The organism is Sporosarcina sp. SAFN-010, assembly GCF_059415065.1.
The window spans coordinates 1-57,671 of sequence record NZ_JBPFDS010000007.1 but is presented as its reverse complement, the minus strand read 5'-3'; the positions used below and the strand labels follow the sequence as shown (position 1 = coordinate 57,671).

General features: G+C 42.3%; 49 protein-coding genes and 1 other annotated feature (1 of these 50 running past the window's edge). Of the genes, 10 read left to right on the top strand and 39 right to left on the bottom strand.

The features are described from left to right. Together asd and ACR65F_RS09610 are read left to right on the top strand one after the other, a co-directional pair. Positions 1 to 715: the 3' portion of an archaetidylserine decarboxylase gene (gene asd / locus ACR65F_RS09615; protein WP_440504267.1), read on the top strand. 71 nt of this gene lie to the left of the window's left edge; only the last 715 of its 786 coding nucleotides appear in the window; its start codon lies beyond the left edge, outside the window; it ends in the stop codon at positions 713 to 715. A 31-nt stretch (positions 716 to 746) separates the two neighbouring features. Beyond that, complete coding sequence (locus tag ACR65F_RS09610) at positions 747 to 1,232, top strand: DedA family protein (RefSeq protein WP_039044408.1); 486 nt, start codon at positions 747 to 749, stop codon at positions 1,230 to 1,232. 963 nt (positions 1,233 to 2,195) lie between these two features. On the opposite strand, the gene ACR65F_RS09605 is transcribed toward ACR65F_RS09610, so the two are convergent. The 5 genes from ACR65F_RS09605 to ACR65F_RS09585 form a co-directional block, all read right to left on the bottom strand. Then, entirely contained in the window at positions 2,196 to 4,358 is a 2,163-nt protein-coding gene (locus tag ACR65F_RS09605; protein ID WP_440504266.1) for a bifunctional diguanylate cyclase/phosphodiesterase, read from the bottom strand. 212 nt (positions 4,359 to 4,570) lie between these two features. After that, entirely contained in the window at positions 4,571 to 6,301 is a 1,731-nt protein-coding gene (cydC, locus tag ACR65F_RS09600) for a thiol reductant ABC exporter subunit CydC (RefSeq protein ID WP_440504265.1), read from the bottom strand. Continuing rightward, complete coding sequence (gene cydD / locus ACR65F_RS09595) at positions 6,298 to 8,022, bottom strand: thiol reductant ABC exporter subunit CydD (protein ID WP_440504264.1); 1,725 nt, start codon at positions 8,020 to 8,022, stop codon at positions 6,298 to 6,300. The genes cydC and cydD overlap by 4 nt, the downstream gene beginning before the upstream one ends. Beyond that, positions 8,022 to 9,038 carry a cytochrome d ubiquinol oxidase subunit II gene (cydB, locus tag ACR65F_RS09590; RefSeq protein WP_440504263.1) on the bottom strand — a complete coding sequence of 339 codons (1,017 nt, stop codon included), beginning with the start codon at positions 9,036 to 9,038 and terminating at the stop codon, positions 8,022 to 8,024. The genes cydD and cydB overlap by 1 nt, the downstream gene beginning before the upstream one ends. After that, positions 9,025 to 10,428, bottom strand: a complete 1,404-nt coding sequence (locus ACR65F_RS09585) for a cytochrome ubiquinol oxidase subunit I (protein ID WP_440504262.1) — start codon at positions 10,426 to 10,428, stop codon at positions 9,025 to 9,027. Before ACR65F_RS09585 ends, cydB begins: the two co-directional genes overlap by 14 nt. Before the next feature lie 316 nt (positions 10,429 to 10,744). On the opposite strand from ACR65F_RS09585, the gene ACR65F_RS09580 reads away from it, so the two are divergent. After that, entirely contained in the window at positions 10,745 to 12,223 is a 1,479-nt protein-coding gene (locus tag ACR65F_RS09580) for a catalase (RefSeq protein WP_039043988.1), read from the top strand. Between the two features lie 70 nt (positions 12,224 to 12,293). On the opposite strand, the gene ACR65F_RS09575 is transcribed toward ACR65F_RS09580, so the two are convergent. Then, a complete protein-coding gene (locus tag ACR65F_RS09575) occupies positions 12,294 to 13,817 on the bottom strand; it encodes a polysaccharide deacetylase family protein (RefSeq protein ID WP_039043987.1) in 1,524 nt (507 codons plus the stop codon). Positions 13,818 to 14,119: 302 nt separating this feature from the next. Between ACR65F_RS09575 and trhO the strand changes: the two genes are divergently transcribed. Further along, complete coding sequence (trhO, locus tag ACR65F_RS09570; protein WP_440504261.1) at positions 14,120 to 15,094, top strand: oxygen-dependent tRNA uridine(34) hydroxylase TrhO; 975 nt, start codon at positions 14,120 to 14,122, stop codon at positions 15,092 to 15,094. Positions 15,095 to 15,235: 141 nt separating this feature from the next. After that, complete coding sequence (locus ACR65F_RS09565) at positions 15,236 to 16,060, top strand: DUF368 domain-containing protein (protein ID WP_440504260.1); 825 nt, start codon at positions 15,236 to 15,238, stop codon at positions 16,058 to 16,060. Positions 16,061 to 16,104: 44 nt separating this feature from the next. Here ACR65F_RS09565 and ACR65F_RS09560 read toward each other — a convergent pair whose 3' ends face one another. Together ACR65F_RS09560 and ACR65F_RS09555 are read right to left on the bottom strand one after the other, a co-directional pair. Beyond that, positions 16,105 to 17,088: an NAD(P)/FAD-dependent oxidoreductase gene (locus tag ACR65F_RS09560; RefSeq protein WP_039043984.1), complete on the bottom strand. Its 984-nt coding sequence runs from the start codon at positions 17,086 to 17,088 to the stop codon at positions 16,105 to 16,107. Positions 17,089 to 17,227: 139 nt separating this feature from the next. Further along, the gene (locus ACR65F_RS09555; protein WP_039043983.1) at positions 17,228 to 17,536 is read right to left on the bottom strand and encodes a DUF6509 family protein; all 309 of its coding nucleotides are present in this window, start codon (positions 17,534 to 17,536) and stop codon (positions 17,228 to 17,230) included. Positions 17,537 to 17,738: 202 nt separating this feature from the next. Here ACR65F_RS09555 and ACR65F_RS09550 point away from each other — a divergent pair, with 202 nt between their 5' ends. Beyond that, the gene (locus ACR65F_RS09550) at positions 17,739 to 19,436 is read left to right on the top strand and encodes a M3 family oligoendopeptidase (RefSeq protein WP_440504259.1); all 1,698 of its coding nucleotides are present in this window, start codon (positions 17,739 to 17,741) and stop codon (positions 19,434 to 19,436) included. A 94-nt stretch (positions 19,437 to 19,530) separates the two neighbouring features. On the opposite strand, the gene ACR65F_RS09545 is transcribed toward ACR65F_RS09550, so the two are convergent. The 21 genes from ACR65F_RS09545 to citZ form a co-directional block, all read right to left on the bottom strand. Beyond that, a complete protein-coding gene (locus ACR65F_RS09545; protein WP_039043981.1) occupies positions 19,531 to 20,508 on the bottom strand; it encodes a zinc-binding dehydrogenase in 978 nt (325 codons plus the stop codon). Between the two features lie 125 nt (positions 20,509 to 20,633). Then, positions 20,634 to 21,146: a helix-turn-helix domain-containing protein gene (locus ACR65F_RS09540; RefSeq protein WP_052245980.1), complete on the bottom strand. Its 513-nt coding sequence runs from the start codon at positions 21,144 to 21,146 to the stop codon at positions 20,634 to 20,636. A 121-nt stretch (positions 21,147 to 21,267) separates the two neighbouring features. Next, positions 21,268 to 21,750 carry a dUTP diphosphatase gene (locus ACR65F_RS09535; protein WP_369795239.1) on the bottom strand — a complete coding sequence of 161 codons (483 nt, stop codon included), beginning with the start codon at positions 21,748 to 21,750 and terminating at the stop codon, positions 21,268 to 21,270. 41 nt (positions 21,751 to 21,791) lie between these two features. Continuing rightward, entirely contained in the window at positions 21,792 to 22,085 is a 294-nt protein-coding gene (locus ACR65F_RS09530) for a DUF1294 domain-containing protein (protein WP_039043979.1), read from the bottom strand. Positions 22,086 to 22,213: 128 nt separating this feature from the next. Beyond that, positions 22,214 to 22,573 (bottom strand): 50S ribosomal protein L20, encoded by a 360-nt coding sequence (gene rplT / locus ACR65F_RS09525; RefSeq protein WP_025783744.1) that lies wholly within the window; start codon positions 22,571 to 22,573, stop codon positions 22,214 to 22,216. 94 nt (positions 22,574 to 22,667) lie between these two features. After that, entirely contained in the window at positions 22,668 to 22,868 is a 201-nt protein-coding gene (gene rpmI / locus ACR65F_RS09520; protein WP_039043978.1) for a 50S ribosomal protein L35, read from the bottom strand. Between the two features lie 30 nt (positions 22,869 to 22,898). Further along, the gene (gene infC / locus ACR65F_RS09515) at positions 22,899 to 23,405 is read right to left on the bottom strand and encodes a translation initiation factor IF-3 (RefSeq protein WP_039044004.1); all 507 of its coding nucleotides are present in this window, start codon (positions 23,403 to 23,405) and stop codon (positions 22,899 to 22,901) included. Between the two features lie 535 nt (positions 23,406 to 23,940). Beyond that, positions 23,941 to 25,872, bottom strand: a complete 1,932-nt coding sequence (thrS, locus tag ACR65F_RS09510) for a threonine--tRNA ligase (RefSeq protein WP_039043977.1) — start codon at positions 25,870 to 25,872, stop codon at positions 23,941 to 23,943. Between the two features lie 50 nt (positions 25,873 to 25,922). Further along, positions 25,923 to 26,165: a binding site (T-box leader), on the bottom strand. Positions 26,166 to 26,228: 63 nt separating this feature from the next. Beyond that, positions 26,229 to 27,182, bottom strand: a complete 954-nt coding sequence (dnaI, locus tag ACR65F_RS09505; RefSeq protein WP_039043976.1) for a primosomal protein DnaI — start codon at positions 27,180 to 27,182, stop codon at positions 26,229 to 26,231. After that, the gene (locus ACR65F_RS09500) at positions 27,183 to 28,553 is read right to left on the bottom strand and encodes a replication initiation and membrane attachment family protein (RefSeq protein ID WP_440504258.1); all 1,371 of its coding nucleotides are present in this window, start codon (positions 28,551 to 28,553) and stop codon (positions 27,183 to 27,185) included. A 15-nt stretch (positions 28,554 to 28,568) separates the two neighbouring features. Beyond that, positions 28,569 to 29,063, bottom strand: a complete 495-nt coding sequence (gene nrdR, locus ACR65F_RS09495) for a transcriptional regulator NrdR (protein ID WP_039043974.1) — start codon at positions 29,061 to 29,063, stop codon at positions 28,569 to 28,571. A gap of 166 nt (positions 29,064 to 29,229) precedes the next feature. Beyond that, complete coding sequence (locus tag ACR65F_RS09490; protein WP_440504257.1) at positions 29,230 to 30,252, bottom strand: glyceraldehyde-3-phosphate dehydrogenase; 1,023 nt, start codon at positions 30,250 to 30,252, stop codon at positions 29,230 to 29,232. 126 nt (positions 30,253 to 30,378) lie between these two features. Next, on the bottom strand, positions 30,379 to 30,969 hold the full coding sequence (gene coaE / locus ACR65F_RS09485) for a dephospho-CoA kinase (protein WP_039043972.1): 591 nt from the start codon (positions 30,967 to 30,969) through the stop codon (positions 30,379 to 30,381). A 14-nt stretch (positions 30,970 to 30,983) separates the two neighbouring features. Beyond that, on the bottom strand, positions 30,984 to 31,856 hold the full coding sequence (gene mutM / locus ACR65F_RS09480) for a bifunctional DNA-formamidopyrimidine glycosylase/DNA-(apurinic or apyrimidinic site) lyase (protein WP_039044003.1): 873 nt from the start codon (positions 31,854 to 31,856) through the stop codon (positions 30,984 to 30,986). 10 nt (positions 31,857 to 31,866) lie between these two features. Continuing rightward, positions 31,867 to 34,494, bottom strand: a complete 2,628-nt coding sequence (gene polA / locus ACR65F_RS09475; protein WP_039044002.1) for a DNA polymerase I — start codon at positions 34,492 to 34,494, stop codon at positions 31,867 to 31,869. Between the two features lie 97 nt (positions 34,495 to 34,591). Next, a complete protein-coding gene (gene pnpS / locus ACR65F_RS09470) occupies positions 34,592 to 36,016 on the bottom strand; it encodes a two-component system histidine kinase PnpS (RefSeq protein ID WP_440504256.1) in 1,425 nt (474 codons plus the stop codon). Further along, positions 36,013 to 36,723, bottom strand: a complete 711-nt coding sequence (locus ACR65F_RS09465) for a response regulator transcription factor (protein WP_440504255.1) — start codon at positions 36,721 to 36,723, stop codon at positions 36,013 to 36,015. Before ACR65F_RS09465 ends, pnpS begins: the two co-directional genes overlap by 4 nt. A gap of 13 nt (positions 36,724 to 36,736) precedes the next feature. Next, positions 36,737 to 37,216, bottom strand: a complete 480-nt coding sequence (locus ACR65F_RS09460) for a MaoC/PaaZ C-terminal domain-containing protein (protein ID WP_039043969.1) — start codon at positions 37,214 to 37,216, stop codon at positions 36,737 to 36,739. A gap of 103 nt (positions 37,217 to 37,319) precedes the next feature. Continuing rightward, entirely contained in the window at positions 37,320 to 38,258 is a 939-nt protein-coding gene (mdh, locus tag ACR65F_RS09455; protein WP_440504254.1) for a malate dehydrogenase, read from the bottom strand. Between the two features lie 321 nt (positions 38,259 to 38,579). Continuing rightward, positions 38,580 to 39,848 (bottom strand): NADP-dependent isocitrate dehydrogenase, encoded by a 1,269-nt coding sequence (icd, locus tag ACR65F_RS09450; protein WP_039043967.1) that lies wholly within the window; start codon positions 39,846 to 39,848, stop codon positions 38,580 to 38,582. A gap of 69 nt (positions 39,849 to 39,917) precedes the next feature. Further along, the gene (gene citZ, locus ACR65F_RS09445) at positions 39,918 to 41,033 is read right to left on the bottom strand and encodes a citrate synthase (RefSeq protein WP_440504253.1); all 1,116 of its coding nucleotides are present in this window, start codon (positions 41,031 to 41,033) and stop codon (positions 39,918 to 39,920) included. Between the two features lie 189 nt (positions 41,034 to 41,222). Between citZ and ACR65F_RS09440 the strand changes: the two genes are divergently transcribed. Beyond that, entirely contained in the window at positions 41,223 to 42,200 is a 978-nt protein-coding gene (locus ACR65F_RS09440; protein ID WP_082003422.1) for an AI-2E family transporter, read from the top strand. Here the strand turns inward: ACR65F_RS09440 and ACR65F_RS09435 are convergent. The 8 genes from ACR65F_RS09435 to ACR65F_RS09400 form a co-directional block, all read right to left on the bottom strand. Beyond that, positions 42,190 to 42,573, bottom strand: coding sequence for an FxsA family protein (locus ACR65F_RS09435; protein WP_039043965.1), 384 nt, complete (start codon positions 42,571 to 42,573; stop codon positions 42,190 to 42,192). The genes ACR65F_RS09440 and ACR65F_RS09435 overlap by 11 nt on opposite strands. Before the next feature lie 58 nt (positions 42,574 to 42,631). After that, positions 42,632 to 44,392: a pyruvate kinase gene (gene pyk / locus ACR65F_RS09430; protein ID WP_039043964.1), complete on the bottom strand. Its 1,761-nt coding sequence runs from the start codon at positions 44,390 to 44,392 to the stop codon at positions 42,632 to 42,634. A gap of 33 nt (positions 44,393 to 44,425) precedes the next feature. Further along, complete coding sequence (gene pfkA, locus ACR65F_RS09425) at positions 44,426 to 45,385, bottom strand: 6-phosphofructokinase (RefSeq protein WP_039043963.1); 960 nt, start codon at positions 45,383 to 45,385, stop codon at positions 44,426 to 44,428. Between the two features lie 38 nt (positions 45,386 to 45,423). After that, positions 45,424 to 46,377: an acetyl-CoA carboxylase carboxyltransferase subunit alpha gene (locus tag ACR65F_RS09420; protein ID WP_039043962.1), complete on the bottom strand. Its 954-nt coding sequence runs from the start codon at positions 46,375 to 46,377 to the stop codon at positions 45,424 to 45,426. Further along, a complete protein-coding gene (accD, locus tag ACR65F_RS09415) occupies positions 46,374 to 47,237 on the bottom strand; it encodes an acetyl-CoA carboxylase, carboxyltransferase subunit beta (RefSeq protein ID WP_440504252.1) in 864 nt (287 codons plus the stop codon). The genes ACR65F_RS09420 and accD overlap by 4 nt, the downstream gene beginning before the upstream one ends. Next, positions 47,231 to 47,893 (bottom strand): FadR/GntR family transcriptional regulator, encoded by a 663-nt coding sequence (locus tag ACR65F_RS09410; RefSeq protein WP_039043960.1) that lies wholly within the window; start codon positions 47,891 to 47,893, stop codon positions 47,231 to 47,233. Before ACR65F_RS09410 ends, accD begins: the two co-directional genes overlap by 7 nt. Positions 47,894 to 48,058: 165 nt before the next feature. Further along, positions 48,059 to 51,139, bottom strand: coding sequence for a DNA polymerase III subunit alpha (locus ACR65F_RS09405; RefSeq protein ID WP_440504251.1), 3,081 nt, complete (start codon positions 51,137 to 51,139; stop codon positions 48,059 to 48,061). Between the two features lie 18 nt (positions 51,140 to 51,157). Then, positions 51,158 to 52,099, bottom strand: coding sequence for a DHH family phosphoesterase (locus tag ACR65F_RS09400; RefSeq protein WP_039043958.1), 942 nt, complete (start codon positions 52,097 to 52,099; stop codon positions 51,158 to 51,160). A gap of 97 nt (positions 52,100 to 52,196) precedes the next feature. On the opposite strand from ACR65F_RS09400, the gene ACR65F_RS09395 reads away from it, so the two are divergent. After that, positions 52,197 to 52,517: a YtpI family protein gene (locus tag ACR65F_RS09395; RefSeq protein ID WP_039043957.1), complete on the top strand. Its 321-nt coding sequence runs from the start codon at positions 52,197 to 52,199 to the stop codon at positions 52,515 to 52,517. 21 nt (positions 52,518 to 52,538) lie between these two features. On the opposite strand, the gene ACR65F_RS09390 is transcribed toward ACR65F_RS09395, so the two are convergent. Both ACR65F_RS09390 and ACR65F_RS09385 read right to left on the bottom strand, forming a co-directional pair. Next, positions 52,539 to 53,846, bottom strand: a complete 1,308-nt coding sequence (locus ACR65F_RS09390; RefSeq protein ID WP_039043956.1) for a DRTGG domain-containing protein — start codon at positions 53,844 to 53,846, stop codon at positions 52,539 to 52,541. A gap of 99 nt (positions 53,847 to 53,945) precedes the next feature. After that, positions 53,946 to 54,626, bottom strand: coding sequence for a metal-dependent hydrolase (locus ACR65F_RS09385; protein ID WP_440504248.1), 681 nt, complete (start codon positions 54,624 to 54,626; stop codon positions 53,946 to 53,948). A 109-nt stretch (positions 54,627 to 54,735) separates the two neighbouring features. Between ACR65F_RS09385 and ACR65F_RS09380 the strand changes: the two genes are divergently transcribed. Continuing rightward, positions 54,736 to 55,830: a M24 family metallopeptidase gene (locus tag ACR65F_RS09380; protein ID WP_440504247.1), complete on the top strand. Its 1,095-nt coding sequence runs from the start codon at positions 54,736 to 54,738 to the stop codon at positions 55,828 to 55,830. A gap of 842 nt (positions 55,831 to 56,672) precedes the next feature. Then, the coding region (locus ACR65F_RS09375; RefSeq protein WP_440504246.1) for an IS110 family RNA-guided transposase at positions 56,673 to 57,671 on the top strand (999 nt) is incomplete at its 3' end.

Below are 57,671 nucleotides of genomic sequence, written 5' to 3'. Positions count from 1 at the left end.
CTTGTCAGCCTCACGTCTAAGCAAACCTCTTATTAAGACGTACTCAAAAGCCTATAAAATCGATGAGTCCATTATGGAATATCCGAGAGAACACTATGACAGCCTGCAAGCATTTTTCACTCGCAATCTAAAATCCGGAGCACGACCTTTCAATGAGTCGCCTGAAATTCTTATCTCCCCTTCTGACGGACAGCTAAGTTCGTACGGACGTGTGGAAGAAGGACACCAATTTACAATTAAAGGTCATACATACAGTATAAATGAAATATTCATGAATGAGAAGAGTGCATCTGCTTATAAAAATGGTTGGTACTTTGTATTCTACTTATCCCCAGCAGATTATCATCACTTTCATTACCCTGCGGATGGTACAGTCATTAACCGCTACGCTCTTGGAAATAAATCATATCCTGTTAATACAATGGGACTCACATACGGAGACAAACCGTTTGAAACAAACTATAGATTGATAACCGAGCTTGCAACAACTTATGACAAGATAGCCCTTGTCAAAGTAGGCGCACTCAATGTAAACTCCGTACAGCTCTACTCTTCTTCAAAAGAAGCTAAAAAAGGAGAGGATTTCGGGTATTTCTCTTTCGGCTCAACGATTCTTTTGTTTGTCGCAGGTGACTCCCATTTCTCTGCTACAATTCAAGAAAAAGGTGCAATCCATGTTGGAGACCCAATCGGTCAATGGCTACCACGAACGTGAACATCAAAGAAGTGACAAAAGAGGGATGTAAGTGAGTGTTTTTCAAGATTTCGTTACCCATTACGGGTATTTTGCAGTTTTTCTATTTCTAGCGCTTGGAATATTCGGTTTACCAATGCCAGATGAGTTCTTAATCGTCTTTACAGGATACTTGTCTTCTGCTGGACTGTTCAATTTTTTAGGAGCTATGGCTATTGCAATTTTGGGTGTGTTCATCGGAACTCTTGTAACCTATACAATCGGAAAACAAGTGGGACGTCCAATTGTTGAGCGGTTCGGTAAATGGGTCGGTCTGTCCGAAAAACGGGTGCTACGAATAGAACGATGGTTCGGCCGCTATGGTTCCTGGACAGTGACGTTAGGCTTTTTCGTTCCAGGAATGCGTCATTTTGTTTGTTGCTTTTCAGGAATGAGTGGCATGGCTGTAAAACGATATATGCTGTTCTCCTCACTCGGCACAACTGCTTCAGGTATTATATGCATAACACTCGGCTATTTGTTCGGTTGGCCGTTTTAAACACTCCGCTAAGTGCGGAATGATCAGACTGTAGACAAACTCCAGTACACACTGGGATTGCCTACAGTCTTTTTCTTTTACAATAGAATCAACTATGAAAAGTTGATTTCCGCTGCGAGCGGACGCTTTCCGAGGGGCTTGCTCTCAGTCGCTTCCCTCGCTTTGCTCAGTCCAGGGTCTTCGAGCTTCGCTGATCCCTCCGGAGTCGCCGCTCTCCGCTACAATCAACAGTATCTCCCAACTATCAAATGATGTGATGGAAATGCTTACGATCGAACAGTTAGATCCTTAAGACCATCTTATTCGTAGATTAGAGGCAGCATTTGTTTCACCTTCATTTATCCATTAATTACAAATCTATATCCCCTATCTAGGAGTCCTAGCTTAGGTCCTGTTGCACTCAAAATAATGTCAATCATCCAATACACTAAATCTCTTAGGGTTGTCCATCGCATACTATGCTTTTCCTTGGCATCGACAAAGACGCGTTCAACTGTCTCCTTACATTTCTATAGACTTCTTTGATTTCATATCGGTGTTCCAAATCTTACGCTACATCTAGTTAGTCTTGCCAGCTGGACACGGAGATCTCCAATTGCATTCTTTGCTTGAATGATGTGAATGTGTCATAGGACATTCAGTTGATTGAAGTGCAGGACGGCGACTCCTGGGGATCAGCGAAAGCTGTCACGAAGAACAGCTTTTGCGAGTAAAAGCGAAGCGTTAGGAGCACGTGTTTTGAAGACCCCGCAGGAAAAGCCGTAACGAAGAACGGCTTTTGCGAGCATAAGTGCAACGTTGGGAGCACATCTTTGCATTCGAAGCGATGAGGAGGCTGAGGGCAAGCCCCCGGAAAGCGCCCGTCCGGAACGGAGATCAACGGCCTGTGGTTATCCTTCATTTTCAGAGTCAACGATGCAAAAGACAAAACACCCCGCTAAGCACGGAGTGTTTTTATGTTGTTCAAAGAAGTTTGAATGCTTGGTTGGGTGGAACTGGTTTACTGAAATAGTAGCCTTGGATACGATCTGCTCCGATTTCTTTTAACACATCCAGCTGCTCTTTCGTTTCCACTCCTTCCATGATGGTCACTTGACCTAGCCCCGAAGCAATTGAAACTATTCCTCTCAAAACCGATGCAGCTTGCGAATCAGTACTGTCTAAGTCATCCAAAAATGAACGATCCACTTTCAAATATTGAAACGGTAGTAGGCTTAGAATCGCCAATGAAGAATACCCCGTACCGAAATCATCTAACGCTGTGCTAATTCCAAGATCGTTCAACTTTGTAACAGTTTGTAGCGCTTTTTCACTATCTTCAACAACAACCGATTCGGTAATTTCGAATACCAGACTATCCGGCGATGCTTTTGTTTCTAACAAGATATCCTGTACTCGTGAGATAAAGGATTCATCTAGAAGCTGTTTCACGGAAACATTCACTGTGACGTAAAGCTCAGAAAACCCTTCACTCCGCCATTTCCTAACCTGTAATGCCGCCTCTTGAATAATCCAATCCCCAACTTCCAAGATCATCCCCGACTCTTCCAGTAGTGGAATGAACTCTAATGGGCTCACCATACCGAATTCAGCTGAATCCCAGCGGAGTAACGACTCGAAGCTTACGAACTTATCGTCCTTAAAACTAAAAATCGGCTGGTAAACGAGTTTGAATTCTCCTCGATTTAATGCGTCAGAGAGTTCCTTTACGAATAATTTCCGCTCACTATCGAGTTGTTCCAGTTTGTCAGTAAAATAGGCGTACGGTGTTTCTGTCAAACGTCGTGCCTCTTGACAAGCAAATACGACATCGTTAATGAATTGAGTAGCTTTTCCTTTTGAGTCGACATCTACGTTCCGAATACCTGCGTAAACCTTCAAACGTATGGTTTCATGGTTCACACTTTCGAAAGGTCTTTGGATAAGATCACACAAGTTAGCCGTTATTTCTTCGGCTTGCTTCCTCGTTCTGTTTCCAGGGAGCAACACCGCGAACTCTCCTCCTCCGATTCGATAAGTCGTATGCCTTTCAACTAGCCCATCAGAAAGCCTCTTCCCTACTTTCATTAGGATTTGGTTACCGCTCTCGTACCCAGCCCAGTTGTTAATATTTTTGAATTCAAGTAGGTTTAAAAGAATGATAGTGCTAGACTCCTGTTTTTCCTGCTGGAAGTAATTGACGTCTTCTTCTAATTTCACCAAGTTGCCTAATTGGGTAAGGACATCTTGACGGGCAGCACGTCGTTGTCTTTTCTCCAACTTTAAAATATAAAGATAACTTCCAATCGACATTATCAAAACCAAACATGCAATGAATGTATAATGCCATCGCTTCGCTGACATCTTTTCCATATCAGGATGTCCGGCAGAATCGACCGCGGTTATCCAATCATTCCAAGCCATTTTGTAAAAAAGGTAATGTGCTGATTTCTCATCTTCCACCACTACACCAGACGGTGCATTTGGAATTCCGTCCAAAATTCGTTGACTCTTGTGAATGGAGTCCGCTTCCGAAATTTCATCCCCAGATGTATAGACGACCTGCTCGTTTTTTATTAAATAGACCGTTCCGAGTAAGGACGTATCGCTCACGAGACGATGGATAATGTCAGTCATACTAATAACACCTGAGAGCACACCGATGACTTTACCGTCTTTGTTTACAGGCACTGAAATTGCGGTTACCTGAAGATCAGGATTTTGTTCAAAATTAAATAACTCACTCGTTGTGATATGTCCTGACATCGCGCGGTCAAACGCTTCACGCTCTTTCACTGAAAAACGCGAACCGTCAGCCGCCATGATTTCTCCATCCGGAGATATGAACCCAAGCCCTGCTAAAAATGGCATTTTACTATTTTGTTGCTTTAAAAATGATTGCAATTCTTCTTTATCATCCGCAATGATAGCTATGTATTTCGCAATGAGCTCGAGTTCCCCAACTCGTTCGTTCCCAAAACGATTCGCTTCGTCAGCAACATCGTCCAACAATTCCCCTGTCTCTTTGTAAACCGCTTCGGAAGTTTCAGTTCTCTCACTCTTATATTCATTTACAAGAAAAAGCACGGTCACAACGAATACTAATGATAAGATGATCAATGCTAGCGGCTTTTTTGTTGTCCTCATGGTGGTCTCCTATCTTTCATAATAGAGTTCACACAGATCTATTATGGACGTTTTTATATCCTCTTCTTGTATATCGTCATTCCTCAAACAAAACTAAGTAATTCTCAAAAAACAAGAAAAAAACTATGACAAATGTAGTTGTAAACCACATTCGTCATAGTCTTTTCTGTTTACTATATATTCCCTTAGGACGCATTTATGACTAATCGAATTTAGATCCCACGGTCCAGCTCAACAAGACGCCGATAGCGAGCTGAACTTTCAAGTAGTTCGTTGTGTGTTCCTTCATCCGATATTTCTCCAGCTTCTAAAAACACAATGTTGTCCATCAGTTCCATCCCCATCAAATGATGGGTAATCCAGATGACAGTTTTCCCTTTCAGACTTTCTATCATCGTCTGAATGAGGTCACGTTCTGTTTCTGGGTCAAGTCCGACTGCCGGCTCATCCACAATGACAACAGGAGTGTGATTTAACAAAATACGGGCGAGCGCAATACGCTGCCTCTCACCTCCTGAGAATCGGCGGCCAGCTTCTTCCGTTTGCGTTTGAAGGCCATCAGGTAGTTTGTTGAGATAGTCCTCTAAACCGACCTGACGAATAACCCGTTCAACTTCCTCCGTTGTAGCAGAAGGATTCCCAAGACGAATATTATTTTCTATCGTCGTGCCAAATAAATAAGGTTTTTGGTTTAACACACTCACGATGTGATGAATATTTTCACCATATTGTTCTGGTGATCTACCGTTTATCTGAATCGTCCCTTCATCTGGCTTCAACGCACCTAATAAAAGCTGAACAAACGTCGATTTACCTGCACCACTTTTACCAAGAATCGCCACTTTTTCCCCTTGTTTAATCTCAAGGGTGGCTTGTTTCAGGGCTTGTCTTTTTTCCGACTCGTATGCATATGACACGCCTTCTACTAGGATATCTACAGTTGACGGAATTTCATCCACTGTTACAGATGACTTGAATACCGAAAGGGCTGTATCTTCCGTGTGTTGGATACGAGCAAACGATTCTTTGTAAGCAGGAATTCGTTCCACAGCATGTGAAATCGGAATTAACGATTCAATAATTGGGAGCGTAACCAGCGTAAATGCTGCAATATAGGTTGGCAAAATAGTACCTTCTATAGCCTGCATTCCTGCCCATACTCCTACAATCATTGTAATGACACCAGAAATCAGATGCAGTTGGAATGTTCTATTCTGGTCCCGTTTTGCAAGTTCTTTGTCTGTTTCATAACTATCATTGCGCTCTGCCTTGAATTTACTAAGGAAATCCGAGGTTCTGCTACTGATGAGCCAATCGCGAATTCCGTAAACGGCATCACCAAGTGTATGATACAACTTCGTATGTTGTTGTTTCGATTTCTGTTGGTGTTTTTTCATCATCACTAATGACAACATCGGATAGACGAAAGCAATCACACTCAAACAGAGTCCGATGAACAAACCGAATTTCCAATCAAAAACAGACACGGATACGGTTGCAAATACAAATATGAACAATCCACTTATCGTCGGGAATAGCGTACGGATGTAAACGTCTTGTAAATGCTCGATATCATCCGCCAATGTCCCTAGCAAGTCGCCCCGCTTAAAACGTGAGCGGATGAACAACGCTTGTGGTTCTAATGCACGGTATAGGCGCACGCGCATTTCAGATAACACTTTCAATACGGCGTTATGCCCTGTCATCCGTTCAGCATAACTGAATGCTGCACGAGATAAACCAAACGCACGGACTAAGACAATTGGAACGTACACAAGCAAAATGGTTTCTGGACGTTCAGAAGCAGCGGAAATCAAGTACCCCGACGCAAAAATTAGAAGAGCAGCAGATAAGGATGCGCAAATGCCTAATAGAACAGCAACCGACATTAACTTCCAATACTTACTCATATATGGAGTAACGAAGCTTTTGACGTAGTTCATAGCACCATCCCTTCCCGCTGTGCACGTGCTAATTTGCTGTAGACTCCGTCTTGAGCAGACAGTTCTTCGTGAGTTCCTTGTTCAGCAATATGTCCATCTTCCATGACAAGAATCCAGTCCATCTCTTTCATCCAGTGCAAACGATGTGTTGCAAAGAACACGAGACGTTCTTCAAGTATCGGGAGTAGCAATTGTTTGATTTCGTGTTCTGTTTCGATATCTAAATGGGCTGTCGGTTCATCCAACAACAAGACTGAGGTATCCTCTAACAATGCACGGGCAATCGCAACACGTTGTTCTTCCCCTCCGGAAAGTGGTCGTCCACCTTGACCAATCATCTCTTCATAGCCATTCGACAGTTCACCGACCAGTTGTTCCAGTCCTGCTGCTTGTGCGGCTTTAAAAACCGTGTCGTCACTTGCTTCTGGATGATAAAAACGAATGTTATTTGCAAGAGTATCTGAGAAAATCGTCGGGTGTTGTGGAATGTACGTCACTTGTTTGCGCCAGGAATCTGAAGCAAGCGAATCTACAGACTGTTCTCCGATTTTAAATTCACCACTAGTTGGAGAGGTGAAGCCAGCCAACAAGTCAATCAATGTAGACTTACCAGCCCCTGAAGCACCGATAATTCCGATTTTTTGTGCACCAGTCGCAGAAAACTGTACATCTTTTGTAATTTCGATATCATGATCTCCTAGTTTTCCAATGGAGATCGCTGAAAAGCTGCTTGTTTTTGTAACAATAGGAACGATAACAGCATCCTGTTGAACGTTTGCTTCTGATTCAGCAAGCAATGCACGGATTTCATCAGCAGCATCTTTTCCATCCATCGTTGCATGGAAATCAGCGCCCAAATCACGGACCGGTAAAAAGTATTCAGGTGCTAAAATTAGAATCACAAGTGCTGCTTCAAGTCCAATTCCCCCGTTGATTAGTCTCAATCCAAGTTCAACTGCAACTAACGCAACAGAAAGACTTGAAAAGAAATCTAGTGAGAACGAAGACAGAAATGCATAGCTTAACGAGCGATTCGTTGCAACTCGGTATTTGTCACTCACTTCTTCAATTGCTTTCTCATGAGATTTACTACGACCTAGAAACTTAAGTGTTTCAATCCCTTGAATGGAGTCCGCAAAGTGTCTCGAGAGTTGACGGTACGTCCCCATTTGGTCATCAATCTTTTTCTTCGATACAATTCCGATTAAAATTAGAAAGACAATCAAAATTGGCATCACAAGGAAAAGGGTCACGCCAGACATTAAATCAGACGTGACAATATATAGCAAAATTACAACTGGAATGATTCCCATCGATAACGATCTCGGTATGAACAGTTCCACGTATTTACGGAATTTCGGGACACCTTCTAAGGTAAGGGTCAACAACGAGCCTGAGCCTTGTCTTGCTACCATTCCTGTCCCATCCCGTAAAAGCGCTTCAGCGAGCTGGTCTTGGTAAGAGCGAGCAATATCATCCGCAAACTTAAGTGCAACTCGTTCTTTCCCCCATTGGAGGGAATGACGAATCGCATGAGCAACAAAAAACACGGCAAGCGATATAACGGTTCCCTTCCATTCTAGCCCGTGAAACATCCGGGTAATGGCTGAAGACAAGGAGAGGGCTTGTAGGATGATGAAAGCCGCTTGAAAGACTGTCAAAATCCCGACAAGCGCAAAGGTTTTCTTGCTGCCGTTATACCGAAGAAGATGTCGGTCCATCAATGTTCTAGATGCTCCACATCTTCCGTAATCCGTTTACGGAATACATAGTAACTCCAAATTGTATACGCAATAACAATTGGTACCATTGTAAGCGCAACGAACGTCATTAATTTCAACGAATAATCACCAGATGCTGCTGCCCGGATAGTCATGTTGTATGCAGAATCAAGTGAGCTGATCATTACGTTCGGGAACAGTCCTATGAAGAACGAAGCCATCACCGCAATGAGAGTAATCCCTGTAATTGTGAAACTGAATGCCTCGCGTCCTTTGGCAATTAAACGATGAAGGAACGCATATAATACGAAGACTACTGCAAACAGTGGAATCAGAATCGGTCCTCTGTCCGCGAATGCTTCCGTGTATACAGCTGTTAACGCAACAAACGCAATCATCACGACGCCTGTTGCCCAATAGATCGTAAGTGCAGCTTCTTTTGCACGTGTACGAAGGGATCCTTCTGTTTTCAATGTTACGAATAGCAATCCGTGTAAATAAGAGAGAAGCACAAATGCAACTCCGCCTACCACAGTGTAGACATTGACGAAATCAGTGAAACTAGCGTAGATGTTCATATCTGCATCTACAGGCATACCTTTCAGCATACTTGAGAATAAGACACCTAATAGGAAAGGTGGTAGAATACTACCCGCAAAGATTGCCCAATCCCACGTTTTCACCCATTTGTCCGATTCGATTTTCTCTCTGAATTCAAACGCAACCCCACGGGCGATCAGTGCCATTAGCAACACGACAAACGGTAAGTAATACCCGCTGAAAACCGTTGCATACCAATGAGGAAACGCCGCAAACATTGCTCCACCCGCAGTGATCAGCCAAACTTCGTTAGCATCCCAGACAGGCCCAATCGTATGAATCAACATTTTTTTATCCGTTTCATTTTTAGCAAGGAACTTTAAACTCATTCCCACACCGAAGTCAAATCCTTCTAGAAATATAAACCCTATGAACAATACAGCGATTAGCACAAACCATAACTCACTTAGAGCCATTAGACACGCCTCCTACATTAAACGGATCTGTAACGGATACGTCTTTTTGCTTACGCTCTTCAGGTCCGCGTTGAATGACCTTCACAAATAATATAACCATAATGATCCCGAGGATCGCATAGATTGTTGAGAATGAAATCAGTGAGAACAAAATCTGTCCCGCTGAAACGTTAGGTGACACTCCATCTGCAGTCTTCATGAGACCATTGACGACCCATGGTTGACGGCCGATTTCTGACATGATCCAACCGAACGAATTCCCGATGAACGGTAGGAAAATGACTGGAATCATCACTTTCAAATACCAAGTTGTTGAAGCGATTTTTTTGCGGAACAATAGGAACAAACCAAGAATACTCGTAACAACGAGTGCTCCACCTGTTCCCGCCATGATGCGGAAACTCCAGAATGTTGTTTTCACTGGAGGAATGTAATCTCCCTCTCCATACTTCTCAATCATTTGTTTTTCTAGACTTTCCATTCCCAATACTTTACCAGAGAACTCATTGTACGTTAGATAACTCAATAAGTAAGGTATTTCGATTCGACCTGTCGTTACACGATTTTCCGAATCAATATTTGCTATTAATGTCCATGCTGCCGGATCTCCACTATCTTGCCAAAGTCCTTCAGCAGCCGCCATTTTCATTGGCTGCGCATGCATTAAATACTGAGCTTGAGAGTGACCAGTGAACGCAAGACCTAATCCACCTACAAGACCAACGAGCAAACCGATTCCGATAGACTTCTTAAAGAAATCTACTTGACGCTTCTTAACAAGATAGAATGCGCTAACTCCGACAACGAAGAATGCACCCGTTGCAATACTTCCGAAAATCGTATGTGGGAATGCTACCCAAAGTTTTTCGTTTGTAAGAAGTGCGACAATGTCGTTCATTTCTGCACGGCCGTTCTGTAATACGTAGCCTACAGGATTTTGCATGAACGAGTTCGCTGCAAGAATCCAGAATGCAGACATAATTGTTCCAATAGAAACAAGCCATATAGAAGCTAGGTGAAGTTTCTTAGACAGCTTTTGAGCTCCAAAGATCCAAATCCCTATAAATGTAGACTCCAAGAAAAATGCTAGTAAAGCTTCAACAGCCAATGGAGCTCCAAAAATATCTCCTACGAATCTGGAATATGTCGACCAGTTCATCCCGAATTGGAATTCCTGGAAAATTCCTGTTACGACTCCAATTGCAAAGTTTATGAGGAAGAACACACTCCAAAACTTTGTCATTTTCATATAAATCTCTTTCTTTTTAACAACGTAGAGCGTTTGCATGATCGCTATGATCAGCGCCAATCCGATAGACAACGGGACAAATATAAAGTGAAATAATGTTGTCGATGCGAACTGGATTCGTGAAAGTAAAACCTCTTCCATCTCTACCTCTCCCCTCAATCTCAATCTGTCTCCATTATAAATTAAACGCCAAAATAGTTTGTGAGCAATTAGCGTATGATCTGTTACAAAGCTCAAAACTTCAGGGGGTTTTCAGGGTCTAATGTTGAAATGTTGTCACAAGGTACTGTTTTCGTAGAAATCATCACCCAAAAATAGAATTCTTGTAACTCTAACTATCTGTTAACAATAACTTTTACTTAACGATAATAATTCTAAACAAAATGCTAGCTATCTAAGAAACCCTCTGCTATAGTTAACTTACAGTTTCACACACCCTTACATAGGAGGAATACACATGAACAATAATGAGAATGGATCTCGAAATAAGTTAACAACTGCTGCAGGTGCTCCTGTAGTTGATAATCAGAATTCAATATCTGCAGGTCCAAGAGGTCCTCTACTGCTTCAAGATGTATGGCTCATTGAAAAGCTTGCTCACTTCGATCGGGAAGTCATTCCTGAACGCCGCATGCACGCAAAAGGATCAGGTGCATATGGTACCTTTACAGTGACGAATGACATTACGAAGTACACAAAAGCAAAAATCTTCTCAGAAGTCGGAAAGAAAACCGAAATGTTTGCACGATTTTCAACGGTTGCAGGTGAACGTGGTGCAGCGGACGCAGAACGTGACATCCGCGGATTTTCATTGAAGTTCTACACAGAAGAAGGAAACTGGGATATGGTCGGAAATAACACGCCTGTCTTCTTCTTTAGAGATCCACTTCAATTTCCAGATTTGAATCACGCGGTTAAGCGTGATCCACGCACTAACTTAAGAAGCGCGACAAACAATTGGGATTTCTGGACGTCACTACCGGAAGCACTTCATCAAATCACAATTTTGATGAGTGAACGTGGAATCCCACGCACATATCGTCATATGCACGGTTTTGGAAGCCATACCTATAGCTTCATTAGCCCAGACAACGAGCGTTACTATGTGAAATTCCATTTCCGCTCACAACAAGGAATTGAAAGCCTAACAGATGAGGAAGCTAGCAAAACAATCGCAACAGATCGTGAAAGCCATCAGCGCGATTTACTTCTCAGTATCGACAATGGCGATTTCCCGAAATGGAAAATGTACGTTCAAGTGATGACTGAAGAAGAAGCAGCAAATATGCCTTACAATCCGTTTGACTTAACAAAAGTTTGGTACAAAGGCGACTTCCCTCTTATTGAAGTAGGTGAGTTTGAACTAAACAGAAATCCAGAGAACTACTTTGCAGAAGTCGAACAAGCAGCCTTCACTCCAGCTGCAGTCGTTCCAGGAATCAGCTTTTCACCAGACAAAATGTTGCAAGCGCGTCTTTTCTCTTATGGCGATGCACAGCGTTACCGTCTAGGTGTCAATCATCACCAAATTCCAGTGAATGCGCCAAAATGTCCGTTCCACAGTTTCCATCGTGACGGCCAAATGCGTGTAGATGGCAATCATGGTAGCAGAACTTCATACGAGCCAAACAGTGTAGGTGAGTGGCAAGAACAACCTGATTTCAGAGAACCTCCATTGAAATTGCACGGTGCTGCAGATCACTGGAATTTCCGTGAAGATGATGATGATTACTTCACACAACCAGGAAAACTCTTCAATCTTATGGATGATGAACAAAAACAACTGCTATTCAGTAATACAGCGGACAATATGGGCGATGCACCAAAAGAAATTAAAATCAGACACATCAAACACTGTCATTACGCGGATCCAGCTTATGGTGAAGGTGTTGCGAAAGCACTTGATATCTCTATGGAAGATGTGCTCGTCAACTAAGCGTTTTACTAAAATCATCATATAAAAAAAGAACGTACAGGGATTTAGAATTCCTCTGTACGTTCTTTTTTCATTTGTGTAATTCAGAAACAGGGACAAATTTATATCCCTGGCTTTGTAAATAAGCCATGACACTATCCAATCCGTCCGCTGTTGACTGATGGATGTCGTGCATTAAAACGGTGCTTCCATCATTAGTCGTCTTTTTCACTTCTTCTAGCAGCTTATTAGCATCTCGATACTTCCAATCTAGCGTGTCCACATTCCATAATGTGATAGGTGGGATGGTTTGCTTGGTCAACTGCTCCGTATAAGCACCATATGGAGGTCGGAAAACAGTCGGCTTCTCCCCAGTCACTTTTTGGATGATGGCAGTGGTACGATTAATCTCCTCTAATGCCTTTGGTAATGGCATTTTACTTAAATCGGGGTGATTCCAAGAATGATTTCCGATTTCATGACCTGCTGCTTTCACAGCTTTAGCCGTCTCAGGATAATATTCTACGCGACTTCCCAGCATGAAAAACGTTGCTTTCGCATCATACTTTTTTAACGTATCCAGTATTTGAATTGTAGTTTTAGGATCTGGACCATCATCGAATGTAAGTGCGATTCTCTTTTCATGCGGTGCTTCTGATTGAGGTGGAGCAGTTTCTCCCCCTGCTTGCTGATCATCTTTCGTTCCATCATTTTTAGAGCTATTTTCCTTATCTTTTACATTCTCAGGATTCTCTTTACTAGAAGAACCAGGTTTGTCCACTTTATCGCTTCCAGTTTGTGGTGCTGCAGCTACTTGAAATTCCGGTTTTAACAAGTCATTCATTTCGTCAATGGGAATTTTTACAATCTGAGGTCCAGCCTTCCCATTTTTCAATGAGCCACGTTCGAAATAGAATACCATGGACTTTTCAGTAATCGCATAATTTTCATAGTTTTTCCATTCTGGCTCCGTACGGACTTGCATTTTGTCGCTAATCAATCCATCGTTTAATTTGTCTGTTTGCTGGATAGTATTTCTGACTCGCTCTGTCATTTTTTGCAACGTACTTGGGTCTTCCTTGAAAACAGTTTGTATATTAAGCTGCTCGCCTGTTTTTGAATTTAAGTGGAATGACTCAATTTCTGAAAGACGTTTACTTCCTTGAAGAGACTGGTTATTCATCAATACAAAGGAATAGTTCCCTTTCTTATCAACATGCGTTTCATAAGAAATGTTCAGTTCGCTTTTTCTTTTGTTATCTTCTATTTTCACATTACGGATCGCTTCGAAATAGCTTTTCTTCGCTTGTTTGATATACGTTAGCACATTATCATTAAAGTCTTCATTTTTACTTTGTGGATATTGAACTGCATATTTTCCTAATGGGTCATTTGAGGTTTCAGTAACGATTTTAATACCATCGTATTTGGAGTCTGACTTGTCCACAACAACCGCATCTTTGTCAGATGATGGACTTTGGGCAGATTTTAATTGATTGTCAGAACTTCCTTTTGAAAAAACTAGCAGAATGGCTGTCATTGCTAAAAATACTATAATTGTTGTAAGCAATACATCGATTAATTTAAATCTTCCGTTTCCGAACGTTTTCTTCATAACTGTAAAACCCCTTCATACGTATACTTCCAAATAATCTACGTCATCAAATTCAGCAGAATTTCATTTCCATGGAAAAATCTAGTTTCTATATCTATACTAAATACTAGTACAAAAGTTGATAGATTACAATTGTTTCTAGTCGAATTTTGTTCACTTTTTCAGATTCAGTTTTTGTGATATACTGTCATTGTCCCGGATCTTGCAAATGCGGGTTGCTTTTATGTGTAAAAAACTGTAATTGCACCGGGCCGACTGTTTTACCCTATTGCAAAGTGAAAAAACAGAAGGTGGTTAGGACCATGGAAAAAGAAAATTATCGAGTATTGTTGTTTTACAAGTACGTTCAAATTGAAGATCCCGAAACGTTTGCTGCGGAGCATCTGCAATTTTGTAAGGAAACCGGCTTAAAAGGCAGAATTTTAGTAGGTGAAGAAGGCATTAACGGAACATGTTCAGGTACCATCGCACAAACAGATGCGTATATGGACCATATGAAGAGTGATCCGCGTTTTGAAGACCTTTGGTTTAAAATAGATGATTCAGAAGGACACGCATTCAAAAAAATGCACGTGCGTCCACGTAAAGAAATCGTCAATTTAAGCTTGGAAGATGATGTGAATCCTTTAGAAACTACAGGAACTTATCTTTCTCCTGACGAATTTTTAGAACAAATGCAAGATGAAAACACAGTCGTCATTGACGCGCGTAATGACTACGAATACGATATAGGTCATTTCCGCGGTGCCATCCGACCAGACATCGAAAACTTCCGTGATTTACCTGATTGGGTTCGGGAAAACAAAGAACAGCTTGATGGTAAGAAAGTTCTTGCCTACTGCACAGGTGGAATTCGCTGTGAAAAATTCACAGGGTGGTTGAAGCGTGAAGGATATGAGGACGTGGGACAATTACATGGCGGAATCGTCACGTACGGTAAAGACCCAGTTGCGAAAGGTCAATTATGGGACGGACAATGTTATGTATTTGATGAGCGGATTGCAGTGCCTGTAAACCAAGTCGAGCACGTAATTGTCGGCCGTGATCACTTTGACAGTTCACCTTGTGAGCGCTATGTAAACTGTGCGAATCCTGAATGTAATGCTAAAATCCTTTGCTCAGAAGAAAACGAACATATGTACATGCGTAGTTGTTCAGACGAATGCCGTACACATCCACGTAACCGGTATTTTGTTGAACACGACCTAACTAAAGAAGAGTTCAATAATCGGTTGGCAAAGATTGAAGCTCACCGTGCAGAAACACACGTATCATAATGAATGAAAATGGCGCATAGACGGCACCATCCGACTATGCGTTTTTCTATGCCTGAATCTCCCCTTATTTGTAGGTAGAATAGGAACATTTCCTTTCTAAGTTACGTCATAGATTCAAGCACTAAATTGGAGGATGTACAAATGGAATGGAGAAATATTTATAGAGGGTTCTTAATGGGTATAAGTGATTTAATACCCGGAGTAAGCGGAGGAACTATTGCTTTTATGTTAGGGATTTATGACCGTTTACTCACTTCAATCAGTGGCATTTTCAGTAAAGATTGGCGGAAACATATTGGCTTCCTATTACCACTTGCGATAGGAATGGGTATGACGTTATTACTGTTTAGCCGAGTAATCAAATTCTTATTAGCAAATTACAATGCTCCAACGCAGTTCTTTTTCATGGGGTTAATTATCGGAATTCTACCATTCATGGCAAAGCAAGCAAAAATAAAATCAACGTTTAAAGCATGGCATTATGTTGTCTTACTGGTAGTTGGTGTTTTGTTAGCGATGACTGCATTTATAGCGCCGGCTGATACATCGATCATTACATCCTTGACACCTGCCACTACAGTCGTATTGTTTTTATCAGGCTGGGCTGCGAGCACAGCGATGCTATTGCCAGGTATTAGTGGTTCCTTTGTACTTCTATTGCTCGGTATGTATTCAACAGCAATTGGAGCATTATCTGACTTCAATATCCCTATCATCATTGTAATTGGATTAGGTGTTGTTTTAGGTTTTGTCATTAGCAGTAAAATCATCCATTACCTACTCAACCAACACGCAACATTGACCTTTGCAATTATTATTGGTCTCATCATCGGTTCTATTTTCGTCATTTACCCGGGTATTCCTGAAAGTGGTACTCCGTTTGTCATGAGCGCGGTTGCACTAATTATGGGACTACTTGTCTCAAATTTGTTTAGCCCACCTGAGGCAGATTCTAAAACGAAGTAAACAAAAGCCCCGAAGACATGTCTTCGGGGCTTTTGTTTGTTCAATTATGAAAATACGCTTGTACTATGCAATGGTTGTACTCGAGCTTTTGGATCAAGGTAAGCTTTCGCATTATTTACAGCGATCGGTGCTTCACCAAGTCCAACAGCAATCAGTTTCACTTTACCATCGTAATTGGTCACATCTCCTGCTGCGTAAATTCCTTCAATATTTGTTTCCATACGTGTATTTACAACGATAGAATTCTTCTCCATCTCAAGACCCCATTCTTTAATAGGTCCAAGAGATGAAATATTTCCATAGTTGACGATGACATGGTCCATTGGAAGAATTTCTTCAGTACCATCTTTGTGAACGATTTGTACTTCATTCACCTTACCATCTTCCCCACGCAATGATTTAACCGAACGAGATGTCATGACATTCACTTTCGACTCCATTAATTGGTTAACACTTGTTTCGTGTGCCGTGAATCGTTCACGTCGATGTACGAGTGTTACGCTTTCTGCAATATCTTCAAGCATTAGTGCCCAGTCAACTGCCGAGTCACCGCCACCACATACGAGGACATTATGGTCTTTGAACATCGCTAAATCCTTGATGCCATAGTGCAGACTTGTATTTTCAAAATGGACTTCCTCTTCAATTCCGATTTTACGTGGTTGGAAAGCACCGATTCCAGCAGTCAACAAAATAGTTCTTGTTAAATGCTCCCCTTTGTCTGTCTTCAAAACAAAATGATCTCCATCGCGTGTCGCTGAAAGTGCTGCTTCACCTAGAAGAATTTCCGGTTTTGAATGATGTGCCTGCGTGACCAAGTTAGCAACAAGATCTTTCGCAAGGATTTTCGGAAATCCTCCGACATCATAAATGTATTTATCGGGATATAGCTCGATTAGTTGTCCTCCTAATTGAGGTAAGCTATCGATAATTTTCACTGACATTTCCCGCATACCGGCATAGAAAGAGGCAAAAAGACCTGTTGGCCCTCCGCCAATGATTGTAATATCGACGATTTCTCGATCCATTGTAAACACTCCATTACTGAAAAATTTTGTAGAAACTCCGGACGTTGTTGTTAACAAGACGTCCTACCATTCGGTTCTACGTTTATTATCCTCTATTTCAAATAGAATTTCACGTTATTTGAACGTATTAAATACTTTTTTACTGATTATTTGACGTTTCTTCTACTTTTTCTGCATTCTCTCTGCAAAATGCAAGGACTTCTTGGATTTCTTCCTCTTCTAACTCAAAATCCAATGCTTGCTCTGTACCTTTTTTAAAGAAGTAACTGGCCATAATCTTATCAACTTCACCATCAACGACATAGATTGTTCGGATCCCCGCTGCATCTTCTTCTAATAATTCGTCTTCTTCTTCAAACTCCAAAAATAAATGGAATTCATATCGCTTACCCGTGAGGATGCCTGTCGGGTCTCTCAATTCTGAAACTGTATACTGTGTAATATTCATAAGTAATTTGTATTCCCCTCTTCAATCAATTTAAGATTCGTTCATACGTACATGCTCTCATCATACCACGAGAACTCTGTCCGGGATACATTTACACTTCATCCGATAAAATTGCTCATTGGAGAGGTTACTTTTTGCATTTCCCAAGATTTTCAGGAACAATAGGGTAGAAGAAATATTACTACTAGAGTGGGGGAAAATTATGATTACGTTTGACGAATACCAGTACGCTCGTCCTGATATGGAAGAAATCAAAAATGAATTCACTGAACTTTTAAATGAATTCCACAAATCCGATTCCTATGAAACCCAAAACGCCGTGATTGAGAAAATCAATGCAATCGGAAATGACTATTCGACTCAATCGAATCTTGCCTACATCCGATCTTCCATCGACACAAATGATGAATACTACCAACAGGAGCGCGATTATTTTGACGAAGTCAGTCCTGAATTCCAAGGGCTCTCTACGGAATTTTACAAAGCGCTGATTACTTCTAAGTTCCGGGCTGAGCTAGAAGAAAAATGGGGCTCTCAGCTATTTGCTCTAGCAGAAAATTCCATAAAGGAGTTTTCACCTGAAGTGATGCCGCTGCTTCAGCAAGAAAACAAGCTGACATCAGAGTATGCAAAACTTGTAGCTTCTGCGCAAATCGAATTTGATGGGAAAGAGTTGACTCTCGCTCAACTAGGTCCCTATATGGAGTCTACTGATCGCTCTGTTCGTAAAGAAGCGATGAACGCTCAGTATTCGTTCTATGAGAAAAACGCTGAAAAGTTTGACGACATTTATGATCGTCTCGTTAAACTCCGAGATGAGATTGCCAAGAAACTAGGATTTGATACGTTTACTGAACTAGGCTATGTACGAATGTCCCGTGTTGGATATGATGCTGAGATGGTAAAGAATTTCCGCGACCAAGTTCGTGACTACATCGTGCCAGTTGCAAACAAGTTATATGATCGTCAAGCTGCACGAATCGGTGTCGATAGTCTCAAGTTCTACGATCAGTCACTCGATTTCCTAACGGGTAATGCAGTTCCACAAGGATCTCCAGATTGGATTATTGAACAAGGTAAGGAAATGTATAAAGAACTGTCACATGAAACAGATGAGTTCTTTACGTATATGACTGAAAAGAATTTGCTCGATCTTGTTGCAAAAAAAGGCAAAGAAGCAGGTGGCTATTGTACGTTCATCGATAATTATGATTCTCCGTTCATCTTCTCGAACTTTAACGGAACGTCTGGCGATATCGATGTACTCACTCACGAAGCTGGACATGCATTCCAAGTCTATTCAAGTCGTAACATCGGCATTCCTGAATATGTGTGGCCAACGAGCGAAGGTGCGGAAGTTCACTCGATGAGTATGGAATTCTTTACATGGCCTTGGATGGAGCTGTTCTTCAATGAGCAAACTGATAAATATAAGTTCTCTCATTTAAGCAGTGGGCTCCTATTCTTACCTTATGGTGTGGCTGTAGATGAATTCCAACACGAAGTGTATAACAATCCTCAGATGACTCCAGCTGAGCGTAAAGCGGCTTGGAAGCGGATAGAGGGTATTTACTTACCGAAACGTGATTATGATGGCAACGAGTATTTAGAAAGCGGTGGCATTTGGCAGCGCCAAGCTCACATTTACGAAATACCATTTTACTACATCGATTATACGTTAGCACAAATATGCGCATTCCAATTCTGGAAAAAAGACCGTGAAGATCATGAATCTGCATGGAATGATTACGTTCATCTATGTAAGCTTGGTGGTTCTAAGTCATTCACGGAATTGGTCAAAGAAGCGAACTTGATCTCTCCTTTTGAGGATGGTTGCGTTGAATCGGTTGTCGGCACTATCGAAGCGTGGTTGGATTCTGTGGATGATAAAGCTCTTTAAGAATAAATTAGAACCAAACTGATTTGCTCATTAACATTCCTAACTATACAAAACAGCTCGTTATCTCCTTATGGATGATAACGAGCTGTTTAGATTATACTGTGAACACAATTTTGCCGAAATGAGTACTGTCTTCAAGCATACTGAATCCTTCTAGTGCATCTTCTAGAGGCATAGTGCGATCAATCACAGGTCGAATGTTATGCTCTTTTGAGAAAGCAAGCATTTCTCTCAACTCATCACGACTTCCCATCATCGAGCCGACAATTTCTTGTTGCTTATTGAAAAGTTCACGTAAATCCAAATCGATTACGTCTTCAGTTGTTGCACCAAACACGACTAATCGTCCACCCTTTTTCAAACATTTAAGAGAACGATTAAATGTGGCTTTTCCTACACTCTCAATGACAAGGTCTATTGTTTCGTCCTTCAACACTTCGTTCCAATCTGCATGTGTATCGATTGCGCGATCTGCTCCAAGTTTCAAAGCATGCTCTCTCTTTTCTTCACTTCTTGAAGTGACAATGACGCGGGCACCGATTGCTTTAGCAAATTGGATGATGAATGTAACAACACCACTACCCGCGCCTGGAACGAATACAGTGTCACCTTTCTTTACTTTTCCACGTGTCACAAGCGCACGAAATCCTGTCAGACCTGCTAATGCGATACTTGCTGATTCTTCCCATGACAAGTAGGCCGGCCGGGGTTCTAGTTGCTCCTGTGAGAGGACAATTTTTTCTGAGAAGGTTCCGTCATCTGGCATTCCCAGTGGACCAAACCCTTCAGGAGAACCATCACTTTTTTCAAACCAGTTAAGAGACGGGTTGACCAAAACTTCATCTCCTACTGACCACTTTGTAACCCCCTCTCCAACTGACTCGACCACCCCTGCCCCATCAGATCCTAGTATTAGATCATGTCCTTTGTTTTCTCTTCTAGCTGGTATGTATAAGTCTCTTCTATTTAGTCCGGCAGTTTTGATAGCCACCACGACTTCCCCGCTTTTCGCAATAGGTGTGGGCATTTCTCCTAATCTAAGTCCGTTGTCTCCATGAATAATCGCTTTCACTGTCAACATCCTCTCTACGATATAATTGTTTGAATCTTCCGGTTACCACCCCATCATATCGCACTTCAGAGAAAAGCCAAAATAAAAAACACAATAGCCATGAAGGTCTATTGTGTTTCGTTCCCTTATTTTGCTTCAGTTGTTTTTTGAAGACGGCACTTCAATTTTGCGAGTTCAAGTAATTCAAGTACGTCTTTTTTAGGTAGATCAGTTAGTAAATTAAGTAATTCACGTTCAGCAAGACGGCGTCCTTTACCGCTACGGTAGCGATTTTTGTTACTTGCGTCTAATTGAGTATAAAGGTTATCTGTTTCTTCGTCCTGTTCATCTGCAAACCCATCAACAGTGATTGTTTCGCGCAACCGTTCATATAATGACTCTGCACTTGCAGTATTCGCTTGTTTGAAAGCAGAAGACTTTTTTGAGTCACCAAGAATAAGCTCGTCCGTTGATATATTAAATCGCTCAGAGATTTTAGCAACCCATGCTGCTGATGGTGCATTTTTTCCTTTTTCCCAATCTTTAATACGGCTTGCCGATGTCCCGATAGCAGCACCGAAAGCCATCATGGATAAACCTCTTTGCTCTCTTAGTTCCTTTAACCTAATACCGAATCCTTCTTTACTCCAGTCGTTCACAAAAAATCCTCCTCTAATGTCTATTATTACTATTATTTTTCATTTCTAGGTATTTGTCAATCTTTTATTTATTAATAAAAAGGTAGTATCTTATAAGGCTTTCCCTAGGGAAACATCTATTTCAATAACCTGTTTTTTGTCTTTCATAATTTTTCTCATTCTTTTCAATGTACGCATCGTAGATTTCTTGCAACGAAAATCCAAGCTTTTCAGCAAGCGTTCCATACTGATTCCAAAGACCCGTATATGTAGCCATATCTGGATGTTGGCCGAATTCAAGTACTGCTTGATTGGTTTTAAGGAATGTTGTTGTTAGAGAATCGGATGAAGTGTCAAAACGCCACTCATTGAAATTCGTCAAATCCTTAACAATCCCTAACGATAAGAGAAAATGAATGGAATCTACATATTCTTCTAGCACAACAGAACGGGCAGAGGAACCCTTTAAGCTCCAAAACTTAAAGCATCTCGTTTCGTTTGCCAACTCAGAAAGTTCGACAAGCAATGCGAGGACTTTGTCTTCAAAAAGATTTCTCCCAGAAAGATCGTGTTGCGCCTGTATGTATGAATCGAGCTCTTGTTGCATGTGAAATAATTTGTTCATATCCAATGTGATTGCCCCTTATCGTATTATTTTGACCTTTGTTAAAAGAGTTTTGTTATAACCGGCATTTGAAGTCCCGCGAGATAGAGGATGATTACTACATCAATCAAGGCCAGCATTAGAAATCCTACCCGGAAATTAGTATGAAGCGTTTTATGACGAAATACTTGCATCCCAAAGTAAGCGCCTATTCCTCCACCGAATATCGCAAGTAGCCACAAATTCTTTTCAGATACACGACTTTTTTTCCGCTTAGCTTGTCGTTTGTCATAACCCATCGTAATAAATGCCCATATGGACAAAAATACGATCCACTCGAGTCCTAGTGTCTCCATAAAAAAACTCTCCTCACTCTTACTTGTCGGCTATATTCCAAAAACCTTTACAACAATTCTCGAAAGATTTCTAACAAAAAAACGTCACAATCCCATTCAAATCGGGACCGTGACGTTCAGGAAATCAATTATTTAGAAAGTGATTTCTTAGCTGTCTCAGCAAATTGAGCAAAAGCAGCTGCATCTGTTACTGCAAGATCAGCAAGCATTTTACGGTTAACGTCAATACCAGCAACTTTAAGACCGTGCATAAGTGTGCTGTAAGACATACCATTTACACGAGCTGCCGCGTTGATACGTGTGATCCAAAGTCTACGGAAGTCCCGCTTCTTCTGGCGACGGTCACGATAAGCATAGTTCAATGATTTCATGACTTGTTGGTTTGCTACTCGGTAGAGACGGTGTTTAGAACCAAAATACCCTTTTGCTAATTTCAATACTCGATTACGACGCTTGCGCGTCACTGTTCCACCTTTTACGCGTGGCATAGTTCATTACCTCCTGCTATTCCTGTAAGAATAATTTAGATTTGAATTCAATGGGTTTGCTATCAATAGTGATCAGCTAACCGGGCTGAAGCTATTACTTCATGTAAGTAAGCATCTGACGAATACGCTTGAAATCGCCAGAAGAAACTAGTGAAGATTTGCGCAAGTGACGTTTTGCTTTAGTCGACTTGTTAGCAAAAAGGTGGCTTGTTTTAGCGCGTCCGCGCTTCAACTTACCGCTTCCTGTTTTTTTGAAACGCTTCGCGGAACCGCGGTGTGTTTTCATTTTTGGCATGATCTGTTCCTCCTAAATCGTTTGTTCAGCTTACTTTTTCTCTGCTATTGGTGCAAGCATCAAGAACATGCTGCGTCCATCCATCTTAGGGCGGACCTCAACTGTTCCAACTTCTTTACAAGCTTCTGCAAACTTGTCAAGAACGCGCTGTCCAATTTCTTTGTGAGTAATCGCACGTCCGCGGAAACGGATGGATGCTTTTACTTTGTCGCCAGCTTCAAGGAATTTAATTCCGTTACGAAGCTTTGTTTGAAAATCGTGCTCATCGATTGTCGGGCTAAGCCGAACTTCTTTGACCTGGATAATCTTTTGGTTCTTTCGGACTTCCCGCTCTTTTTTCTGCTGCTCGAACTTAAACTTTCCATAGTCCATAACGCGGGCTACAGGCGGTTTAGCTGTTGGTGCTACGAGGACGACGTCCAAGTTGGCACGTGCAGCAATTTCAAGTGCTTCGTTGCGGGACTTAATGCCGAGCTGATCACCATTGTGGTCGATAAGTCGTAATTCACGGGCACGAATTCCTTCGTTCACATACATATCTTTGCTAATCGTAATCCACCTCCGAATAATATCTCGCGAATACACTGTTTGAGCAGTCTGCACCGTTCTGGCACAGCTTGCAAAACCATTCAGCATTCTGAGCCTTCAGGTAATGAGGCAATAAAAAAAGCAGACAAATGGATGATTTGTCTACCCGCAATCGCACACGTATTTACACACGTGGCTTCACTACTGTGCTAACCTCAACAACTACCAATTTGGCGTCGATCAGGTGAGAAGCGGGCAGCTCCTTCTTGTATCACAAACTGTATTCTTTAACCTTATCTACTTTATCATCCTTTAGAGAAAGTGTCAAGGGTTTTTCGTTGAAACAAAAATAAATTAGCCCGATTGATTTACGCTTCAGATGGACGCTTTCCGAGGGGCTTGGTTTCAGCCTCCTCGGTTCGCTTCGCTCCCTGCGGGGTCTTCAACCTGCGCTTATCCCTCCGGAGTCGCCATCTTCCGCTACAATCAATGGTGTCGTTTAAGTATTAGCAGGTCCTTAAAACCAATTGAAAACAAAATTAGCTTAGTGAGCTACGTCACTTTTCAAGAGTTCTAGGAATGCTTCAAAGCTCATGGATTCGGAGTTTTGTTCTCCGTATTTTCGGACGTTGACGTTGCCTGATTCGATTTCTTTGTCTCCTAGTACGAGCATGTATGGTACTTTTTGAACTTGGGCTTCACGGATTTTGTAGCCGATTTTTTCTTCGCGGCTGTCGAGGTCTACTCGGTATCCGGCAGCGACGAGTTGTTCGCGCACTTTGTCTGCGTAGTCGAAGTGTGCTTCAGGTGAGACTGGGATGACTTCGACTTGAATTGGTGCGAGCCAAGTTGGGAATGCTCCTTTGTATTCCTCGATTAAGAAGGCTACGAAGCGTTCCATTGTGGATACGACACCTCTGTGGATGACTACTGGACGGTGTTGTTTTCCGTCTTCGCCTACGTAAGTAAGGTCGAAGCGTTCTGGTAGCAAGAAGTCCAATTGAACAGTGGAGAGTGTTTCTTCCATGCCTATTGCCGTTTTCACTTGAACGTCGAGTTTCGGACCATAGAATGCCGCTTCGCCGTCTGCTTCAGTGTAGTCAAGACCCATGTCGTCCATCGCGTCTTTCAACATGTGTTGTGCGCGTTCCCACATTGCGTCGTCATCGAAATACTTCTCAGTGTCTGCAGGGTCACGGTATGAAAGACGGAACGAGTAGTCTGTAATGTTAAAGTCTTTATATACATCAATGATCAGCTGAACTGTACGCTGGAACTCGTCTTTAATTTGGTCTGGACGAACGAAGATGTGTGCATCGTTCAGAGTCATCCCACGAACCCGTTGAAGACCTGAAAGTGCTCCTGACATTTCGTAGCGGTGCATTGTACCAAGTTCCGCGATACGAATTGGTAGGTTCCGGTATGAATGGATGCCGTTTTTGTAGATCATCATGTGGTGCGGGCAGTTCATCGGACGGAGGACTAGGTCTTCGTTGTCCATGCTCATCACAGGGAACATTCCGTCTTGATAGTGATCCCAGTGACCAGATGTTTTGTACAACTCGACGCTACCTAGAACTGGTGTATACACATGGTCGTAGCCAAGACGCTCTTCTTTGTCTACGATGTAGCGTTCGATTACTCGACGAATTGTTGCACCTTTTGGAAGCCAAAGCGGAAGTCCTTGACCCACCTTTTGAGAGTTCATGAACAAATCCAGTTCTTTACCGATTTTACGGTGATCGCGTTCTTTTGCTTCTTCAAGCATCTTCAAGTGCGCCTGAAGTTCTTCTTTTTTGAAGAAAGCTGTTCCGTAAATACGCTGTAGCATTTTGTTATCAGAATTACCGCGCCAGTATGCACCAGCGATACTTAGCAATTTGAATTCTTTGAGCTTTCCTGTATATGGCACGTGGACGCCACGGCATAAATCGAAAAACTCGCCTTGTTCATAGATCGAAACCTGCTCGTCTGCAGGAATAGCTTGGAGCAATTCTAATTTGTACTCGTCATCGATTTCTTTAAAGCGACGCTCCGCTTCTGAGCGTGAAACATCGTGTCGAACCACTTCCAAGTTCTCTCCGATAATGCGTTTCATTTCTTTTTCAAGTTCTGGTAAGTCATCTGCAGTAATTGGTGTTGGAGAATCGATATCATAGTAGAAACCATTATCGATTGTTGGACCTATTCCAAGTTTTGCATCCGGGAATTTGCGTTTTACTGCTTGAGCTAGTAAGTGGGCTGTACTGTGACGTAAGATTTCAAGTGCTTCCGGAGATTGTTGAGTAACGATCGCAATATCTCCATCGTGTTGGATTGGTGTTTTCAAGTCGATGAGCTGTTCACCGAGCTTACCTGCAAGTGCACTTTTACGAAGTCCTGGGCTGATCGATGCTGCTACATCTTCTGTTGTTGTGCCAGCAGGAAACTCCTTAACCGCGCCATCCGGAAATTTTAAATGAATTGAATTTGACATGTCAATGCACTCCTTTTATCTATTTTTGAACACAAAAAAGCCCCATCCCATAAAGGGACGAGACTTGTACTCGCGGTTCCACCCTTCTTCCTCCAATCCGGAACAAACCGGAAAGATGAAGCTTAAAGCGGCTAACGGGCCGGGGCCGTCAACAGGTATTAAAGAGCGTACTCAATGGTTCCCTGTTGCTGCTCAAAGGCGGTAGATTGGTGTCGTTTCCTGCAAGGTTCTCAGCAAACCCCTTGCTCTCTGTAGGTCGTTTCAACAATCGTTGTCCTTGTCAAAGCATTTTATCATTGTGTTGTGATTAGTATAGTGAATGTTATCAGGAATTGCAAGAGGATTACTGAAAACAATCAGTCTTTTCCAGGATTTCTACGGTTTTTCCCTGATAATAACATCGGATCACTCATTATTTTAATCCGTTCCATTATGCGTGCGGCTTTGATAGGTTCTTTCTCGCCACGCTGTGAAAAGGTGAGATGATGCTCTAGTTCAGACAACGTAAAGTTTGATGTAAAAAATGTAGGAAGCTGATCTGCCATGCGATACTGCAATATGGTTCCTAACACTTCATCGCGTGCCCAAGCCGTCATCGATTCTGCACCGATGTCGTCAATCATGAGAACAGTAGCCTTTTTAACAAACTCAATTTTTTCGTTCAGAGAATTATCCTGAATCGACTGTTTTATTTCACGTAAAAATTCAGGTAAGTAAACCACTACAGTACGTATTTTCCGATTAGCCAGTTCGTTAGCAAGAGCGCCTAAAATAAAGGACTTTCCAGTACCAAATTTGCCGTGGATATACAACCCTTTTTCAGGAAGAACACCGGTTTCTACGTATTGTGTAATAAATTCACTTGCCTTATCCACAATATCCAGACGGCTTGAATCGTAATACGTGTCAACGTCAATGAGCTGTGCTTTCATGACATCTTTGGGCATGTACAGGCTATTCAGCATCTTATTAACAGCCCGCTTCTCATCATCCCGTTCTTTCTGAGGACAACGAATATACGTCACATCGATTAGCCCCTGATTCAAGGTAAGCTTTGGTTCGAACCCCTTCATGACATTAATACATCCCTCGAGGTTTGGACACTTGTCGCATTGATGAGACGCAGTTATGAATTCGTAAAGCTTATTTAAACTCTTCTCCACAACTTGTTTGTCAATCTCATTTGCATGATCTTCTATGAATTGTTGGACTTCCTCATTTGCAAGAACTTCGTTTCTTAACTCGTCATACCGCGCAGCTAGTGTTGGCGCGTTAATCACTCTTTTCATAGCCTCTCCTATACGCTCCATTTAATTCACCCCGTTTCGCATTGATTCTAATTTGGCAAGTAATTCTTTCCGTTTCCTGTCATTCTCCAGTTCTTTCTCGGGATTGACTTCCTTTTGGGCAGCTGGCTCCTCGTCTTTGTTGAGGAACCATTCGGGCAATTTCTCTTCGCGTGTCGGCTTTTTACGTTGGCTATTCGTTTTGCCGCCTTCTTTCATCCATTGTGTATATTCGTCATGCTCTTTACGCGAATAGTCGATTGCCTTTTCGACAGTATCTACTTTGTTTATCGCCCATCGTGAAGCGATCCGTTCTGCAAATCCATTTGTAATTTTCCCATCATTGTGAAGCACAATATAATGCAAAAGAACATTGATAACCCCAAATGATAATTTGTGAACATTCATAAGTCGTTCTGCTATTTTCACATCTACAGAAAAAGGCTCAGCACCAATCAAATCAAACAAAAATTCTTTAGGTGAGGTGCTTTCAAAGTATGCGATAAGCTCTTGTTGCTTGGATTGTGGCTTTTGGGATTCAGAATTACCTTGTCCCGTATCAGGCACATAAAACTTGTTTAACTTCGGCGCAGCTTTTGAGATGTTCATTTTATAAAAGTCAGTAGCAGCTCTACGAAGTCGTTCTTCAGGAACTTCAAGATTCTCATCCAGTGCCATCATAATCACTTTTTGCATATCTATTGGCGAAAGTGAATACAAAAACGCTAATTTCCCAACTAATTCCCTTGAAACACCTGCAATTGCACGTCTAGGAACCATCTGTTCTGAAAGACCACTCATCATTAGGTCAAAGTCGAAAAAGCTATGATCGAACGGGATACCATTAGATTCATTTCGATCACTCAGCTGCTGTTCGTTAAGTAGCTCATGGGCATTTCCATTAACCGGTGTATAAACATCTAAAAAATTTCTTGAAACTTCTTTAAAGTTTTCCATATCCAATTGTTCTGTAACGAATCGAGAACGTAAATCCCTATAAGCTTGTTCTCCGATTTTGCTGAATAAGAATGTCGCAAGTAATGGATCGTGAAAGAAACTTTCCGCATCTAACGGTGGGAGCAACTCATAGACAAATGTCCTGTTTTCCTCATCTGAGTTCATATAAGAACGCAGTAAGCCAATAGCCTCCAATGAAATTCTAGCTTGAAAAACAGTTTTAAGCGGCATGCTTAAGTTATTCATGAGATGGTAATGGCTGAACTGACGTTTATCATCTGTCTCACCGTCTGCCCACATAGTTAAAAACAAACTTATCGGCTCAGGACCTATTAATGGTTGATAAAAGAGGGAGAGAAGCTGTCTGTCATAATCGGAAAATGGAGTAGAAAACTTTAACATATACGTATCAACAGGTTGCAGTTCTTGGTAAAGCATACTCATTTCCCCTCCTTACACTTCGGAAGGTCCCTCTGAACCGTTCTTTTCACGAAGGGGACCTTTTTGTAAATTCTTCAATTCTTCAATGAACATCGTGATGTTCTGGTAGTCACGATAGACCGATGAAAAGCGAACGTAAGCCACCTCATCAACATCTGCAAGACGCTCCATGACCATCTCTCCGACATCGTGAGAAGCAATTTCAGAAACCCCACTGCTTTTTAGTTCTTTTTCGATGGATGCCACGATATTTTGTAAATCTTCCAAAGGGACGGGCCGTTTTTCACACGCTCTCACTAATCCCCTTAACAATTTTTCACCCAAGAACTCTTCACGGGTTCCTTCTTTTTTCACAATAATGAGTGGGGCTTCTTCTACTTTTTCAAAAGTTGTAAACCGGTAGTTACATTGCTCACATTCTCTGCGTCTGCGGATAGAGCTGTTCTCTTCAGCTGGTCTCGAGTCGACAACACGCGTTCCGTTATATCGGCAAGCTGGACATTTCATAATTCGTTCCTCCGGTTTTCTGTAGTTCATCTAGTATAACAGAGAGAGCGTTTTCACAACACCCGTGATTACTCGAGAGGCGTTTAAGGTTGTTTTCCGCCACAAAAAAGACTGCCGATTCTTTCGCTCTTTCAAGCAGCAAGAAGGACAGTCTTTCAATTGGGAATTAAGCTTTTACGCTAGCGCGAAGTTCTTTCGCAACTTTTTTAGTTAAGTCAACCACGCGTGCTGAATAGCCCCATTCGTTGTCATACCAAGCTAAAACTTTCACTTTACGATCTCCGATGACCATTGTCGACAACCCGTCAATGATTGCTGAATCGGATGTGTTGTTGAAATCGATTGAAACAAGTGGTTCCATTGTTAAGCTTAGGACGCCTTTCATAGAACTTTCCATCGCTTTCTTGAACACTTCGTTTACTTGCTCTGCGGTAACATCTTTCTTCACGTCTACCACAAGATCCACTAGAGATACGTTCGGAGTTGGAACACGAAGCGCCATTCCGTGAATTTTGCCTTCAAGTTCAGGAAGCACAAGCGATAGTGCTTTTGCTGCTCCAGTTGAAGTTGGGATGATGGATTGACCGCATGAACGCGCACGACGAAGGTCTTTGTGTGGATTGTCCAAGTTCTTTTGGTCATTTGTATACGCATGTACAGTCGTCATCAACCCATTTTCAATACCGAATTCGTCATTAAGGATTTTAGCGACTGGTGCGAGACAGTTCGTTGTACAGCTTGCATTCGAAATGACGTCGTGCTTTTCAATGTCTAATTTTTCATCGTTGACACCCATGACAATCGTGATGTCTTCATTTTTACCTGGCGCTGACAAGATTACTTTCTTTGCACCCGCTTCTAAATGAAGGGCTGCTTTGTCACGTGCATTGAACACACCCGTTGCTTCAATGACGATATCTACGCCAAGCTGTTTCCAAGGGAGTTTGGATGGATCTCGTTCTGCGACAAGTTCTACACGCTTGCCGTTGACAAGCAATGCGTTCTCTTCTATTACTACATCGCCATCGAACGTTCCGTGGGTTGTGTCATACTTAATCAAGTGTGCTAATGTTTCTGGTGGGTAAAGGGCGTTAATTGCAATAGCAGTAACCTCATCCTCTACTATCAACTGCCGGAATACCATGCGGCCGATTCGACCAAAACCATTAATCGCTACTGATGTTGTCATGAAAAGTCCTCCCAATATGTATGATGTTATACTGTTTACTCAAATATCGTAATTAGTATAACACATTTTTACCACTTGGAAAGAGTTTGTGCAACATTGAACAATGTTTGATTTTTCAGAACTAGTTCAAACTTGCCATTTCCTCAAGACGTCTTCTACTTGTCTTTCGGTTTCAGCTAATGTTCCATTGTTATCAATTACAGCATCAGCGCCCTGTTCTTTAATCTCGATGGGTAGTTGCGAGGCAATTCTTGAATCTGCCTCCTGTTCAGAAAACTGATTACGACTCATAAGGCGTTCTTTTTGAACTTCAGGGGTGACAGAGACTACAAGGATTTTTTCTACATAATCATGTAGCTTGTTTTCAAAAAGTAACGGAATATCCAAAATAACGGTTTTCTCTCCTGCTGCCAGATGTGCTTCTTTTTGAGCAATGAGTTCTTTCCGAATCGCTGGGTGAATGATATTGTTCAGTTGCTCACGCTTCTTGTCATCGCCAAAAATCAGTTGCCCCATTACCGCACGATTCATAGAACCATCTTCTCGTATGACTTCATGTCCAAATACTATTTCAATTTCCTTTAACACAGGACTTCCAGGCTCCACAACTAACCGGGCAATCTGATCCGCATCGACTATCGGGTAACCTCGATCTTTCAAAAGGTTAGCGACTGTGCTTTTACCGCTCGCAATACTTCCTGTTAGACCAATAATCATACGTGTGCTCCTTTTTAATGCTGACATTTTTTACAGTAAGTTGATGTTCGATTTGCTATTTGAATCGAAGCAGTCTCGGCACCGCATTTAGGACATACTCTACGTCCATACATTTGCAGACGATTCTGCATGGAACCCGCGTCACCATTAATATTCCGATAGTCGGAAATCGAACTTCCTCCCGCTTGGATACTTTCATCCAATACAGTTACGATCTCACTGAATAACTGTTGTTTTCTGTGGCGACTAATCCTGCCAGCTGCTCGATTCGGATGAATCCCCATCCTGAAGAGCGCTTCTGTTGCGTAAATATTACCGCAGCCTGAAATAATTTGACCGTCCATAATCACTTCTTTAATCGGCTTTTTTGCGTATTTATCTTGATTCGTTTTTTCCATGAAAAACTCTTCTGCATCCGCCGCAAAAGGTTCTGGAGCCATTAACGTTAATGGTAAATGATCCTGCTCACACGTCAGTAAGCGGAGTTCTCCAAAACGCCTTATATCCGAATAGACGAGGAGCCCCCCATCTTCAAGCTGAAAAATTGTGTGAATGTGATTGCGAAACTTCTGCTCCCGGATTTCCTCGATAGCATTTACGACGAACCAGGCCCCCGTCATTCCTAAGTGGCTGACAAGGAGTCGGCATGTATCGTCTTTGACGAGATGAAAATAGATATATTTACTACGTCTCGTTACGGCTTCGATTTTGTATCCAGCAAGTTCTGCAGAAAATTGATCGACTGAATGACCTTTTATGATGGCTTCCTTCCCTGCAGCTTTCGAAGCAGATACCGTTTCAGAAACTTCCACAACGCATATTGTACGTCCACTCGCAACAGGAGCTAGCGAACGAACAACTCCTTCTACTTCAGGTAATTCCGGCATCGGGCTTCCCTCACTTCGTGTCGTACCAACTTGCACCATAAGCAGAATCCACTTTAAGGGGAACATCCAGTTCCAACGCAGACTCCATCACTTCAGGTACGATTTTCTTCAATTGTTCTAATTCTTCTTCAGGTGCTTCAAATATCAGTTCATCATGTACTTGCAACAGCATACGAGCTTGTAATCCTTCTGTTTCCAGACGTTTGTCCATATCGATCATCGCTTTTTTAATAATATCCGCGGCAGTCCCTTGAATTGGTGTATTCATCGCAGTACGCTCTGCAAAGCCGCGCAAGTTAAAGTTCGAACTTGTTATATCAGGAAGATAACGGCGACGGTTCAACATCGTAGAAACAAATCCACGTTGCTTCGCATCGACGATAATATCATCCATATACTGCTTTACTCCTGGGAAGCTCGCTAAATACGTGTCGATAAATTCAGCAGCTTCCTTACGAGGAATATCCAAACTCTGTGATAAACCATAATCACTAATCCCGTATACAATTCCAAAGTTTACAGCTTTAGCTGCCCGTCGCATGTTCGATGTTACTTCTTCTTTAGATACTCCGAATACGTCCATCGCAGTTTTCGTGTGGATGTCTTCCCCTGCACGGAATGCTTGGATCAGTTTTTCATCCTGTGAAATGTGTGCAAGCACACGCAGCTCGATTTGTGAATAATCCGCCGCAAACATGATCCAATTAGGTTCTGAAGGGACAAATGCAGCACGAATCTTCCGTCCTTCTTCCAAACGGATAGGTATGTTTTGTAAGTTCGGATTGATTGAGCTCAAACGACCTGTTTGCGTCAACGCTTGCTGGAAACGTGTATGAATTTTACCGTCTTCGTGGATTTCTTTCGACAATCCATCGATATACGTCGATTTCAACTTTCCAAGCTGACGATACAACAGAATATGTTCAATAATTTCATGCTCAGGTGCTAACTTTTCCAGCACATCCGCAGCCGTGGAATAGCCTGTTTTCGTTTTCTTAATTGGCGTTAAGCCAATCTTTTCGAAAAGAATCACTCCAAGCTGTTTTGGGGAGTTAATGTTAAACGGCTGTCCCGCCAACTCGTAAATTGTAGTTTCCAAATGTCCAAGTCGGCTCGTCAATTCCGTACCGATTGTTTGGAGTGTGTCCAAATCTGTTTTCACACCGGTGGATTCCATTTTCCCTAAAATTTTTGCTAGCGGCAATTCCAGATTATGATACAGCTCGTATTGCTCGTTTTGACGAAGTTTTTCAGAAACGGTCTCATACAAATTCCAAACTGCAACGGCTTTGGTGCCCGCATGCTGAGCGATTTCCTCAGTTGCTGGAACTGCTTTTTTAGCACCTTTTCCATATACCTTTTCGTCTTTCTGTATTCCATTCCAGCCGACTGATGCAGCCGCTTCTGATACATCGTCAAAAGACAAGGATGGATTCACAATATAGGCAGCGAGTGTTAAGTCGAAATCGATTCCTGAAACAGGAATGTCAATTGCCGCCAAAGCTGCAAAAAGGGCTTTCGCATCCGTCGTGAATTTCTTTGTCTCAGAATCAGCGAGCCACTTTTTCAACACTACATCCTGTTTCAAATCATTCATCGGCACATAAAAAACGTTTTCACCGTTTGTCATTGCAAGTCCAAATAGTTCCGATGTTAAATAGTTATCGTCCATCATTTCCAAGTGGACTGCCATCTGTTCGGAGAGATCCGCTTCTGTTAGTTTGTGTTTAGTTTCTACTTCAATAGCTTCGACAGGCTCTGTTTCAGCGCTTTCTACACCCATTTTTTCAAGGAGCGTTGTGAATTTAAGTTCTTTATACAAAGTTGTAAGTTGTTCTTCGTCCGGTCCACTATAGGATAAATCCTGAAGGCCAATTGTAATTGGAGCATTCACTTCAATCGTTGCCAGCTGCTTACTCATATACGCCTGTTCTTCGTTATTCGTTAAGTTCTCTTTCAACTTTTTACCACTTATCCCGTCAAGAGACTCGTATACGTGTTCCACGGATCCGTATTCTTTCAACAGTTTCAGCGCAGTCTTTTCACCAACACCTGGTACACCAGGAATGTTATCCGATGCATCTCCCATCAAGCCCTTCATATCGATGATTTGAAGAGGTTCGATCCCATACTTTTCTTCAATATGTGCAGGCGTATAGAGTTCCATATCGGTGATCCCTTTACGTGTGATGCATACAGTTGTTGAAGCCGTCGCAAGTTGCGTCAAGTCCTTGTCTCCAGAAATGACAACAGTTTTTGCCCCCTCTTCACTAGCAGTACGGCTTAGAGTTCCAATGATATCGTCTGCTTCAAAGTTCTCCAATTCATATTGTGGGATATTGAAAGCAGTCAATAATTTACGCAAGTATGGAAATTGTTCAGATAGCTCAGGTGGAGTTTTTTGTCTCCCTCCCTTGTATTCACTGAACGTACTATGCCGGAATGTGGTCTTCCCTGCATCCCAAGCAACGAGCACATGGGTCGGCTGCTCTTCCTTTAAAATATTTTGCAACATCATCGTGAATCCATAAACTGCATTTGTATGGATACCACTGTCATTTGTTAATAATGGCAATGCAAAAAATGCACGGTAAGCCAAGCTGTTTCCGTCAAGTAATACAATTTTTTTAGTCGTCACGTAGCTCGTCCACTCCTTCATAAAAAAACGTCGTCTCCCTCCATCTTACCACGTGGGTAGGATGAAATGAAAACGACGAGGTCCTTCTCTATTCCCCTTAATGCGGGTGCTGATGGATGGGTAATTTTATGAAAAACTCAGATCCTTCCCCAAGCTCACTCTCAACCCAAATACTTCCATGATGCGCTTCAAGTAAGTGCTTCACGATCGCGAGTCCAAGTCCTGTACCGCCTGAATCTCGACTTCTCGCTAAATCAGCACGGTAAAATCGTTCAAACACTCTTTGTAGCTTTTCCTTTTCAATACCAATGCCTTCGTCAGCAATTGAAATCAAAACAGAATTATGATCTTTCTTTCCAGATATACGAATCGTTGTCCCTGGTTTGGAATACGAGATTGCATTGCTCAACAAGTTAACAAGTATTTGCATAAGGCGGCCGCTATCCGCCTCCATCACTAAGTCACCCATCTCTTCAATCTCGATCGTCATTTGTTTTTCTGCAAGTTTGCCAGAGACTAGCTGAGTAGCCTCCTGAATTGTAGTTGCAGCATTGACTTCCGATAAGTTTAGAGTGAACCCATGCTGCTCAATTCCTGACAATTCCAGTAGATCAGACACAAGAGAATGCAGACGCCCGCTCTCTTTTTCGATAATGGTGATGAAGTCCCGTGAAATTTCAGGGTCCGAAAGCGCTCCATCCAGCAGCGTCTCTGCAAATCCTTTTATCGACGTAACGGGTGTTCGTAATTCATGGGAAACGTTCGCGACGAAATCTTTTCGGACTTCTTCAAGTTTAATGATCTTGGAAATATCGTGGAATACTACAATGATTCCTAACCAATTCCCATGTCGCCCAATAACGGGAGCACCATAAACCGTCAAGTCGAGAGGGCCATATTCTTGCTGAATTCGAATTTGTTGCTCATGAACTTGTTCCGACAGAAAAACATCCTCGATTAATTTCTCAGCAGCTAACGGCAGACCAATCTCTTTATAGGATTTTCCGATTGCATCAGAAGAGGACGCGTGAAATGTCTGCGCAAAAACCCCGTTCATCAAATTAACGGTTCCTCCTCTGCCGAGCATCAGCAAACTGCTACCGATACTTTCAATAAGAGTTTTGAGCCGCTCTTTTTCCATCGACCTGACAATTTGAGTCTCCTGACCATTCCGTGCAATCTGGTTAATGGAAACAGCTAAATTCCCAAGATCCTTGAATTCACTCACGCTCGCACGGGTTTTGTAATCGCCACCCGCGAGTTTCCTTGCCACCAGTGTTAGTTCGTCAACTGGTTTTGTAAAATGATAGATAACTCTCGATACGGTAAACAAACTTAAGACTAAAAACAGAACAATAACCGCAGTTAAATAGAGTAAAAACTTTTTCTCCAACGATGAATCTACGTTAGTGTCCACTATATTGAAAAATTGACTAATGACAATCCACAAAACAATTGAAAAGACAACTAGTGTAGCACTAGTTGTTAGTAGAATCCTTGAGGAGTGACCTTCTTTTTTCATGAATATTCCTCGAATTTATAACCGATTCCCCGCACCGTTTTAATAGAACGTGGTTTTTTCGTATCTTCTTCAATTTTATCGCGAAGATGACTAATGTGAACATCGACAATTCGAGTATCTCCACTAAAGTCATAGTTCCATACTGCGGATAACAGCTGATCTCTTGATAAGACACGATTTTTGTGTTTCATAAGGTGCACTAGTAGCTCAAATTCCTTTGGTGTGAATTCTAGTAGTTTACCATTCAGTTCAGTCTGATAGCGCTCAAGATAAACCGTCAATCCGTTGATACTAATACTATCACTTGGCTGCTTCGGACCATTAGCACGCCGCAAAACCGCTTTTACACGCGCTGTCAGCTCACGCGGACTAAATGGCTTGGTCATGTAATCGTCAGCACCAATCTCCAATCCTAATACTTTGTCGGTCTCATCGCCTCGTGCTGTCAACATGATAATAGGAGTTTCCACATTACGTTGCCGTAAGTTCCGACAGACATCGATACCATCCATCCCTGGGAGCATGATATCCAACACAATTAGGTCAGGCTTATTCTTCGTAGCTGTTTCCAAGGCTTCTACACCGTTATTAACTACTATTGTACGATAACCATTCTGTTTAAGATTGTAGTCAAGAAGTGTACAAATCGACGGGTCGTCTTCTACGATTAATATCGTTTTCGTTGAAATCGCTTCTATAGTTTCCATATTTGTCTCCATCTCAAAAATTATCCAGTGATTGTGAAGTTAATTGTTTTTCTTTCATTTCAGGTGCCGCAACGCTAACAGATCCGGTAATTATCTGATTCCCAGATTCATTTAAGGCACTGACAAAAATTTCAATTCTATTCTCAACGGTATGAACTTCCTGAACTTCCAATGTGATCGCTACAGTTTCATAATGATACACGGGGACGGGAAACTCCAAATGTTGAGCAAGAATATAGGAACCTGGACCTGGTAAGTATTTAGAAACTGCTGAAGTGATAATACCGGTCAGCATGAGTGTCGGTACAATCGGTTTTTTGACGTCAGTCTGTGAAGCGAAATCATGTTGAATATAGATGGGATTCGGATCGTTCGTTAACCCGAGATAAAGCAGGAGATCTCTATCTTCGATCTTTTCAGTCAATTTCAATTTCTCTCCAACCTTAATATCGTTAATCCCTCTTCCGACTCGTCTCTTTTTACCAAGTATCAAAAAAAGTCCCCCTTATTAGGTACTATCCTTCTTCTTTAAAGTCTATCATAAAACAAAAATAAATCGAGTAGTGTCTACTGACACTACTCGATTTATTAGACTATCAGGCGAGCACTTGCATGACTGCTTTCACGGAGTCTGCGGATTTACTCAATGCCTGTTTTTCTTCATCTGTTAGCTCAAGCTCAATAATCTTTTCAATGCCATCTTTACCGAGAACTGTTGGAACCCCCAGGTAAATCCCGTCCATTCCAAATTCGCCTTCCAGATAAGCAATCGCAGGAATAATACGTTTCTGATCTTTAAGAATTGCTTCTGCCATTTCAACAAGTGATGCAGCTGGCGCATAATAAGCTGAGCCGTTGCCAAGTAAGTTGACAATCTCTGCCCCACCTTTACGTGTACGTTTTACGATTTCTTCAATTCGTTCTTCTGAAAGCAATGAAGCGATAGGAACACCACCAGCTGATGAATAACGTACGAGTGGTACCATGTCATCACCGTGACCACCTAGTACAAATCCAGATACATCCTTCACTGAAACGTTTAGTTCTTGTGAAACGAACGTGCGGAAGCGTGCTGTATCCAGAACCCCTGACTGTCCGATAACCCGCTCTTTCGGTAATCCTGATTCTTTGTAGACCGTATACGTCATGGCATCGACTGGGTTTGTTAAGACTAAAATGGTTGTATTAGGTGAGTACTTCACAATTTCAGCTGTCACAGCCTTCATGACCTTCTGATTTGTCTGCACAAGATCATCCCGACTCATTCCTGGTTTACGCGCAATGCCCGCTGTAATGATAACAATGTCCGAATCCTTTGTGTCTGCATAATCAGCCGTCCCTGTGATGGACGCATCGAACCCTTGCACCGGACTTGCTTCCAACATATCCAGCGCCTTCCCCTTCGTCGAGCTTTCCATATTCGGGATATCTACCAACACCACGTCACACAATTCTTTCTGAGCAAGCAAAAACGCAGTCGTAGCCCCCGTAAATCCAGAACCAATAACAGAAACTTTATTACGAACCATAGACATACTAAAACTCCCTTTCAGAATTGGATTATTATTGAACGGTGTTGATTTCCGTTGCAGGCGGACGCTTTCCGCGGGCTCGATCTCAGCCTCCTCGGCGCTTCGCTTCTGCGGGGTCTTCGATCTTCACTTATTCCGCAGGAGTCGCCGCCTTCCACTCCAATCAACGGTTTTTCAATTAATAGGGATCCAGCTCTAACAAATAGGTTTTCAAGAAATCAACGCTGTTACCCTATTTTTATATAACAAAAAGCAGAGGCTACGATTGAAGCTCTGCTTTTTGTCTCTTACTTATTGTGTACCTGTCGATTACGTAACGTAAACTTATAGGTTTTTGATTAACTCGTCAGCGAACTCAGAAGTCTTCACTTCAGTTGCGCCGTCCATCAATCGTGCGAAGTCATAAGTAACCACTTTAGAAGCGATTGTCTTTTCGATTGACTTCGTGATCATGTCTGCAGCTTCGTTCCAGCCAAGGTGCTCAAGCATCATAACGCCAGAAAGAATAACAGATGATGGGTTTACTTTGTCAAGACCTGCATACTTCGGTGCAGTACCGTGAGTTGCTTCGAAGATTGCATGTCCTGTTAGGTAGTTGATGTTAGCGCCTGGTGCGATACCGATTCCGCCGACTTGCGCAGCAAGAGCGTCAGAAACGTAGTCACCATTCAGGTTCATCGTAGCAACAACGTCGAATTCTTTCGGACGTGTCAAGATCTGCTGAAGGAAGATATCAGCGATAGAATCTTTAACGATGATTTTGCCTGCAGCTTCAGCGTCAGATTGAGCTTTGTTTGCAGCGTCTGTACCTTTTTCGTCTTTAATGCGGTCGTATTCGTTCCATGTGAATACTTTGTCGCCGAATTCTTCTTCAGCCACTTCATATCCCCAGTTTTTGAATGCGCCTTCTGTGAATTTCATGATGTTTCCTTTGTGTACTAGTGTCAATGATTTACGGCCTTCTTTGATTGCATAGTTCAAAGCACCGCGAACTAGACGTTTTGTACCTTCTTCAGAAATCGGCTTAATGCCAAGTCCAGAAGTTTCAGGGAAACGAATATTTTTAACGTTAAACTCATCTTGTAGAAACTTGATAAGTTTTTTAACTTCGTCAGAACCTTCTTTGTACTCGATTCCTGCGTAAATATCTTCTGTGTTCTCACGGAAGATGACCATGTCACAGTCTTCAGGACGTTTTACTGGTGAAGGAACACCTTCGAAGTAACGTACTGGACGTAAGCATGTATAAAGATCAAGTTCTTGACGAAGAGCAACGTTCAATGAACGGAATCCGCCGCCAATTGGAGTAGTCAAAGGACCTTTAATCGCAATTAGGTATTCTTCAATCGTATCGAGTGTAGCTTGTGGAAGCCATTCTCCAGTTTCGTTGAATGCTTTTTCTCCTGCCAACACTTCTTTCCAAACAAGTTTACGCTTACCGTTGTACGCTTTATCTACTGCACCTTCAAGTACGCGAGAAGCAGCATGCCAGATATCTGGACCTGTTCCATCACCGATGATGAATGGAACTGTTGCGTGATCGGGAACGTTTAATACACCGTTTGTTACTGTGATTTTACCTTCGTTAGCCATTATAATTCCTCCCAAAGTCATAAGTATAGGGCCGGTATGATGATATACCGCCCCAAAGATTTTTGCTAATTAGCGCTGATCGATTGGCACATATTTTTGCATATCAGGTCCGATGTACTCGGCACGAGGACGAATCAGACGGTTGTTATCATACTGCTCTAGAATGTGCGCAATCCATCCAGAAATGCGGGAAACCGCAAAAATCGGAGTGAATAGATCATGATCAATCCCAAGTGAATGATAAACCGAAGCTGAATAAAAATCAACGTTTGGAGGTAATTTTTTCTCGCCTGTAACGATTTTCTCAATATGCTCGGACATACGGAAATATTTACCTTCTCCGCGAAGTTCAGTTAGCTTTTCAGACATTTCGCGAAGGTGCTTGGCACGTGGATCTCCTTTACGGTAGACACGGTGGCCGAAGCCCATGATCTTTTCTTTGTTCGCAAGCTTGTTGTGGATGTACTCGTCCACTTTGTCTTCGTCGCCAATTTCCATTAGCATTTTCATAACTTGTTCGTTAGCGCCACCGTGCAATGGACCTTTAAGTGCTCCAATTGCAGCTGTTACGCCAGAATACATATCAGAGAGAGTTGCAACACAAACACGTGCAGTAAATGTGGATGCGTTTAACTCATGGTCTGCATGCAAAACAAGTGCTTTGTCAAATGCTTCAATTTCAATTGCTTCTGGTTTTTTTCCATTCAGCATGTAAAGGAAGTTTGCAGCATATCCAAGTGTTGTATCAGGAGCTACTGGCTCTTGGCCTTTACGAATACGCGCAAATGCAGTTACAACTGTTGCAATTTTCGCTTGGAGTTTAATCGCCTTCAGATAGTTTTCTTCTTTGGACATATCTTCAGCTTTCGCGTCATATAACCCTAATAAGGAGATTGCTGTGCGCAATGCTGCCATCGGGTGGACGTCTTTGATTGGATACGTTTTGAAATGAGCGAGCACTTCTTCTGGTACGGACATGTTGTCTGCCAATTGCTGCTTCAATTCAGCTAGCTCATCTTCTTTCGGTAGACGCTGGTGCCAGAGAAGATAGACGACTTCCTCGAAACTTGCATTATTTGCAAGATCGTCAATGTCGTACCCGACGTATGTAAGGGTATCATCGATGATTGAGCTGATCGCGGATTGTGTCGCTACAATCCCTTCTAAACCTTTAGTAGATGTCATGAAACTCTCTCCTTCAGTCAGCAGCCTTCTAACCACCCGTTGGTTTTTTGTCTACCGGTTGGGGCAGTCGGCTGATCTGCTAATATTGTTTCCGCCTAAAAACGCTTACAAGACTCATTATAATCAACTTTGTCTGTTTTGTGAATGAAAATGCATGCGATTTCAAGGAAATCTATTAAATCGGAGTGAATTTCTATCAAAAAGTGGAATAATACAACCTTTTTTAAACAGTACATTGTCCCGTTCCTACCTGGAGTAATCGGTGGAATCTTTATATTTCTAGTTCCCCCAGCTGGTATCGCAATCATTCTAGCCTATTTCGCAGCTCCTGTTGTGAACTTCACCAATCAAGTCCTGCGTTTACCTAGGACACTTTCTACTTTGGTCGCCATGTCCGTTATCATCAGTTTGGTAGTAGGGATTTCAACCATGGCTATCCAAGGGTTAATCGACACATTACCGATTGCTGAGCGTCATTTGGAACCCTATACCGGAAATCAGGACTGGTCAGGTGTTGCAATTACATTTTTAAAAGAAAATGTACTTACAGCAGGTCACACTCTTGTTGAACACACATTCACATTTACAGGAGTTCTCTTTCAACAAGTGTTTACTCTCTTTATCTTTCTGGTCGCCTTTTTCTTTGCACTACGAGAAACAGGAAAAGACCGATTCTGGTTCCTTGTCTACTTCCCAGCATCGATGCGGCGTCAGGCACATCGATTATTTAAGAAGTCAGGAGAACTCATCGGTCATTTCATTTCCATTGAAGCTCGTTTAGTTTGTCTAACATTTCTACTGTTGTGTATCGGTTTCTTTTTCCTATCGTTTTCATCACCTATCGGAACTGCCTTTGTAATATCCCTTGCAGACAGTCTGCCCTTCTTAGGAATCGGTTTGTTTCTCCTACCGATGATGCTTTTTTATTTTTATACAGGAAACTATGTATTCGGCTCAGCACTGCTTTTGCTCTACATCCTTACGCTTGTGACTCGCCAAATCGCAGAGTCCTATTTGTGGGCATCCACTTTCCGAGTAAAACCCGTCCATGCGTTCCTCATCACTGCCAGTTCGTTTTATTTGTTCGGATTGCCAGGAATTTTACTGACACCCTTCCTCTTGTTCACAGCGATGAAAATCAGACATCACCCGAAGTTTATCGAATGATGAGTGTCCCTTTTTTCATCTTCTTGTAAATTAGTTGAATGATAAAGGGACGAATCATTTTTCTCGGCCAACTGAAAAGTAATAGCAGACCAATCACATCTGTGATGAAACCTGGGACTAGCAACAGCAGACCTCCTGCAAAAATACACAACCCATCTATAATTGGCGGTCCAGGAGGATCTCCTGCAGCCATTCGTTCCCTAAATTCTACAATCGCTCTAAAACCTTGTCGCTTCGCCAAATAGGCGCCGCCAATTCCAGTAATGACAATTAAGGTGAGCGTCGGTATAACACCGAGATGGTTTCCAGCTACAAGTAGTAATGTGAGTTCACTTGCAGGGACGACTAAAAATAGAAGCAGTAACCATTTCATTTTCATATCTCCTCTTTGAGAAAAACCGCTATCCTAAAATTAGGTAGCGGTTTTTTGTTTATAGAACTTTAGCATGGCCTTTATAAACAACGCCAGTTTCAGCGTCCATGGTGATTTCTTTGTCATGCTTGATAATTTCGGTTGCGTTTTTCACGCCGACAATTACCGGAATTCCTAAATTCAATCCGACGATTGCCCCGTGACTTGTAAGTCCGCCCTCTTCTGTAATGAGGCCAGCACACTTTTCAAGTACTGGTAGCATATCACGGTCTGTTGAATTCGTCACGAGGATTGCACCTTCTGCATCGAACGCTTCCGCTTCTGCTGCGGTACGCGCAACGATTGCTCGGCCATACGCTACAGATTTACCGATACCTTGTCCTTTTGCTAGCAGATCTCCGATAACATGGATCTTCATCAGATTCGTTGTACCTGCTTCGCCAACTGGTACTCCTGCCGTGATAATAACGACATCACCATGTGTGACATACTTATGTTTGACACTTTCTTCAACAGATTCTTCAAGAATCGAGTCAATCGAACTGACACGTCTTCCTGCAATTGGATACGCTCCCCAAACGAGTGTAAGACGACGTGCGACTTGTTCAGACGATGTTACAGCAATAATCGGGCATCCAGGACGATATTTAGAAATCATCCGAGCAGTCGTTCCGCTTTCAGTAGGAGCAATCACTGCATTCACATTTAAGTTAATCGCTGTGTAGGCAGCAGCTTGTCCAATAGCATCCGTCAAATTACCGTGCTTTTCTTTGCGACGTGTAGAGATGAAGGAACGATAATCGAAAGACTCTTCTATCTTGTTCGCAATCCGCACCATTGTTTCCACTGATTCTACAGGATACAAACCAGCCGCAGTTTCACCTGACAGCATAATTGCATCGGTTCCATCAAAGATTGCGTTCGCAACATCACTCGCTTCTGCACGAGTTGGACGAGGATTCCGTTGCATGGAATCAAGCATCTGAGTTGCTGTGATAACAGGCTTACCTGCTTGATTACATTTTTTAATAAGTTGCTTTTGAATGACTGGAACCTCTTCTGGGGGAATTTCCACACCAAGATCTCCACGTGCAACCATTAGACCATCCGATACTTCGATGATGGCATCAATATTATCGACACCCTCTTGGTTTTCGATTTTAGGAATGATATGGATATTTGATCCACTGTTCTTTTCTAACAGTTCGCGTATTTCCAATACATCTTCCGCACGGCGGACAAATGATGCAGCGACAAAATCGACTTCTTGTTCAATCCCGAATAGGATATCTTCTTTGTCTTTTTCTGTGATTCCCGGAAGTTGAACTGAAACACCAGGAACGTTGACACCTTTTTTATTCTTCAGCTCTCCGGAGTTCATCACTTCAGTGTGGATCAGTCCTTCGGCTTTACTCTTACCTAGTACTTTCAACATGACAAGACCATCATCCAGAAGAATCGTATCGTCTTTATCCACATCGTCAATCAGTTGGTCATACGTAATTGAGAATCGCTCTTTCGTCCCAACTACTTCTTGCATAGATACGTCAATCTTTTGACCAGCTGTCAATTCGATTAGGCCGTTTTCCATCGAATGCGTTCGAATTTCCGGTCCTTTAGTATCTAGTAAAATTCCGACAGTCTTCTGTTTAGCAGCTGCTACTTTGCGAATTGCTTTTATGCGAAGAAGATGCTCGTCATGATCTCCGTGGGAGAAATTTAATCGTGCCACATTCATCCCCGCATCGATTAGCTGCTCAAGACGTTCTGGTGATTCACTTGCCGGACCGATTGTACAAACGATTTTAGTTTTTCTCATTGGTTCTGGCCACTTCCTTTTCACTGATTTCCATCAAATAGATAATTCTTTAGATAACGTATACATATCTTTCTCAAATTCAGAATCCCCATCAAATACACGTGTTAAATCATATTCGAGGACCTGATGATTTTTCATGCCAATCGCGACTGTTTTGCCACCGTTCTTCAGTGCTTCCACAGCGCGTGCACCAAATTGACTAGCGATAACTCGATCCCTAGCAGATGGCGAGCCACCGCGTTGAATATGGCCTAATACGGAAACTCGAGTATCAATGCCTTCTTCTGTACTTAATTTCTCAGCAAGCAAGGATGCAGACATTACACCTTCAGCGACAATTATGATACTGTGCTTTTTGCCACGGTGCGTTCCTCGTCTCAGACGTTCAAGGATATCCGGTAAATCATACTTTTCTTCAGGGATGAGAATGGTCTCTGCTCCACCTGCAAGACCTGCCCAAAGAGCCAAGTCACCTGCGTTACGTCCCATCACTTCTACAATGAAGGTCCGCTCATGGGATGTTGCCGTATCTCGTATTTTATCAATTGCATCAATGACTGTGTTCAATGCTGTGTCAAAACCGATTGTGAAGTCAGTTCCGTTAATATCATTATCAATTGTAGCTGGAACACACGCACAAGGTATACCTAGTTTCGATAGTTCTAATGCACCTCTAAACGAGCCGTCTCCTCCAATTACTACAATGCCTTCAATTCCATTCAATTTGCACTGTTTGAGCGCTTTTTCACGCCCTTCGATTGTAGTGAATTCCGGACAACGCGCTGATCGAAGCATGGTACCCCCGCGTTGGATGATGTCACCTACGGATCCAAGTTGTAAAAGTTCAATTTTCCCGTCGATCAATCCTTGGTATCCATTGTAAACGCCTGCTACTTCGAGTCCTTCATAAATCGCTTTCCGGACGACAGCTCGTACAGCCGCATTCATGCCTGGCGCGTCTCCTCCACTTGTTAATACAGCGATTTTCTTCATCCGTAACCCCTCCTTAAAATAAAGTAGAATCACACAATTTACTCAGAAAATACACCGATTTTCCTGAATTTGTCATAACGATCTTGAACAAGTCCATCAGCATCTAGCTTACTCAACTCGCTGAGAGCATTTGTTAAAACTGTTCGCATATTTTTCGCTTGTTGTTTCGGATCACGATGTCCTCCACCTAATACTTCAGGAATGATTTCATCAATAATATCCATCTTTAACAAATCCGGTGCAGTGATTTTCATCGCTTCTGCTGCTTCTTTAGAATACGCAGAGTCTTTCCAAAGAATCGAAGCTGCGCCTTCAGGGGAAATAACAGAATAGGTAGAGTGCTCAAGCATATAAATACGATTTGCTACGCCTAACGCTAGTGCGCCACCACTTCCTCCTTCTCCAATAACAATAGAAATAACAGGAACAGTGAGACTTGCCATCTCTACAAGATTGCGAGCAATTGCTTCACTTTGACCGCGCTCTTCAGCTGCGCGCCCTGGATAGGCACCTTTCGTATCAATCATACAAATGATTGGTCTGCCGAATTTTTCAGCTTGTTTCATCAAGCGCAATGCTTTTCGGTACCCTTCAGGATGCGGCATTCCGAATGTACGCTTTACATTTTCTTTTGTGTCTTTACCACGTTGATGACCGATAATTGTAACTGGTTCTCCATCAAACGAACCAATTCCTCCGACTATCGCAGCATCATCACCGAATGCACGATCGCCATGAAGTTCGATGAAATCTTCAAATAACTCCCCAATGTAGTCATAGGTCGTTGGACGCTCAGGATGACGCGCCACTTGTACACGTTCCCATGTTTCCATGTTGCCATATATATCGTTTTCCAACTTGATCAAGCGATCGTTCAAGTTCCGAATTTCATCGGACAAGTCTACTTCGTTCGTCTCCGTGAACTCTTTTAATTCCTGAATTTTTTCTCGTAATTTTATAATAGGCTCTTCAAATGACATGGTCTTTTTCATTGTGCTGCCTCCCCCTTCGTATGAAGTCGGATGATGCGAGAAAGCATATCCTGCAAGTCTACACGATGGACGACTGCATCCAACTGACCATGTGCAAGTAGAAATTCAGCCGTTTGGAAGTCTTCCGGTAACTTTTCACGAACAGTTTGCTCAATAACCCGGCGACCCGCAAATCCAATAAGCGCCTTTGGCTCTGCAAGATTAATGTCTCCGACAGAAGCAAAGCTTGCCGAAACCCCACCCGTAGTTGGATAGGTCATGATAGAGATATATAAAAGTCCTTTTTCTGAGTGACGGTTTAATGCAACACTCGTTTTTGCCATTTGCATAAGGGACAGAACGCCTTCTTGCATGCGTGCACCACCACTCGCAGAAAAGATAAGCATTGGAATTCCGAGCTCTGTCGCTTTTTCGACCGCTCTCGTAATCTTTTCACCTACAACTGATCCCATGGAGCCCATACGGAAATGAGCGTCCATGACAGCGATTGCCACTTCGTTCCCGTCAATCTTTCCAGTACCTGTCAGCACAGCTTCGTTGAGTCCTGTTTTCTCCGCATCTTTTTTTACTTTCGCTGTGTATGCAGGAAACTCTAATGGATTTTCAGTTGCGAGATGATCATCCATGGACACAAACGTTCCTTCATCCATTAGGGAATCAATCCGTTCTTGTGCAGTCATTTTGAAATGGAAATCACATTTAGGACACACTTTAAGTAGCTTACCCAATTCTTTTGTCGGTTCAACATGCTTACATTCTGGACATTTCGTCATAATTCCTTCAGGTACATCGCTCTTAGACTTCGCATTCGGCATGATTGCCTGCTGTTTTTTCACATTTGTAAATAGGTCCCTTAGCATTCGTGTTCGCCCCTTCTTTCACCAATGACAATGTCAAGCCAGTCCGTATACCACATAATGGCTAGATGGCTATTACCGTTCATCATCTCTTTAAGTAAATTCGTTGCAATTTCTTTTTCGTCCTCCGCCATTGCTTCATGATACGGAACGCGGCTATATTGTTTCAATAAAAACCATATTTTCAACGACAAGCGATTTCCTGAAACCACTACTATCTCTTGCAACAACTCTTCCCTGATGATCAGGTCTATTCCTTTTAGTTTTCCTAAAAAGCTTTCCCATACAGGGAGTGTTCTTAGTTCAGGATCATTGGAAATACATTCAATGGCCGCTTTTTCATGAATTCGCCGCGTATCATCCACAGACTTTAATGATTGTGGATTTTGCATGATGAATGTAGAAAGAATTTCCACTAATTGATGCTTTTTATAGTCCGCGAGAAACGTTCCCTCTCCTCTTCTTGTTTCTATCAGTCCAAGAAGTTCAAGACTTCGGAGTGCTTCTCGAATTGTGGATCTACCAACTTGTAACCGATCTGCAAGCACACGTTCAGAAGGTAATTTATCCCCAATGACGGCACCTTCTTCTTTTATGATTGTACGCAGATCCGAAACAATATCCAGAAATCGTTTCGATGATGGACGAGAGTTTTCCATGTCCAAACTCCTTTTTATGCTACATTCTAAAGTGGTCAGACCACTATCCTTTATTAGTTTACAAAAAAGCACGCCTGTCGTAAAGTGATATCCGGAAATCCTTCTCAATCCAATATGGAGTTATCTACATCCCTATCCTTCAAAAGATTGCCTTAATAGACTCGTTTAGAAAGTAACAATCTCCTGAACAACTAGCTGTGGCTTGCCATTTCTCACTTCCACCGTACCTTGAAATACGAGTAATGACTGCTCTTTCAGCTCACTGCTACAGACCGCATATTGTTTAGGGAATAACGTACACGAAATCTCTCCAGTCTCATCTTGTAATTCGAGAAACGCCATCGCTTCTCCTTTTTTTGTTCGAATTCGCTTAACTTCCAACACCATCCCAGCCAGTACCACCTTAGCTCCAGATGACTTTTCAAGGGCGTCTGCAATCGAATTCGATTGTGTAGTAAGTTGCTTTTTAAAAGAAGCAATCGGATGTTCAGATAAGTAGAATCCAAGTGTCTCTTTTTCATAGTCAAGTCGTTGCATATCAGACATCGTCCCACCTGGACTATATTTTGGACTGGCCATCCCTTTCATCATCCCTGCTAGCAAGTCTGTTTCATCAGAAGACGGTCTTACAAAGAGCGCATGTTTTCGTGCAGCTTCTATTGTTGCAAGCAGTACTTCACGTGTTTGACCGAATTCGTCCAACGCTCCTGACTTCACGAGAGGCGGAATTGTTTTTTCGGTGAAATTTTCAGCCCCGAGTACAACAGATAAGTCAAACAGTGTTTTCAGCGTCACTTCCTGCTGTCGCGCTCGTTTAAGGGTTGTATAAAACGGATAACTGATTCCTTTTACTGCGCTCAATCCAAGTCGGATAGATCCTTTTTCAGTTGTCGCTGACCAGTTACTTTTTGTAATCGACGGACCAAGAACAGGGATTCCCTTCGCTTTCACTTCCCGCATAATTTCCATCGTCTTCTCCGGAGAACCAGCTAACACAGATAGGCATCCTGCATAAAAGTATTCGGGTTTGTTCGCCTTCAAGTACGCGAGTTGGTAGGAAATCAACGAGTAGGCCACCGCATGACTCTTCGGGAATCCATAATCAGCAAATTTTACAATTAGCTCGTAAATATCACCTGCAATACTTTTAGGGAAACCGTTTCGCTGTGCGCTTTCTGTAAAATGGACGCGTTCTTGCATCAGCACATCTCGTTTCTTTTTACTAATTGCCCGTCGTAACAAATCCGCTTCCCCCAGAGTAAACCCTGCGATCTGAACGGCGATCTGCAAAATCTGTTCTTGGTAAACAATAATGCCATACGTCTCTTTCAAAATCGGTTCCAGCGCGGGATGCATGTAGTGAATCGGCTCCAGCCCTTTCTTCCTTCTACTATAAAGAGGGATGTTTTCCATAGGTCCAGGACGGTATAAGGCATTAATGGCATAGATATCTTCAAAAGCATCCGGTGAAATGTCACGGAGCGCTTTACGCATGCCAGGTGATTCGAACTGAAAAACACCTAACATGTCCCCTTTTCGGAACAACTCCAATGTCCGGTTATCATGAAGCGGGATTGTATCTAGTGATAGGTCCTCCCCTGTTTCAAATCGAATCATTTTACGTATCCTGTCAAGCAATGTCAGATTACGCAAGCCGAGAAAGTCCATTTTCAGAAGCCCTGATTCTTCCGAGTCATTCATAGCCCACTGCGTTAAATAGATGGAATCTCCTCCACTTTGTAACGGAACAGTTTCAACAAGCGGAGTTGGCGAAAGTATGACCCCTGCAGCGTGTGTAGATGCATTTCTAGGTAACCCCTCTAAGGCGAGAGATACCGTATACCAACGAGCACGCACCTCATCTTGTTCAATCCATGTTTGCAGCTGTGATGATTGGCTCACTTTCTCTTGAAGAGTTTTCCCTGGGGCATCAGATAACATTTTAGAAAGGGACGTCATATCTTCGTTCGAAAATCCAAATACCCTCGCTGTATTGCGTGCAACGGATTTAGCAGATAACGTACCGAACGTTATAATTTGGGCGACATGCGCTTTCCCGTATTTTTGTGCAACATACTCTACAACTTCCATTCTCCGTGTATCAGCAAAATCGACGTCAATATCCGGCATCGTCACTCTGCTTTTATTTAAAAACCGTTCAAAGATCAGCCCATATTTCAAGGGGTCTACAGCAGTAATCCCAAGAGAAAATGCAACGAGTGATCCCGCAGAAGACCCTCGTCCTGGCCCAACTTCAATATCCTTTTGTTTTGCATAGGCAATGAAGTCTTCTACGATTAAGAAATAATCTTGATATCCCATTTCTACGATGACATCCAATTCGTACCGCAGTCGTTCCTCGTATGCACTGGAAATCTGATCAAACCGTTTTTGCAACCCTTTTCTACAATGGATTTCAAGCAGTTGTGCTGCCGTCATCTTCTCACCAACTGGAAATTCCGGCATGAGTAAATGCTTTTCTGGCAACTGGACATCGCAAGCTAATAGCATGTCTGCCGCCTTCTCAAGCCATTGCTCTTTACCTACAAACCATTGTTCCAACTCTTGTTGCTCAGGAACGTAAGCGTCTATGTATAGATTTTCAGGACGAGCTGGATCATTCAGTTTGTATCCATCTCGAATCGCTTGAGCTGTCTCGAAACTGAATGCATCTTCAGGATTAATAAATCTTGCTTCATGACTTGCAACGATGGCAAGTCCTTCTGAAGCCGCAAGTTGTTCAATCACTGGTTCTTCAGAATGTATCGCTCCAGCCGGTCGTGAAACCCCTATATAGATGTCTTCAGTCGAGCAGTGCATTTTCAATCGTTGAATCGTTTCTTCAGTTCGGATTTCGTTCCAAGAGGGGTCTGTAAGCGGGAAGATAACGGCGCAGTTCGCAGTATAGGATTTCAACCATTTTTCTGGTAAGTTTTCAGGATCTCGTGTTGCAGCAGCACTGCTAATCTTTAACAACTGACGAAAGCCTACTTCATTTTTGGCATAGATGTAACATATTGGCGTTTCTCCAGTCGACAGTTCTATCTTTACAGAAAGTCCGATGACAGGATGAATGCCATACTTTGTCATCACTTTCCAAAACGATCGGATACCCGAAAGAGTCGAATTCACAATAGCAGCCGAAACAGCCCCTCTTCTTTGCAGAAGAGGAGCCAATCTGTCAAGCTTTATAATGCCGTTAAGTAAATCGGCTCCCGTAATAATTTGCGGATAAACAAGCTTCATTGTCTATCCCTCCATTCACTAGTTACACGCACATAACTTTTGTACTTTCTGAATCACTTCATCGGCTTCTTCCCAAGTCCTTACAGAGGCACCTGCAGCAAGCGGATGTCCGCCACCCCCATATTCAGCAGCCAAACCATTGATCACAATTCCTTTAGAACGCAATCGAACACGAATCTGGTCCGCTTCTTCGACAAATATTAACCAGGCAGAGATGCCTTTTACATCACCAAGTGAACTTACGAGTGAAGAAGTTTCTTCTGCTTTCACATCAAATTCATCCAAGATTGTTTTTTTGAGTTTAATATAAGCTGCTCCATTTTCATCTATCGTGAAGTTTTGGTAGACGTACCCTTGCAAGTGAAGCAGATTTCGTTCTACCTCGTACATCCCTGCAAAGATTTGCTGACGGTCAAAGTTGTATTTGATCAATTCGCTAGCAATTTCAAACGTTTTACCTGTCGCACTTGGATACATGAATCTCCCTGTATCACCGACAATTCCAGCAAATAGGAGTCTAGCAGATTCATCTGGAAGCTGCCATCCTTTAACGTCTCTTCCTTCGGCAAATAATTCATAAATCATTTCCGAGCAAGAACTCGCATCTGTATCAATCCATAAAACATCTCCATATGGATCCACATTGGGATGATGGTCGATCTTCGCTAAAAAGCTCCCTTTTTTGTAGGCTTGTCCATCTACACGTTCGGTGTTTGCTGTATCTGTCACAATGACTAATGCACCTTCATACATGTCATCGGAAACAGGATCTTGTCCAGCCAGAAATGACAACTGGCCATCATCACTTCCTGTCGCGTAGACATTTTTGTCCGGATAATTTGCTTGTATTAGTTTCTTTAAACCTACCTGCGACCCAAATGCATCCGGATCGGGACGGACGTGCCTATGAATAATAATGGTGGAATACTGTTCAATTGTGTCAATGATTTGTCTTTTCATTTTTCAATTCCTCCGTTATTTAAAGAATTACGGTCGCATTTGAGTTGTAAAGCCGCTACAATAGAAGGAGTGCTGGATTCTTTTGGAGGGCTATGCTTTGAAGACTTTAAATTTTGTACTTGTATTCTTTATTATTGCTTCGGCAGTATTCTATTTTTACTTTAAAACTCGACAGTTCCGGACAAGCCAGGTATTCCCGATTCGAAAAAAGATGTTTTCATCGAAAGCAGGAATGTTTTTAGGACTCCTGCTAGTCTTTTTCGGAATCAATCAGCTTTTGCTATTTGGAGGGGTTACGACTTACGTGATCTCTGGAATCTTCATCGTACTTGGAGGCTATGTGTCCATCTTTAACTGGAAAGCCGTTCGGTATTACAACCAATTCGTTGACGAAGAAACAGAATTGAACAAGCGCTGATGCCCATGCATCAGCGTTTTTTTATCGCTCCAACAACTGATAAGTGACCAGCGATTTGCCGATCATTTCACCTTCTGCATACAACGAAATTTCCATCTTCACGACCCGCCGACTCATATGCAAAATTTCGGGTTCAACCGTTACCTTACTCCCAAGCTGGACATGTCTCATAAAGTAGATCGATAAATTCTCAGGAACACTTTCCCCGCGCTTATAGAGCTTGATGGCACGGTTACCTGTTTCCGCTAGCAACGTAGTTAGTGCACCATAAGACAAGGAGCCAAGCTGATTGGTCATCTGTGGAACCACTTCAAAAATTACGTTTTGAGGATTTTCTGTATCAGAGTGCATTTGATTTTTCACAATATCATCGATGGTTTGACCTTGCTGTGGCTGCCGTTGCGCCAATTGAAAAGCTTTCAGAACATCTTGTCGGCTAATGACTCCATCCAACAGGCCTGTTTCCGTTACTACAGGGAGCAAATCGATTCCTTCCCAAACCATAATGTGGCCAGCTGAAGCAACGCTCATCTTTCCCGTCGCTGTAATCGGCGAGGCTGTCATAACTTTTCCAAGCGGTTCGGATTCCTGTTTTCCGACGACATCTTTAGACGTGACCATTCCTACTACTTTTCCATTCCGCTCAATGACCGGAAACGCAGAGTGGGAAGTTCTTTGGCTCAATTCGTTAAATTGACCAACCGTCTCTTGAATGAACAACGTAGAAGTATTTGAAAGTGGGTGCTGGATATCTTCTACGAGAAGGATATCCTTCTCAATCATCTGGTCAGATATCGCACGATTCAGCATGGTTGCAACGGTAAACGAGTCATAACTTGTCGTGATGACCGGCAAATCGAGTGAATTAGCAAGCTCTTTCACTTCTTCCGTCGTATCAAAACCACCTGTTACAAGAACCGCAGCCCCTTCGCTTATTGCTAATTGGTGTGCTTTTTGTCGATTTCCCACAATGAGCAAGCTTCCTGCGTCAATATAACGACGTATATCATCCAGTTGCATCGCACCAATCAGGAATTTAGTCAGAGTTTTATGCAAGCCTCCGCTACCACCTAGTACACTTCCATCCACAATATTCACAACTTCAGCAAACGTCAGTCGCTCAATATTCTCTTTTTTCTTCTTTTCGATGCGTACTGTACCGACACGCTCGATTGTATTAACAAGTTTGTTATTTTCCGCTTCCTTAATCGCTCGGTAAGCTGTTCCTTCACTTACTGTGAGCGCTCTTGCAATTTGCCGTACTGAAATTTTCTCACCAACAGCGAGCTCTTCAATGTGGCGCAAAATCTGTTCATGCTTTGTCGACATTGCATTCACCTTTTTCTATGTATGCCTTTCTTCAGTTTACCATAAATCCATAAAAAATAACCGAGCTGAAAGAGATTTATCTCTGCCAGCCCAGTTGACTCAAATCCGGGTCACATCTCCCGCTTCCATCACAAGAACTTCATAGTCTTTCACAAGTTTTTTAAAGTCTTCAGGATCTTGAACGATTGGTGGAAATGTATTGTAATGTACTGGCACGGTCAGCTTCGGTGAGAGAAGTTCAACCGCATATGCAGCATCTTCAGGTCCCATCGTAAAGTTATCACCTATTGGTAAAAATGCGATATCGATGTCATGACGCTTGCCAATTAGCTCCATATCTCCAAATAGAGATGTGTCCCCTGCGTGGTATATCGTTTTTCCTTCTTCCATAAACAGGATTCCTGCAGGCATTCCCATATAAATCAGCTGTTGGTCATCTGTTGTATAGGATGAGCTATGAAACGCTTTCGTAAACTTCACTGTTCCAAAATCGAATTCACAAGCTCCTCCGATATTCATGCCGTGGGTTTCTATACCTTGCCACCCGAGCCATACCGCAAGTTCGTTCGGCGCTACAACTAATGCCCCACTCGCTTTTGCAATCTCAATCGTGTCGCCTACATGATCATTGTGTCCATGCGTCAACAAGATGACGTCTGGTTTTTCGTTCGCCACGACTAAATCCGTTAAATCATTTCCTGTAATATAAGGATCTATCAAAATTACCTTGTCGCCTGTTTTAATCTTAACAATTGAGTGTCCATGATATGAAACTTCCATTGAATTCGTCACCTCCACTTATTGTTCTATCCTTTTTATCAATTCGTGAAACCATATGTAAACCCTCTTTTTTTGGTATGATAGTTAAGTGAATTAAGGAGGAATAGTCATGACAAAACTTAAAACGATTCAACAGTATCTACAGGACAACAACGTAGAAGCGGCATTCGTAACGACACCTGATAACGTATTTTACGTATCAGGCTTTAGCAGCGACCCCCACGAAAGGCTTCTTGGTGTGATGATCTTTAAAGACGCAGAACCTTTCATCGTCTGCCCACTCATGGAAGTTCCTGATGTGAAGTCTGCAGGCTGGACATTTGGCACGGTCGGTTACGAAGACACAGATGACGCTTGGGAGTTTGTACAAGCTGAAGTAAAACGCAAGGTGAGCGAACTTAATACGATTGCAATTGAGAAATCACATCTTACCGTCGAACGTTTGGAACGTATGGAAGAACTCTTCCCATCAGCTCAATTTTCCCGCTTGGATGAACAATTAAATACAATGCGGAGCCATAAGGACGCATCAGAACTCCAACTACTACGTGAAGCTGCAAAATTAGCAGACTACGCGATTGAAGTGGCGTGTGAGAATATTGCTGAAGGTGTTACTGAATTGGAACTTCAAACAGCAATTGAGTTTGCGTTGAAGAAAAAAGGCGTCCAGAAGATGTCGTTCGATACGACGGTTTTATCAGGTCCGAAAACCGCATCTCCACATGGTACTCCCGGAGAACGTAAAATCCAGCAAGGTGATTTTGTGTTAATGGATCTTGGAGTTGTTCATAAAGGGTATTGTTCAGATATTACTAGAACGGTATCGTTTGGTGAACCGTCTGCTGAACAGTTGAGTATTTATGAAGCAGTACGTTTTGCGAATCAGGCAGCAATCGATCTAGTAAAACCAGGAGTTCGTGCAAGTGACCTTGATAAAGCCGCACGTGAAGTGATTACTAAAGCCGGGTATGGAGAGTACTTCACTCACCGTCTAGGACATGGCCTTGGTATTTCTGTTCACGAATTCCCTTCGATCCACGGTGCTAACGACTTCGAACTTGAAGAAGGAATGGTTTTCACAATTGAACCAGGTATCTACAACTCAGCAATTACTGGCGTTCGTATTGAAGATGACGTCGTCGTAACAGCAGATGGTATTGAAGTGTTAACGAAGTTCCCGAAAGAACTTAAGATTATTAAGTAAAATAGAAGAAGCAGAGGCTTAACTTACTAGACCGCTGAAAAACTCATGGTTTTCTAGCTAACAACTTGTATGTCCTAACAAAGAGGCAACCTATCGTTCAAACCTGAATGATAGGGTGCCTTTCCTCTAGTTTTTCTTACTTAACTTCCTTTTCAATGACAAAAATGACTTCTCGGCAATAGTCTAGTTCACCCCACATCTCTTCAAAGATAATATTTGCAGGAAACTTTTGTATCATCGATATGATAAACTGCTATTTATACACTTTTCCATTTCTCCGTTTGAAATACTATAGGTAATTTTTGTTGATAACATGATCATAGGTTGCCATCTAGGAACTGAGTTGTAAGGTTTTTTGATAAGAAATGATTGAGATATCACCTTAATGTAATGCATTTATTATACAACAAGGTCAAAGAGCCCATCATCCGTTTCACGGATAATGAGCTCTTTATTTTTTAATATGAAATACTGACCCCACATTTATGGATGATTGACACACCCGTTGATTGGAGCGGAAGGCGGCGACTCCGGAGGAATCAGCGAAGATTGAAGACCCCGCAGAAGCAAAGCGACGAGGAGGCTGAAATCAAGCCCCTCGGAAACATACTAACATTAGTAGCACAAACCATGGCCGTGGTTTGTGCTACTATTTTTTTATGGTAGAAGTGAAGCGAAGTCGTGCGGACGCTGGAATCTTAGAATTCGTATAAGGAAACCGACTCACTTCACATCCTTAGTTGAATCAGTTTAGTATGTTGGATCTTCGAGATCGTGTATAAGAAAATGGAATCGATAAGGCGCTGTGAAGGCTTCTATAAACCATTTGAGGAGGAGACAAATTGAATTATGTAATTGCGTTTGATGTAAGTATGGGAAAAAGTACAATGGTCATATATGATCACAGTCAGCGTTGTTTATATGAAGGTGAACTGAAACATACAGCGAATGGATTCAGCTGGCTTAAAGAGAAAATTGAATTCATCAAAGGACAAGCTGGTCAATCACCTGAAATTGTATTCGAAGCGACGGGTGTTTATTCGCAAGGACTAGAGAGGTTTCTTCAGGAAGAACAGTATCCATACCATCGAGTTAATCCCCTACAAGCGAAGCTGCAGATGGCATCTATGCGTCGAAACAAGACAGATATTAGTGATGCGCATGAATTAGCTAAATCACACTTCAAAGTAGACCGTCATGAAACGTATGTGCAGGACGATTATTTCGAACAAATGCGTGCGCTAGGACGCTACTATGAGGATGTAGAAAAAGAGATTCGCCACTATGCCAACCGTGTACATTCTTTTCTGCAACTTAGCTTTCCCCTATTGGAAGCTACATTCTCAAAAAATTCAAAGGTGTTTTGGACAATGATTCAATTATTTCCGCATCCGGATCATTTACGAGATCAGTCACAAAATGATATCTCACTCCAGATTATACAAGCTAGTTCTAGGAACTTTTCACGTCAGAAAGCAATGGACTTTGCGTTATCTCTGCGTGCAGCGGCTGAAGATTCCTATCCGGCAATCCAAGAGAGTGACGTTAGGTGTCGCCATTTACAAGAAGATGCAGAAAGAGTTTTGGAGTTAAAACAAAAGAAAAAAGAAATTGTTAAACAGATGGTAGCACTCTCAGAAAAGCGAAGGGATTATCAAGTACTTCTATCCTTCCCAGGGATTGGTGAGACGACAGCGGTCCGTTTGATTGCGGAATTAGGAGACATTCGTCGATTCAAGAACCCTAAACAGATAAATGCTTATGCGGGCATTGATATCCAACGACATCAATCAGGGAAGCTTCAATATCAGGATCGCATCAATAAGCGTGGGAACCGGAGG

Excerpts from the sequence above, each read along its gene's own strand:
- thrS (WP_039043977.1), bottom strand. The coding sequence starts at position 25,872 with ATGTCAAATTCAATTCATTTAAAATTTCCGGATGGCGCGGTTAAGGAG.
- cydD (WP_440504264.1), bottom strand. The coding sequence starts at position 8,022 with ATGGACCGACATCTTCTTCGGTATAACGGCAGCAAGAAAACCTTTGCG.
- ACR65F_RS09490 (WP_440504257.1), bottom strand. The coding sequence starts at position 30,252 with ATGACAACATCAGTAGCGATTAATGGTTTTGGTCGAATCGGCCGCATG.
- ACR65F_RS09530 (WP_039043979.1), bottom strand. The coding sequence starts at position 22,085 with ATGGAGACACTAGGACTCGAGTGGATCGTATTTTTGTCCATATGGGCA.
- accD (WP_440504252.1), bottom strand. The coding sequence starts at position 47,237 with ATGCTAAGGGACCTATTTACAAATGTGAAAAAACAGCAGGCAATCATG.
- ACR65F_RS09555 (WP_039043983.1), bottom strand. The coding sequence starts at position 17,536 with ATGAATATTACACAGTATACAGTTTCAGAATTGAGAGACCCGACAGGC.
- ACR65F_RS09400 (WP_039043958.1), bottom strand. The coding sequence starts at position 52,099 with ATGAAAAGACAAATCATTGACACAATTGAACAGTATTCCACCATTATT.
- rplT (WP_025783744.1), bottom strand. The coding sequence starts at position 22,573 with ATGCCACGCGTAAAAGGTGGAACAGTGACGCGCAAGCGTCGTAATCGA.
- ACR65F_RS09465 (WP_440504255.1), bottom strand. The coding sequence starts at position 36,723 with ATGGAAACTATAGAAGCGATTTCAACGAAAACGATATTAATCGTAGAA.
- ACR65F_RS09500 (WP_440504258.1), bottom strand. The coding sequence starts at position 28,553 with ATGCTTTACCAAGAACTGCAACCTGTTGATACGTATATGTTAAAGTTT.
- ACR65F_RS09585 (WP_440504262.1), bottom strand. The coding sequence starts at position 10,428 with ATGGAAGAGGTTTTACTTTCACGAATCCAGTTCGCATCGACAACATTA.
- ACR65F_RS09605 (WP_440504266.1), bottom strand. The coding sequence starts at position 4,358 with ATGAGGACAACAAAAAAGCCGCTAGCATTGATCATCTTATCATTAGTA.
- infC (WP_039044004.1), bottom strand. The coding sequence starts at position 23,405 with ATGTATGTGAACGAAGGAATTCGTGCCCGTGAATTACGACTTATCGAC.
- cydC (WP_440504265.1), bottom strand. The coding sequence starts at position 6,301 with ATGAACTACGTCAAAAGCTTCGTTACTCCATATATGAGTAAGTATTGG.
- cydB (WP_440504263.1), bottom strand. The coding sequence starts at position 9,038 with ATGGCTCTAAGTGAGTTATGGTTTGTGCTAATCGCTGTATTGTTCATA.
- ACR65F_RS09390 (WP_039043956.1), bottom strand. The coding sequence starts at position 53,846 with ATGTCGACAAAGCATGAACAGATTTTGCGCCACATTGAAGAGCTCGCT.
- pyk (WP_039043964.1), bottom strand. The coding sequence starts at position 44,392 with ATGAGAAAAACTAAAATCGTTTGTACAATCGGTCCGGCAAGTGAATCA.
- ACR65F_RS09575 (WP_039043987.1), bottom strand. The coding sequence starts at position 13,817 with ATGAAGAAAACGTTCGGAAACGGAAGATTTAAATTAATCGATGTATTG.
- ACR65F_RS09435 (WP_039043965.1), bottom strand. The coding sequence starts at position 42,573 with ATGAAATGGTTACTGCTTCTATTTTTAGTCGTCCCTGCAAGTGAACTC.
- trhO (WP_440504261.1), top strand. The coding sequence starts at position 14,120 with ATGGAAAAAGAAAATTATCGAGTATTGTTGTTTTACAAGTACGTTCAA.
- citZ (WP_440504253.1), bottom strand. The coding sequence starts at position 41,033 with ATGACATCTACTAAAGGTTTAGAAGGGATTGTAGCGACACAATCCGCG.
- ACR65F_RS09405 (WP_440504251.1), bottom strand. The coding sequence starts at position 51,139 with ATGAAGCTTGTTTATCCGCAAATTATTACGGGAGCCGATTTACTTAAC.
- ACR65F_RS09580 (WP_039043988.1), top strand. The coding sequence starts at position 10,745 with ATGAACAATAATGAGAATGGATCTCGAAATAAGTTAACAACTGCTGCA.
- mdh (WP_440504254.1), bottom strand. The coding sequence starts at position 38,258 with ATGTCTATGGTTCGTAATAAAGTTTCTGTTATTGGTTCTGGATTTACG.
- ACR65F_RS09560 (WP_039043984.1), bottom strand. The coding sequence starts at position 17,088 with ATGGATCGAGAAATCGTCGATATTACAATCATTGGCGGAGGGCCAACA.
- ACR65F_RS09385 (WP_440504248.1), bottom strand. The coding sequence starts at position 54,626 with ATGGAAGTTTCATATCATGGACACTCAATTGTTAAGATTAAAACAGGC.
- ACR65F_RS09410 (WP_039043960.1), bottom strand. The coding sequence starts at position 47,893 with ATGGAAAACTCTCGTCCATCATCGAAACGATTTCTGGATATTGTTTCG.
- dnaI (WP_039043976.1), bottom strand. The coding sequence starts at position 27,182 with ATGGAGCGTATAGGAGAGGCTATGAAAAGAGTGATTAACGCGCCAACA.
- pfkA (WP_039043963.1), bottom strand. The coding sequence starts at position 45,385 with ATGAAGAAAATCGCTGTATTAACAAGTGGAGGAGACGCGCCAGGCATG.
- ACR65F_RS09420 (WP_039043962.1), bottom strand. The coding sequence starts at position 46,377 with ATGAAAAAGACCATGTCATTTGAAGAGCCTATTATAAAATTACGAGAA.
- icd (WP_039043967.1), bottom strand. The coding sequence starts at position 39,848 with ATGGCTAACGAAGGTAAAATCACAGTAACAAACGGTGTATTAAACGTT.
- pnpS (WP_440504256.1), bottom strand. The coding sequence starts at position 36,016 with ATGAAAAAAGAAGGTCACTCCTCAAGGATTCTACTAACAACTAGTGCT.
- ACR65F_RS09380 (WP_440504247.1), top strand. The coding sequence starts at position 54,736 with ATGACAAAACTTAAAACGATTCAACAGTATCTACAGGACAACAACGTA.
- ACR65F_RS09565 (WP_440504260.1), top strand. The coding sequence starts at position 15,236 with ATGGAATGGAGAAATATTTATAGAGGGTTCTTAATGGGTATAAGTGAT.
- rpmI (WP_039043978.1), bottom strand. The coding sequence starts at position 22,868 with ATGCCAAAAATGAAAACACACCGCGGTTCCGCGAAGCGTTTCAAAAAA.
- nrdR (WP_039043974.1), bottom strand. The coding sequence starts at position 29,063 with ATGAAATGTCCAGCTTGCCGATATAACGGAACGCGTGTTGTCGACTCG.
- mutM (WP_039044003.1), bottom strand. The coding sequence starts at position 31,856 with ATGCCGGAATTACCTGAAGTAGAAGGAGTTGTTCGTTCGCTAGCTCCT.
- ACR65F_RS09550 (WP_440504259.1), top strand. The coding sequence starts at position 17,739 with ATGATTACGTTTGACGAATACCAGTACGCTCGTCCTGATATGGAAGAA.
- coaE (WP_039043972.1), bottom strand. The coding sequence starts at position 30,969 with ATGATTATTGGTCTAACAGGAAGTATTGCGAGCGGTAAAAGCACAGTC.
- ACR65F_RS09535 (WP_369795239.1), bottom strand. The coding sequence starts at position 21,750 with ATGAACAAATTATTTCACATGCAACAAGAGCTCGATTCATACATACAG.